This window comes from Microbacterium sp. GW821-FHT01D02 (assembly GCF_059422585.1).
Genome location: NZ_JBWKXB010000002.1, coordinates 566,785 through 622,049, shown reverse-complemented (window position 1 = coordinate 622,049; position 55,265 = coordinate 566,785). Strand labels below are relative to the sequence as shown.

Sequence of the window (55,265 nt, the reverse complement as noted above, 5' to 3'; positions counted from 1 at the left end):
GCGTGCTCCGCCTCCTCACCGTCCTCTCGCGTCAGACGGGCCCAGCCGATGTCGATCGGATGGCGGAAGTCGCCGAGGGCCGCCCGGATCATCTCGGCCGGGTCGCCGAGCGGCAGTCCGAGGTTCCGCGCGAGCAGGTTGCCCGTGCCGCTGGGCAGGATCGCGAGCGGGACTCCGGTGTTCGCGATCGCCTCCGACACGGCGCGGACCGTGCCGTCGCCACCCGCGACCAGCACGACGTCGACGCCGCGGGCGAGCGCCTGCGCGGTCGCACCCTGCCCCGCATCCTCGACGGTCGTCGGGTAAAATGCGGGGTGTTCCCATCCGGCTTCACGCGAGAGATCGCGGACCCGGGAGCGCAGATGCTTGCCGTCGACCTTGATCGGGTTGTAGATGAGTGCCGCCTGTCGCTGAACGGGGGCGGGGGTGGTCATGGCGCTACTCTAAACCGGGATTCGCTCGGGTCGCCTCATCCGGATCGGACGCTTCATCATGCGGGGATGAGGAGAACAGCACGATGAACGACGTCCCCGACAGCACCGCACGCGCGGTGCTCTCCGAAATGATCGGTTCGGAGCCCGACCGGCTCCGCCGCCGCAGCATCTCGCTGGGCGTGCCGTTCCGCGATGCGGAGGATGCGGCGCAGACGTCTCTGTTGCGCGCCTGGCGGTCCATCGCCCACCTGGAGACGCCGGAACCCGGGCGCATGTGCTCGTGGCTGGACGCCATCGCCCGGAACGTCGCGATCGACCTCGCCCGCCAGCGGGCCCGCCGACCGGAGGCGGAGCTCGACGACGACACCGCCGGAGAGCAGCCGAGCGTGGAGTCCGCCGTGGAGATCCGCGTCTTCCTCGACAGCGCGCTCACCGCGGTGCACTCGCTGCCGGAGACGCTCCGGGAGGCGTTGCTGCTGAGCGTCGTCGAAGGACTCTCCGCGGAGGAGGTGGCGACGCGCCTCGGGATCGAGCCCGCGGCCGCCCGCCAGCGCATCTCCCGCGCGCGCAAGGCGTTGAAGGAATGTCGCCGCACGGACATGGGGGAAGGCTGAGGGAGGTCGGACAGCTGCCCGACCTCCCCGGAGGCGTCGCTCAGACGGTGCCGAACGGGTTGTCGACGACGTAGCGCCAGCCGTGCTCGTCGTCGTACACCGCGACATCGGCCGTGGTGCCGGCGAGGGCGATCTCGGACCCGTCGGGACCGGTGCCGGTGATCGTCCAGTCCGCGATCGCGAGGCCGGTGCCCGCGCTCTCGAAGACGTGGCGGACCGTCATCGAGATCGGCAGGTTCAGCCCGAGGAACTGCTCGAGCGCACCCCGCACCGCCTCGACGCCCGTGACGGGGGTGCCCGGCGCGGGGACGAAGACCACGTCCGGGGTGTTCAGGGCCATCAGGCCGTCGAGGTCGCGGGCGTTGAACCGCTCCGCGAAGGCCAGGTTCAGCTGGTCGAGGGAGGTCACACTGGTGCTCATGGGTTTCCTTTTCTGAAGGTCGACGGAGTGCCGGCCGTTGCAGAGGAAGACGATGCAGCCGCGGAAGTGTGACATCCCTTCTTCGCCTTCTCGTCGATCGGCGTCCCGGGGCGTTCACCGTAGACTTGGTGGATGATCGACCTCGCACTCCTCCGCGACAATCCGGAGATCGTCCGCCGCTCGCAGGCTGCTCGTGGAAACGACCAGAGCACCGTCGACGTCGCACTCGAGGCCGATCGATCGCGCCGCGCGGCTCTCTCCGCGTTCGAGGAGCTGCGCGCCGAGCAGAACGCCTTCGGCAAGCAGGTCGCGAAGGCGCCCAAGGACGAGAAGGCCGCGCTCGTGGCGCAGGCGAAGGACCTCGCCGAGCGCGTGAAGCAGGCGCAGCACGCGGCGAACGAGGCTGCGGAAGCGGCATCCGCCGCGCTCGCCCGCATCGAGAACGTCGTGATCGACGGCGTTCCGGCCGGTGGGGAAGCCGACTTCGTCGAACTGCGCCGCGTCGGAGACGTGCCCGCCTTCGACTTCGAGCCGAAGGATCACCTCGAGCTCGGGGAGCTCCTCGGAGCCATCGACATGGAGCGCGGGGCCAAGGTGTCCGGCGCCCGCTTCTACTTCCTGCGCGGCATCGGGGCGCGTCTCGAGATCGCCCTCATGAACCTCGCCCTCGACAAGGCCCTGCAGAACGGCTTCGTGCCGCTGATCACGCCGACGCTCGTGCGCCCCGAGATCATGCAGGGCACGGGCTTCCTCGGCGAGCACGCCGACGAGGTCTACCACCTCGACAAGGACGACGACCTCTACCTCGTCGGCACCAGCGAGGTCGCGCTCGCCGGGTACCACAAGGACGAGATCGTCGACCTCGCCGACGGCGCCCTCCGTTACGCCGGCTGGTCGACCTGCTACCGCCGTGAGGCCGGGTCGCACGGCAAGGACACCCGCGGCATCATCCGCGTGCACCAGTTCAACAAGCTCGAGATGTTCGTCTACACGACCGCGGAGGAAGCCGAAGCCGAGCACCTGCGCCTCGTCGCGCTGCAGGAGGAGATGCTCACCTCGCTCGGTCTCGCCTACCGCGTGATCGACGTCGCCGCCGGCGACCTGGGGTCGAGCGCCGCCCGCAAGTACGACATCGAGGCCTGGGTCCCCACCCAGGGCGCGTTCCGCGAGCTCACCTCGACCTCGAACTGCACGACCTACCAGGCGCGCCGCCTGGACGTGCGGCATCGCCCGGCCGTCGACCCGGCCGACACCGCCGCATCGGGGACGGCGAAGACGCAGCACGTCGCGACGCTGAACGGCACCCTGGCGACCACGCGCTGGATCGTCGCGCTGCTCGAGACGCACCAGCAGGCGGACGGCTCGGTGCGCGTGCCCGAGGTGCTGCGCCCGTACCTCGGCGGTCTCGAAGTGATCCAGCCCCTCGCCGACGGGCGGGCTGCACGGTGACGGCACCCTGGCTGGTCGGCCTCGACGTCGACGGCACGATCCTCCTGCAGGACGAGACCATGAGCCCCGGCGTGCCCGAGGCCATCGCGCGGGTGCGCGACGCCGGTCACATCGTCACGATCGCGACCGGACGCAGCTGGATGGCGACGCGGCGCTACGTCGAGGAGCTCGGGCTGACCGCGGACTACGTGGTGTGCTCCAACGGTGCGGTGACGATGCGACGCGTGGGTGACGAGTGGGAGCGCTGGAACGTCGAGACCTTCGACCCGACGCCCGTGCTCGGCCTGCTGCGCGACCGACTGCCCGAAGCCCGGTACATGGTCGAGCTCGCTTCGGGGCAGCGACTGTTCACCGAGCAGCTCGACGACTGGACCCTGGACGGCGGTCGACAGGTCGACTTCGACGAGCTCGGCGCCCTGCCCGTCTCGCGCATCGTGGTCGTCTCCCCGGGGCACGACGAAGACGACTTCCACCGTCTGGTGGCGGATGCGGGTCTCAACGAGGTGTCGTACGCGATCGGCTGGACGGCCTGGCTCGACATCGCGCCGCAGGGCGTCGACAAGGGCACCGCCCTGGAGCAGGTGCGCGTCGAGCTCGGTCTCGATGAGGAGCGCATCCTCGTCGCCGGGGACGGCCGGAACGACATCGGGATGTTCGGCTGGGCGCGCTCGCTCGGCGGACGGGCCGTGGCGATGGGCCAGGCTCCCGACGAGGTGAAGGATGCCGCCGGCGAGGTCACCGCCGACGTCGAGGATGGCGGTCTGGCACAGGCGCTGGACACGCTTCCAGCACCTGCCCAGGTCAGCGCAGGAGAATAGAACTCGGCTAGACTCACGCCTTGTCGACAGATGCGTCTGTCGAGGAGGGTTGTCCGAGCGGCCGATGGAGCTGGTCTTGAAAACCAGTGGGCAGAGATGTCTCGTGGGTTCGAATCCCACACCCTCCGCATGCTGAGCACGGTGACCCCGCACCGGCGCTGAATCCGAAAGGGCCCGAGTGAGCGACAACACCCGACGCCGCCGCACCATCGCCCGACACGGTCAGCTGGGCACCCCGAACACGGTCAGCCAGCTGCTGAAGTTCATCGCGATCGGTCTGGCCGTCGTCCTCGTGAGCGGGTTCGGCGTCGGGCTGTACATCTACTACGACCTCACCAGCACCGTGTCCGCGAACGCCGTCGAGCTCGAGGGCCAGCAGGCGGTGCCCCCGGACATCGGGGAGTACAAGGGCGGGTTCAATCTCGTCCTCACCGGTGTGGACACGTGCGAGGAGAAGTACAAGGATCTCTTCGGGGATCGCTGCACCGGGAGCGATTCCGAGGGCACGCTCAACGACGTGAACCTGCTCGTGCACGTGTCCCAGGAGCCGCGTCGGATCACCGTCGTCAGCTTCCCGCGCGACCTGATGATCCCGATCCCGGAGTGCACCGACGACGAGGGCAACAACCACTCGGCGATGAACAAGCAGCCGCTCAACGTGGCGTACACGGACGGCGGTCTGAACTGCGTCGTCAAGACGATCTCGGAGCTCACCGACCAGGAGGTCCAGTTCGCGGCCTCCGTCACGTTCGGCGGCGTGATCGAGATCACCAACGCCATCGGCGGCGTCGACGTGTGTCTCGCCTCCCCCATCAAGGACCGCTACACCGGCCTCGACATGAGCGCGGGCACGCACACGATCCGCGGCCTGGAGGCGCTGCAGTTCCTCCGCACCCGTCACGGCGTCGGAGACGGCAGCGACCTCGGCCGCATCGGCAACCAGCAGCAGTACATGTCCAGCCTCGCCCGCAAGATGATCAGCGGAGAGGTGCTCGGCAACGTGCCGGTCATGCTCAAGCTCGCGAACACGGCGCTCAACAACCTCGAGGCGAGCACCTCGCTGGCGAACAACCCGATGACGCTCGTGCAGATCGCCCTCGCGGTGAAGTCGGTGCCGTTCGAGGACATCGTCTTCGTGCAGTACCCGACCGGAACCGACCCCGACGACCGCAACAAGGTGGTCCCGAACTACGACGCCGCCACGGCGCTGTGGGACGCGATCGAGGCCAACGCCCAACTGCAGATCACGCACCAGAACAACGGCAACGACGGTGTGGTCGTCAAGGAGCCGACGACGCCGACGACGGAGGCGACACCGGATCCCACGGCGACGCCGGACAACGTGGTCGCTCTCCCGGACTCGATCAAGGGAAACTCCGCGGCTCAGGAGACCTGCTCCAACGGCAACGGCTGAGCCCTCGCCCCTCGGTGCGCAATCCGTTTGCGCGTTCTTGCAAGAACTTGCGCGTAAGCTGACCCCATGTCGAAGCGACTCGCCGAGGTGGCGCGCAAGGTCGGTGTGAGTGAAGCCACGGTCAGCCGTGTGCTCAACGACAAGCCGGGAGTCTCCGATGCCACGCGGCAGGCGGTGCTGACGGCCCTCGACGTGCTCGGCTACGAGCGGCCGACGAAGCTGCGCGGCGAGCGGGCCCGTCTGGTGGGGCTGGTGCTCCCCGAGCTGCAGAACCCGATCTTCCCCGCCCTCGCCGAGATCGTCGGCGGCGCGCTCACCCAGAACGGCTACACGCCGCTGCTCTGCACGCAGAACGCGGGCGGCGTGACGGAGTCGGACTACGTCGACCTCCTCCTCGCGCAGCAGGTCTCCGGAGTGATCTTCCTCGGTGGGAACTACACGCAGGCGGATGCCGCGCACGAGCACTACGAGCGGCTGCGCCAGGTGAACCTGCCGACCGTGCTCGTGAACGCCCGCGTGCCCGAGCTGCAGTTCGCGACGGTCTCGACCGACGACGCGGCCGCGGCCGAGCAGGCGGTGCTGCACGTGCATCAGCTCGGACATCGGCGCATCGGGCTGCTGCTGGGGCCGGACGATCACGTCCCGTCGCAGCGCAAGCTCGAGTCCGCGCGTCGTCTGCTCGAGCAGCTCGGCGAGCCGCTCCCGGACGAGATCGTGGTACGCGGCATGTACTCGCTCGAATCGGGGCAGGCGGGCGCAGCACGCCTCTTCGCCGCCGGAGCCACGGCGATCGTGTGCGCGAGCGACCCGATGGCACTCGGCGCCGTGCGCGCCGCGCGCCGAGCGGGGCTGTCCGTGCCGGGCGACGTGAGCATCGTCGGGTTCGACGACTCGGCGCTGATGAGCTGCACCGAGCCGCCGCTGACCACGGTGCGGCAGCCGATCGAGTCGATGGGTCGTGCCGTGATCGCGCTGCTGCTCGCGCAGATCGCCGGCACCTCCCGGCCGAGCGATGAGCTGCTCTTCGAGCCCGAGTTGGTGCTCCGGGCTTCGACGGGTCCACTGGCCTGACCGGAGGCGCTCCGGCGCCACCACGGGCTCTTTTGCGCGCCCGCAAGTCATCGCAAATTTCCAACAATCTGTTTAGTTCTTGCGTGAAGCACGCGGAAAAGCTACATTCGACTCATCGCCACCGACGACGAGGAGTTCCGTGGACACTGAAGTTCTGCGCAGCGCGGCACCTGCCCGCACCCTGACCATGCCCGTGGGCGAGGGGTGGTGGCGCACGGCCGTCATCTACCAGGTGTACGTGCGCAGCTTCGCGGACGGCAACGGCGACGGCATCGGCGATCTCGCGGGTGTGCGCTCGCGCCTCGGCTACCTCAAGAGCCTCGGGGTCGATGCGCTCTGGTTCACGCCGTGGTACCAGAGCCCGCTCGCCGACGGCGGCTACGACGTGCAGGACTACCGGCGGATCGACCCGCGCTTCGGCACGCTCGAAGAGGCCGAGCAGCTGATCGCGGAGGCGCTCGAGCTCGGCATCCGCACGATCGTCGACATCGTGCCGAACCACATCTCCGACCAGCACGAATGGTTCCAGCAGGCGCTGGCCGCGGGCCCGGGCAGCGCCGAACGCGAGCGCTTCTGGTTCCACCCCGGTCGTGGCGCCGACGGATCCGGGATCCCCACCAACTGGGTCTCCAGCTTCCAGGGCGAGACGTGGACGCGCACGCAGAACCCCGACGGGACACCCGGTGAGTGGTACCTGCACCTGTTCACCCCCGAGCAGCCCGACCTCAACTGGAACCACGCCGACGTGCGCCGCGAGCACGAAGACGTCCTGCGGTTCTGGTTCGACCGCGGCGTCGCGGGCGTCCGCATCGACTCCGCCGCGCTCCCGGTCAAGGACCCGGCTCTGCCCGACCTCCCCGCCGGCAGCGCTCCGACGGTCGGGCACCCGCACATCGACCGCGACGAGCTGCACGACATCTACCGGGACTGGCGCGCGGTCGCCGACGAGTACGACGGCGAGCGGGTGCTCGTCGGCGAGGTCTGGCTCGACGACGCCGAGCGCTTCGCCCGCTACCTGCGGCCGGGGGAGATGCACACCGCCTTCAACTTCGGGTTCATGACGCAGCCGTGGAGCGCGCAGGCGATGCGCGACTCCATCACCCGCACGCTCGCCGAGCACGAGCCCGTCGGAGCCCCGGCCACGTGGGTGCTCTCCAACCACGACGTGACCCGTCCGGCGACACGCTACGGGCAGGCGGACTCCTCGTTCGCCTTCGAGCGCAAGCGCTTCGGCACCGCGACCGACGTCGAACGGGGATCCCGCCGCGCACGGGCCGCGGCCCTGCTCGTGGCCGCCCTCCCCGGAAGCCTCTACATCTACCAGGGCGACGAGCTCGGACTCCCCGAGGTCGAGCTTCCGCTCGACGTGATCGAGGATCCGATGCACTTCCGCTCCGGCGGCGTCGACCCCGGACGGGACGGATGCCGGGTGCCGCTGCCATGGGCGGGGGAGGCGAGCCCCTACGGCTTCGGCGGGACACCCTGGCTCCCGCAGCCCGCCGACTGGGCGGCGCTCGCGGTCGAGGCGCAGGACGCCCACCCCGGCTCGACACTGAACCTCTATCGTGCGGCGATCGCCCTGCGCCGACGCATCGACGACCTCGCCGGAAGCGACCTCGAGTGGCTCGAGCTGGGAGCCGACGTCCTCGCGTTCCGGCGCGGCGACGGCACCGTCAGCATCACCAACCTCGGCGCGGTGCCGGTCCCGCTGCCCGCGCACCATGAGGTCCTGCTCGCCAGCACGCTCCTCGACGGCGGCGCACTGCCCCCCGACTCCACAGCCTGGCTCGCCCTCCGAGCCGTTTCCGGGCGCTCCCCGCGAGCGCAGAAGTAGCCCTGCACCACCCGATCAGCACCACATGGAAGGACAGACAATGAAGTCACCAACGAAAGCCCTGGTCGCCGGGGTCGCCGTGCTCGCCACGGTCGGCGCCCTCGCCGGCTGCACGTCGAGCGGCGATGACAGCGCCGACGGCAAGACCGAGCTGCGCGTCGCCACGTTCCCGCCGGGAGCCGACGCGGCGGCCTACGAGGCGTTCGCCGCCCAGGAGAAGCAGTTCGAGAAGGAGAACCCCGACATCGACATCATCGGTGTCGAGTACGAGTGGGAGGGCCCGACCTTCGCGGTGCAGCTCGCCGGCGGCAGCCTGCCCGACGTGTTCACCGTGCCGTTCACCGACTCCAAGACGCTGCTCGAGAACGGGCAGCTGATGGACGTGACCGACGCCATCGAGAAGCTCGGGTACACCGACAAGTTCAACCCGATCATCCTCGACGGGGTCACCGGCTCCGACGGGAAGATCTACGGGTTCCCGCGCCAGGCCTACGCGGCAGCGCTGCACTACAACCGCGACCTGTTCGAGGCGGCGGGGCTCGACCCCGACAACCCGCCGCAGACGTGGGACGAGATCCGCACGGCCGCGAAGGCGATCACGGACGCGACGGGCAAGGCCGGCTACGCGCAGATGGCGATCAACAACACGGGCGGGTGGCAGCTCACCTCGCAGACCGTGGCGCGCGGCGGTCGCACGCAGACCGACAACGGCGACGGCACGGCCGAGTCGACGATCGACAACGACGCCACCAAGGCCGCGCTGCAGTTCCTGCACGACGTGAAGTGGGAGGACAAGTCCTTCGGCTCCAAGGTCGACCTCGACTGGGGCACGATCAACCAGGAGTTCGCGGCCGGCAACATCGGCATGTACACGTCGGGTTCCGACATCTACACCGCACTGGTGCGCGACTTCGGCATGGACTCGTCGATCTACGGCATGACCGTCGTGCCGATGGACGGCGACGACCCCGGCACGCTCGGCGGCGGTGACATCGCGGTGATCAGCCCGACCGTCGACGAGGCCACCAAGGCGGCGGCCGTCACCTGGATCGACTGGTACTACATGCAGAAGCTGATGGACAAGGACGCCGCCGTCCTCGACGCCAAGACCCTGAACGAGTCGGGTCAGGCCGTCGGCACGCCGCTGCTCCCGGTGCTCAGCCGCGAGCTGTACGACGAGTCGCAGGAGTGGATCGCCGACTACATCAACGTCCCGGTCGAGCAGATGGCGCCGTTCAGCGACCGCATCTGGGACCAGACGCCGGTGGGCGAGCCGAAGGTGAAGACCCAGGAGGTCTACGCGCTCCTCGACACCGTGGTGCAGAAGGTGCTCACCGATCAGAACGCCGACATCGACGCTCTGCTCGCCCAGGCGCAGACCGATGCGCAGGCGAAGCTCGACGAGTAAACACTTCATGACGATGACGCTCTCCGAGCAGCGGGCGGCGGTGGAGGACTCTCCGCCGCCCGCTGTGCGCCGTTCCCGCCGCCGCTCACCGCTCACGTGGTTCCGCGGCGGCGGGCTCGCGAACCTCCTGTTCGTGCTCCCCATGCTGTTCGTGTTCGTGTTCTTCTCCTGGTCGCCGATCGTGCAGTCGGTGATCATGAGCCTGCAGAAGACGAACCTGATCGTCTCCGAGTGGGTCGGATTCGACAACTACCTCGCCGTGATCGGCGACCCCGAGCTCGGCCGCGCCGTGATCAACACGCTGTGGTTCGCCGTGCTCGCCCTCCTCTTCGGGTTCCCGCTGCCGCTGCTGATGGCCGTGCTGATGAGCGAGGTGCGTCGCGGCAAGGGCATCTACTCCGCGCTCGCGTACCTCCCGGTCGTGATCCCGCCCGTGGTCGCGGTGCTGCTGTGGAAGTTCTTCTACAGCGCCGACCCGTCCGGTGTGTTCAACACGGTGCTCGGATTCGTCGGCATCCCCCCGCAGCCGTGGATCCAGGACGCCGTGCAGGCCATGCCCTCGCTCGTGCTCGAGGCCACCTGGGCGGGTGCAGGAGGATCGATCATCATCTACCTCGCGGCCCTCCTCGGCGTCCCGCCCGAGCTGTACGACGCGGCGGAGGTCGACGGCGCCGGCATCTGGAAGAAGGTCTGGCACGTCACGCTGCCGCAGCTGCGCGGCATCCTCTTCATCATGCTGATCCTGCAGGTCATCGCGACCGCGCAGGTCTTCCTCGAACCGTTCCTGTTCACCGGCGGCGGCCCTGCCGGCGCGACCAAGACCGTGCTGCTATACATCTACGACAAGGCCTTCCGCAACAGTCTGGGCGGCGACTACGGCGAGGCGACGGCCGTCTCGGTGCTGCTCGCGATCGTCCTCGCCCTGCTCTCCTGGCTGTACTTCAAGCTGACCGACCGTTGGAGCACGACGTGAGCCTCACCACCCGCCTCTCGACCCGTGCCGCGGAGAAGGCGGCAGAGAAGGCCGCCGACAGCGTCGGGGACCGCACGGTCATCTCGGATTCGGAGCGTCGGCGCCCCGGCATCCGCGTCGGGATGTCGGTCACGCACGTCTTCCTCACGGTCGGCCTGGTGGTCGCCGGACTCGGACCGATCCTGTGGCTGGCGAAGTCGGCCGTGACGCCGACGCAGGACACCCTGCAGCAGCCGTTCGCGCTGTGGCCGAACGGGATCGACTGGGAGAACCTGTCGACCGCGTGGAACGACATCCACATCGACCAGTACTTCTTCAACACGGTGATCATCGCGCTCGGCGCCTGGTTCGTCCAGCTGCTCATCGCGACGACCGGGGGCTATGCGCTCTCGGTGCTGAAGCCGCGGTACGCGCCGATCCTGAACGCCCTGGTGCTGGCGACGCTGTTCATCCCCGGCATCGTGCTGCTCGTGCCGCTGTATCTGACGATCGTTCACCCGCCGCTGCTGGGGAACGTGAGCCTGCTCAACAACTACCTCGCGGTCTGGCTGCCGATGGGTGCGAACGCGTTCAACATCCTGCTGGTCAAGCGGTTCTTCGACAGTCTGCCGCGTGAGGTGTTCGAGGCGGCACGGACGGACGGCGCCGGTCCGTTCCGGCTGTTCTGGTCGATCGTGCTCCCGATGTCGAAGCCGATCCTCGGTGTGGTGTCGGTGTTCGCGATCATCGCGGCGTGGAAGGACTACCTCTGGCCGATGCTGGTGCTGCCGGATCCGTCCGTGCAGCCGCTGTCGGTGCGCCTCCCCGCCGTGCAGTCGCAGACCGAGCTCGACGTGTTCCTGGCGGCGCTGGCGATCGCGACGCTCATCCCGATCGCGATGTTCCTGATCTTCCAGTCGGTGTTCCTGCGCTCGGCCGGGCTCGGGGGCGCGGTCAAGGGCTAGGGCGCGACGACGCTCGCGCTCCTCGACGGGACCCATCGCCGCGACGCCCGCGGCGGTGGGTCTCGCCGCGACTCAGACCTGCGGGGTGGGTGGCGCTGCGGGGTGCAGGGCGTCGATGAGAGCCGCCATGATGCCGGCCATGTCGACGGTCGGGTCGATCATCCACTGCAGCTGGAGTCCGTCGGATGCGGCCTGGATCACTCGGGCGAGGGTGTCGGGGTCGAGGGCGGAACGTCGATCCTCGGTGCCGAAGTTCTCGACGATGGATCCGCGGAGGCGTTCGCTGCGGTCCAGGAAGTAGCTGTGGGCTGGATGCTCGGGGTCGGCCGCGTCCACCGAGAGGCGGGAGAAGAGGGCGACGAGTCCCGGGACCTCGGTGTTGTGGCGGATCACGTCGATGAACGCGGTTCTGGCCTCGGTGTCGGTGAGGCCGGCGGGGTCGAGGCCGTCGTGCTCGTCGCGCTTGCGGAGGACCTCGGTGAAGAGTTCCTCCTTCGAGCCGAAGTAGTGCAGCAGTGCGGCCGGGGTCACGCCGACCACCTCGGCGATCTCCTTGAGGGAGGCGTTCTGGTAACCCTTGCGCCCGATCACGTCGAGCGCGCTCTCCAGGATCTCCTCGCGTCGCGCGACACCCTTCGCGTATGAACCTCGTCGAGCCATGCTTCGAGACTAATCCTGAATGACGTTTGAAATCTAATACTGAAGGGCATAAGGTTTTCGCAAGGACATCGGCGTCGCCCGCGAAAGGATCACAATGACCGAGAACTCGGCTTCCGACCTCACCCTCGAGGAGAAGGCGTCGCTCACCAGCGGTGCGGACTTCTGGACCACGAAGGCCATCGACCGTGTGGGCATCCCCTCGGTGATGATGACCGATGGACCGCACGGTCTGCGCAAGCAGTCCGGCAGCTCCGACCACCTCGGCCTCGCCGACAGCGTCCCCGCGACGTGCTTCCCACCCGCCGTCGGCATCGGCTCCTCCTTCGACCCGGAGATCATCGAGCGCGTGGGTGCCGCGATCGGGGTGGAGGCTGCGATCGAGAACGTCGCCGTCGTCCTCGGCCCCGGCATCAACATCAAGCGCTCGCCGCTGTGCGGACGCAACTTCGAGTACTTCTCGGAGGACCCGATCGTCTCTGGCATCCTCGGTGCCGCCTCGGTGCGCGGCATCCAGTCGAAGGGTGTCGGCACCTCGCTCAAGCACTTCGCCGCGAACAACCAGGAGTTCGACCGCATGCGCGCGAGCTCCGACGTCGACCCCCGCCCGCTGCGCGAGATCTACCTGCGCGGATTCGAGCGCGTCGTGAAGGACGCATCGCCGTGGACGGTCATGTGCTCGTACAACAAGCTCAACGGGGTGTGGACCTCGGAGGACCCGTGGCTGCTCACCAGCGTGCTGCGCGACGACTGGGGCTTCGAGGGCCTCGTCGTCTCCGACTGGGGCGCCGTGAACGACCGCGTCGCCGGCGTCGCCGCAGGACTCGACCTCGAGATGCCCGCATCGGGTGGGCGCACGGATGCCCAGCTCGTCGCGGCCGTGCGCGCCGGGACGCTCGAGGAGAGCGTGCTCGACACGGCGGCTTCCCGGGCCATCGAGCTCGTGCGCAAGGCCGGCGAGCGTCCGGCCGTCGACGGACCGCTCGACATCGATGCGCACCATGCGCTCGCTCGTGAGGCGGCCGGCCGGTCGATCGTGCTGCTGAAGAACGAGGGAGCGCTGCTGCCGCTCGCCGCCGACCAGAAGATCGCCGTGATCGGCGCGTTCGCGACCGAGCCGCGCTTCCAGGGGGCGGGCTCCTCGCTGATCAACCCCACCCGGGTCGACAAGGCTCTCGACGAGCTGCGCGCCGTCGGCGGCGAGAACGTCACCTACGCGGCGGGCTTCGCGGTCGACGGTGGAACCATCGCGACCTCCGGTCGCACCGCGAACGACCTGCGGACGGAGGCCGTCGGCGTCGCCGGCGCGGCGGACGTGGCTGTGCTGTTCCTCGGTCTGCCGGCCGCGGAGGAGTCGGAGGGCTTCGACCGCGTTCACATCGACCTCCCCGCCGATCAGCTCGCCGTGCTCGACGCGGTGCTCGAGGTGAACCCGCGGGTCGTCGTCGTGCTGTCGAACGGCGGCGTCGTGGCTCTGCCCTTCGCCGACCGCGTGCCCGCGATCATCGAGAGCTGGCTGCTCGGTCAGGCCGGCGGCGGCGCCGTGGCCGACGTTCTCTACGGTGCGGTGAACCCCTCGGGCAAGCTCACGGAGACCGTGCCCGTGCGACTTTCGGACAACCCCTCCTTCGGCAACTTCCCCGGTGAGTTCGGGCACGTCCGCTACGGCGAGGGGCTGCTGGTCGGCTACCGCTGGTACGACGCGAAGGGCCTCGACGTGACGTTCCCGTTCGGGCACGGCCTCTCCTACACGACGTTCGCGTACGGCCCCGCGACGGCCGAGGTCGGGGCGGACGGCGACATCGTTGTGCGCGTCGACATCACCAACACCGGCGACCGCGACGGCCGCGAGGTCGTGCAGGTCTACACCGCCCTCGAGTCGTCGATCGTGCAGCGGGCTCCGCGCGAGCTCAAGGCGTTCGCGTCCGTCGCGCTCGCCGCGGGGGAGACTCGCACGGTCGAGCTCGTCGTGCGCCGGGAGGACCTCGCGTACTGGGACATCCGTGTCGACCGCTGGGTCGTCGAGGGTGGCGCCTACACGGTCGACGTGGCGGCCTCCAGCCGTGACATCCGCGCGACGGTCTCGGTCGAGCTCAGCGGTGACGAGGTGCACCAGGAGCTGACCATGAACTCCTCGATCGGCGACCTGATCTCGCACCCGATCGCCGGTCCCGTCGTGCAGCAGGCGCTCGGCGGGCTGATGGCCGGGCTCGGCGGCGACGCCGCCGGGGCCTCGATGATGGCGAACGACGAGGCGATGCAGAAGATGATGGCGTCGTTCCCGATCGGACGTCTCGCCGGATTCCCCGGGCTCCCGGTGGACTTCGAGCAGATCGAGCAGCTGGTGGCCGCGGCGAACGCGGGCGGTCCCGCCGCCGGCTGACCGCGTACGGCACCTCGAAGTCGGACCCACGCCCATCGCCGGGCCCACCGTGATGCACGTCCGTCACGGCGGGCACCGGCGATGGCCGTGGGCCTCGATGAGCGTCAGGCGCGGGGGTCGAAGCGCGTGGGGGTGTGCGTCGCGGCGACGAGGGCGCGCAGCTCCTCCAGCGTCGCCGGCGCCGCGCCGAGAGCGCGCGCCTGGATGAGCACGTTGCCCAGGGCCGTCGCCTCGACGGGACCGGCCAGCACGGGGAGTCCGGTCCGATCGGCGGTGGCCTGGCAGAGCAGTCGGTTGAGAGACCCTCCGCCGACGAGGTGGATGCTGTCGAGTCCACGCCCGGACAGCTCGGCCGCGGAGCGGACGGCACGCGCGAAGGCGTCCGCGATCGACTCGATGATGCTCCGCGCGAATGCGGGCCTCTCGGACGGTGCCGCCTCGCCGAGCAGCGCCGCGATCCGCGCCGGCATGTCGCCGGGGGCGCTGAGCGTCGGGTCGTCGGCGTCGAACACCGGCACCTCGTCCGAGACCGCGGATGCCGCGGCCAGCAGCTCCGGCAGGTCGATGTCCGCGCCGTCCTCGGCCTCCCAGGCCCGCACGGTCTCGCTGAGCAGCCAGAGGCCCGTGACGTTGTGCAGGAACCGGAACCGGCCGTCGACGCCGAGCTCGTGGGTGAAGTCCGCCTCGCGGGCGGCATCCGTCAGCACCGGCTCGGCCAGCTCCACGCCGACCAGGCCCCAGGTGCCGCAGGAGATGTACGCCGAGTGCGGGCTCGAGAGCGGAGCGGCCACGACGGCGGATGCGGTGTCGTGCGAGCCGACCGCGATCACCGGCAGCTCCTTGCCGATGCGTGCGACGAGGTCGGGGCGAAGCGTGCCGATGGTCGTGCCTGGGTCGACGAGTGGCGGCAGGATGCTCGTCGGGGTGCCGAGACGATCGGCCAGGGCCGTGTCCCACTCGCCGTCCGCGACACCGAGCAGGCCGGTGGTCGAGGCGTTCGTGCGCTCGGCCACGGCGGACCCGGTGAGCAGGAACGCGATGAGGTCGGGGATCAGGAGAGCGGTGTCGGCCTCGGCGAGCCGTGCATCGACCCGGTACTGGTACAGGGTGTTGAACGGCAGGAACTGCAGGCCGTTTCGCTGATACAGCTCCGCGAACGGGGCGAGCGCATGCACCTCGGCGACGCCGCGCGTCGTGCGGTCGTCGCGGTAGTGGAACGGCTCCGCGAGGAGCTCGCCGTCCCGCAGCAGACCGTAGTCGACAGCCCAGGAATCGATCCCGATGCTCTCGATGCCCGGCTCGCGCCGCACCGCCTCGGCGAGGCCCTCGACGACGTGCGCGTACAGGGCCTCGAAGTCCCAGTGCAGTCCGTCCTCGCGTTCGACGGGTCCATTGGGGAACCGTGACACCAGCTCGAGGTCGAGCCGGTCGTCGCCGATCCGCCCGATCATGACGCGGCCGCTGGTCGCCCCGAGGTCGACGGCCGCGACCGCGCGGAGGGTCATCGCAGGAAGGCCGCGGCGACGCCCGAGTCCACCGGGATGTGCAGGCCGGTGGTGCGGCTGAGCTCGGGACCGGTCAGCACGTACACGGCGTCGGCGACGTTCTCGGGGACGACCTCGCGCTTCAGGATCGTGCGGTTCGCGTAGAACTGCCCGAGGTCCTCTTCTGCGACGCCGTAGGTCGCGGCGCGATTCGCGCCCCACCCGGAGGCGAAGATGCCGGAGCCGCGCACGACACCGTCGGGGTTGATGCCGTTGACCCGGATGCCGAACTCGCCGAGCTCGACCGCCAGCAGCCGCACCTGGTGGGCCTGGTCGGCCTTGGTCGCGGAGTAGGCGATGTTGTTCGGGCCGGCGAAGACGGAGTTCTTCGACGAGATGTAGATGATGTCGCCGCCGAGCTTCTGGTCGATGAGCACGCGGGCGGCGGCCTTCGACACGAGGAACGAGCCCTTGGCCATGACGTCGTGCTGCAGATCCCAGTCCTTCTCCGTGGTCTCCAGCAGGGGCTTCGACAGGGAGAGCCCGGCGTTGTTGACAACGAGGTCGACACCGCCGAACGCGAGCACCGCCTCATTCAGGGCGGCCTGGACGGCATCGGCATCCGCGACGTTCGCGGCGACGCCGATCGCGACGTCCGTGTTCCCGAGCTCGGCGGCCGCGGCCTGCGCCTTCTCGAGATCGAGGTCGGCGATCACGACGCAGGCCCCCTCCGCGGCGAGACGCGTGGCGATGGCCTTGCCGATGCCCGAAGCGGCGCCGGTGACGAAGGCGATGCGGCCCTGGTGCGACTTCGGCTTCGGCATCCGCTGCAGCTTCGCCTCCTCCAGCGCCCAGTACTCGATGCGGAACTTCTCGGCATCCGAGATCGGCGCGTAGGTCGACAGGGACTCGGCGCCGCGCATCACGTTGATCGCGTTGACGTAGAACTCGCCGGCGACGCGAGCGGTCTGCTTGTTGGCGCCGTAGGAGAACATGCCCACGCCGGGGACCAGCACGATGAGCGGATCGGCGCCGCGGATCGCGGGGGAGTCGGCCGTCGCGTGGGCGTCGTAGTAGGCCTGGTAGTCGGCGCGGTACTGCTCGTGCAGCTCGTGCAGGCGCGCGGTCTGCTCCTCGACGGAGGCGGTGGCCGGCAGGTCGAGGAGGAGCGGCTTGACCTTGGTGCGCAGGAAGTGGTCGGGGCAGCTGGTGCCGAGGGCGGCGAGGGCCGGAGCCTTCTCCGACGCGAGGAAGTCGAGCACGACGTCGGCGTCGGTGAAGTGACCGACCATCGGCTTGTCCGTGGAGGCGATGCCGCGGACGGTGCCGGCGAGGGCCGCCGCACGCTCCCGACGCTCGGAGGCGGGCAGCGCCTGGAATCCGGAACGGACGCCGCCGAACGGCTCGGTAGTGCCGTGCTCGGCGATGTACGCGGCCGCGGTGTCGATGATCCAGAGGGAGTGCGCCTCGGCGTCCTCGGAGGTGTCGCCCCACGCGGTGATGCCGTGCCCGCCCAGGATGCAGCCGATCGCCTGCGGGTTCTTCCGCTTGATCTCGGCGATGTCGAGTCCGAGCTGGAAGCCGGGACGACGCCAGGGCACCCAGACCACCTTCTCGCCGAAGATCGTCGCCGTGAGCGCTTCGCCATCGGCCGCGGTCGCGATCGCGATGCCGGAGTCGGGGTGCAGGTGATCGACGTGCGCCGCATCGACCAGGCCGTGCATGGCGGTGTCGATCGACGGGGCGGCTCCCCCCTTGCCGTGCAGGCAGTAGTCGAACGCGGCGACCATCTCGTCTTCCCGGTCGAGCCCGGGGTAGACGTCGACGAGCGCGCGCATGCGGTCGAGGCGGAGCACGGCCAGGCCGCTCTCGGTCAGGGTCCCGAGGTCGCCGCCCGAGCCCTTGACCCACATCAGCTCGACGGGCTGACCGGTCACCGGGTCGGTCGCGGTGCCCTTGGCGGAGGTGTTCCCGCCGGCGTAGTTGGTGTTCTTCGGATCGGCGCCCAGGCGGTTGCTCCGCGCGATCAGAGCGGCAGCGGTGGGGTTCGTCATGATTCCTCGGTTCGTTTCAGCGGGGGCGGGAGAGCGTGCGGGGCGGGGGCGCTCAGGCGCCCCAGCCGGCCTGCACGCCGCCCACGCGGTCGGCGGCGATCTGCTGCTGGTATCCGGATGCGGCGTAGGCGGCCATCGGGTCGGCGGCGAGCCCGCGCGACTCGCGCCATTCGGCGAGGGCCGGGCGCACGTCGGTGTAGAAGGCGTCCATGAAGACGGCGTTGGCGGCGAGCACGTCGCCCGACTTCTGCGCCGCGGTGAGGGCGTCGTGATCGACGAGCAGTGCGCGGGCGGTCATCTCCTGCACGTTCAGCACCGAGCGGATCTGACCGGGGATCTTGTCCTCGACGTTGTGGCACTGGTCGAGCATGAACGCCACGTCGGGGTTGTTCAGGCCGCCGCCGCGGATGACCTCGAAGAGGATGCGGAACAGCTGGAACGGGTCGGCGGCGCCCACGATCAGGTCGTCGTCGGCGTAGAAGCGCGAGTTGAAGTCGAACGACCCGAGCTTGCCGAGACGCAGCAGCTGCATCACGATGAACTCGATGTTGGTGCCGGGCGCGTGGTGGCCCGTGTCGAGGCACACCATCGCCTTGTCGCCCAGGGCACTCACCTGGGCGTAGGAGGTGCCCCAGTCCGGAACGTCGGTGTGGTAGAAAGCGGGCTCGAAGAACTTGTACTCGAGCACGAGGCGCTGGTCGTCGCCGAGGCGCGCGTAGATCTTCTGCAGCGACTCCTGCAGGCGGTCCTGCCGGCCGCGCAGATCCGCCTGGCCGGGGTAGTTGGAGCCCTCGGCCAGCCAGATCTTCAGGTCGCGGCTGCCGGTCGCGTCCATGACGTCGATGCAGGCGAGGTGGTGGTCGATGGCCTTCTGCCGGATGGCGGCATCCTCGTGCGTGAGGGCGCCGAACTTGTAGTCGTCGTCCTGGAAGGTGTTGGAGTTCACCGTGCCGAGCTCGACTCCGAGGTCTTCGGCGTGCGCGCGCAGGTCGTCGTACGAGTCGACCAGGTCCCACGGGATGTGCAGCGCCACCTTGGGTGCGAGCGCCGTGTACTTGTGGACCTGTGCCGCGTCGGCGATCTTCTCCCACGGGTCGCGCGGGGTGCCGGGGGTGCCGAACACCTTGAACCGGGTGCCGGAGTTGCCGAAGGCCCAGCTGGGCAGCTCGATGCCCTGCTGCTCGAGGATGGCGAGGTTCTCGGAGGAGAGGATGCTCACGATGCACTGCTTTCGTTGTCGATGACGGGAGTGGTGCGCTCGCCGACGGCGGCGAGCTGGTCTTCGAGGTGGAACACCTCGGTGAGAGGTGCGGCCGCCTGGTCGGGGCGCCCGTCGAGGCCGAGGAAGAACCGGCTCATCTCCGCCTCCCAGCGCGCGGCGACGGGGGAGGCGGCGAGGTAGGCCTGGGCGGCGGTGTCGTCATCGGTCTCGTAGTAGCCGAAGAGGGTTCCGCCCGCGCCGAGGAAGAGCGAGTAGTTGCGTCGCCCGGAGGCGGCGATCTCCGCGAGCATCTCGGGACGAACCGGGGAGTGCCGCGCGAGGTACTCGTCGAGCAGCTCGGGACGGACCTGCAGCTGAAAGCCGACGCGCGTCATACGTGGGTCCTTTCGATGTCCGGTCGGCGCTCGAGAGCGCCGACCGGACGGGGCGACTCAGAAGTCGAAGTCGCCGATGTTGTCGGCGTTGAACTCGAACGGGTCGCCGAGCAGGACGACGCCGTCGGCGCCGACCGTGTACGTGCCGAGGTCGCCCGCCTCGAAGGTGTCGCCCTCTTCGCCGGTGATGTCACCCGCGATGAGAGCCTGGGCGGCGAACGCCGCGAGGTAGCCGAGATCAGCCGGGTTCCAGAGAGCGAAAGCCGTGACGGTGCCGTCCTCGACGTACTCGCGCATCTGGTTCGGGGTGCCGAGTCCGGTGAGCGCGACCTTGCCCTTGAAGTCCGACGTCGAGAGGTAGCGCGCGGCCGCAGCGATGCCGACCGTGGTGGGCGAGATGATGCCCTTCAGATCGGGGTGCGTCTGCAGCAGTGCTGCCGTCTTGTCGAAGGACGTCTGGTCGTCGTCGTCGCCGTAGACCGTCTCGACGATCGTGATGTCCGGGTACTCGCTCGCGACGTACTCCTTCATCAGGTCGATCCAGGCGTTCTGGTTGGTGGCGTTCGCGGAAGCCGACAGTACCGCGATCTCGCCGGCACCGCCGATCTGCTTGGCGATCAGGTCGACCTGCACCTTCGCGATGCCCTCGGAGTCGGCCTGGTTGATGAACAGGTCGCGGCATTCGGGATTCGTGTCGGAGTCGAAGGTGACGACCTTGACGCCGGCGTCGCGGGCCTCGTTGAGGGCGTCGCAGATGGCCTTCGGGTCGTTCGCCGAGACGACGAGCGCACCGACGCCCTGCTGCGTGGCCGTGTTGATGTAGCTGACCTGGGCATCCGGGGTGGCCTCCGCCGGACCGACCTCGGAGAACGTTCCTCCGAACTCCTCGACGGCCTTCTTGCCGCCTTCGCTCGAGGTGTCGAAGTACGGGTTGCCGAGGTTCTTCGGCAGGAAGGTGATCGCGAGGTTGGAGCCGTCGCCACCCGAGTCGCCGCTTCCGCTGTCGCTCGAGGCGGTGCATCCGGTGAGGGCGACCGCCGCCGCCACCGCGAGGGCGGCGAAGGCGGTCACACGCTTGCGTGCAAACGTCATTGTTCGTTCCTTTCGTCGGAGAGTGCCGCGGGTGCGGCGTCCATCGGTGTCATGGAGCTGTGGTTGCGACACCGGAGGGGGTTCTGCCCGGTCGGCGGCGCGTCTTCTGCAGCCAGGCCAGGAAGCTTGCGGCCACCACCGAGATCACGAGGAGCGTCCCGGTGATGATGTTGATGACGTCGGAGGTGACGTTCACGAGGCGCAGCGCGCTGGCGAGCGACCCGATGAGGAGCGCGGCGGCGATGACGCCGTAGATCTTGCCCCGTCCGCCGAAGACCGAGACTCCGCCGAGCACCACGGCTGCGATCACCTGGAGCTCGAGGCCGGTCGCGTTGTCGCCACGGGCACTGCCGTATCGGAGGGTGTAGAAGATGCCGGCGAAGGCGGCGACCACTCCGGAGAGGACGAAGAGAGTGAACTTCGTGCGCTCGACGTTCACGCCCGAGAAGTGCGCCGCATCCTTCGACAGGCCCACCGCGTACACGCCGCGGCCGAAGGGTGTGAAGTGCAGCAGCACGACGAACACCACCACGAGGAGCAGGAAGGGGAGAGTGATGACCGGGATCGGCGTTCCCGTGAACTTCGCCTTGGCGAGATCGGTCCAGAACTCGGGGAAGTCGGTGACGGCCGTGGTGCCGAGCAACCCGACCGCGAGCCCGCGGAAGAGGGCCAGGGTGCCGATCGTCACCGCGAGCGAGGGAAGACCGACGACGGTGACCAGGAACCCGTTGAACGCGCCGCCGACGATGCCGACGGCGAGCGCGGCGAGCGCGGCGATCTCGAACGGCATCCCACCCTGCACGAGCGCGCCCGTCACGACGCTCGAGAGCCCGACCATGCTGCCGACGGAGAGATCGATCTCGCCCGTGATCATGATGAGCGTCATCGGGAGCGCGATGAGGAGGATGGGGGCGATGTCGAGCACCAGGTAGGTGAAGGTGATCGGCTGGCCGAAGCCGCGGATGCTGCTCGCCGCGACAGCGGCGACGACGAGGAGGAGCCCGACGATCGCGGCTTCGCGCGTGAGGAGCACGCGCCGCCAGAGCGGCTTCTCGAAGTCGCGGATCACGCGGGTGCTCGCGGTGGTGGTCGCGGTGGTCATGATTCGTCCCTCGCCTCGATGAGCCGCCGTTTCTGCCGCACCGCGAGCACGCGGTCGAGCACGATGGCGCCGATGATGAGCAGGCCGACCACGGCACGTTGCCAGAAGTCGGGGATGCCGAGGATCGGCAGTGCGCGGTTGATGGTCAGCAGGAGCACGGCGCCGATCGCCGCTCCCCAGACCGATCCGATTCCGCCGGTGATCGCGACGCCCCCGATGACCGCGGCCCCGACGGCGTCGAGCTCCCAGCCGGCTCCGGCCTGCGAGTTGATGGTGCCGTAGCGGGCGGCGTAGAACACACCGGCGAGCCCGGCCAGTGCACCCGACAGGATGAAGGCGGTGAGGACGCGCCGGGTGACGCGCAGGCCGTAGAGCTCGGCAGCGGCGGGATCGGAGCCGATCGCGTAGTACTCGCGACCACCTCGCGTGTTCTTCATGTACCAGGCCGCCGCCGCGAGCACGACGAGCGCGACGATCGCGAGGATCGGGATGCCCACGATTTGTCCGGTGCCGAGAGCGAGGAAGTCCTTCGGCATGTCGGAGGCGTTCACGCGATCGCTGCCGGTCCACAGCACGTTGATCCCGCGATACGCGTACAGCGTGCCGAGGGTGATCACCATCGCCGGGACTTTCGCGAACGCCACGAGGGCGCCGTTCACGAGTCCGAGCAGGGCGCCGAAGACGACCGCGGCGATCACGACGAGGACGATCGGGATGCCGGGGATGTCGATGAACAGTCGACCGGTCAGGTAGGCGGTGAGCCCCATCACGGAGCCGACCGAGAGATCGACGTTCCGGGTGATGAGGACGATCGCCTGCCCGACGGCGACGAGGACCAGGATCGACGGCGTCAGCAGCAGGTCGCGCCAGCCATCCGGGCTGAACAGGAATTTCGGGTTGTTCAATGTCGCGGCGGTGATCACCAGGACGAGCGCGAGCAGGATCCCGAACTCACGGGCTCTGCCCAGGCCGGAGACCCGCTTCGTGAGTGCGGAGACGGGGATGGCGGTGGTCACGAGGAGAGCTCCGATGCGTGCGTCGCGGCGAACATGACGTTCTCGGAGGTGGCCTCCGAGCGAGTGATCTCGGCGGTGATGCGGCCCTCCCGCATCACGAGCACACGGTCGGCCATGCCGAGGACCTCCGGGAGCTCCGACGAGATCATGAGGATTCCCATGCCCTGACCGGCGAGTTCCGAGAGCAGGCGATGCACCTCCGACTTGGTGCCGACGTCGATTCCCCGCGTCGGCTCATCGATGAGGAGCACCTGCGGCTGCGTGGCGAGCCATTTCGCGAGGACCACCTTCTGCTGGTTCCCGCCCGAGAGCGTGGCTGCGACGGTGTCGAGGGCGTGTGTCTTCACCTCGAGTCGACTCGCCCATTCCCGGGCGGAGCGGTTCTCGACCGCGGTGGTGATCAGTCCGAGCTTCGCGAGGCACCGGCGGATGGCGAGAGTGATGTTGCCGCCGACTCCCGCCTCGATCACGAGGCCCTGTCTGCGGCGGTCCTCGGGCACGAGCGCGAGTCCCGCGCGCATCGCCTCGACAGGTCGCCGACCGGGGATGCGGCGGCCCTTCATGCGCACGACGCCCTGCCGGTACCCGTCGACACCGAACACGGCGCGGGCGACCTCGCTGCGTCCGGCGCCGACGAGGCCGGCCAGCCCGACGATCTCGCCGGAGCGGACGGTGAAGGAGATGTCATGGAAGATGCCGGGGCTCGTGAGTCCCTCGACCTCGAGCAGCGGCTCGCCGATCGTCGTCTCCTGCTTCGGGAAGAGCTCGGTCACCTCGCGGCCGACCATCTGATGGACGATCTCGTCGACGGTCGTCGTGGCGATCGAACTCGTCGAGATGTAGGCGCCGTCCCGCATCACCGTGACCACGTCGCACAGGTCGAAGACCTCGTCGAAGCGGTGGGAGATGAAGATGAGTCCGCGGCCCTCATCGCGCAGGCTCCGAGCGATCGCGAAGAGACGTTCGACCTCGACACCGGAGAGGGCGGCGGTCGGCTCGTCCATGATCAGCAGGCTCGCGTCCAAGGAGACCGCCTTGGCGATCTCGATCACCTGCTGGTCGGCGATCGACAACCCCTCGGCGGGGCGATCGGGGTCGATTCCGACACCCAGCCGCGTGAACAGGCGCTCGACCTCGTGCCGCATGGCCTTGCGGTCGATCCGTCCGAAACGGTTGGTGGGCTGACGGCCCATGAAGATGTTCTCGGTGACGGAGAGGTCGGGGAACAGCGTGGGCTCCTGGTAGATGACGGCGACGCCGGCGGCCTTGGACTGCGCCGTGGAGGTGAAATCCACCTCTTCGCCCCGCAGGCGGAAGTCTCCGGCGTCCCGTTGGTAGAGGCCGGCCACGATCTTGACGAGCGTCGACTTCCCGGCGCCGTTCTCTCCGACGAGGGCGTGGATCGAACCGGCGTCCACGGAGATGGTGGCGGAGCGGAGGGCGACCACTGCACCGAAGGCCTTCGTGACGGCGGAGAGTTCCAGCACCGGGGTCGATGAAGGTGAGGTCATCATTTCTCTCTTCGTTGAGGGACTGAATCGTTTCAAACCCTTTCGGCATCGACAGTATGGCATGTGTTGACGGCTGTCAAGGCGGCATGAGAGTCTGAGGAAACGCGCCTCGCATGATTCGTTTCAGGGGCGGACGGCGACGGACGGGGGACGCAGTGGCTGCCAGTGTGAAGGAAGTCGCCGAAGACGCCGGAGTCTCCGTCGGCACGGTGTCGAACGTGCTCAACCGCCCGGAGAAGGTCGCCCCGCGGACGGTGGCCAGGGTGCAGGCGTCGATCGCCCGTCTGGGCTTCGTGCGCAACGATGCGGCGCGTCAGCTCCGCGCCGGTCGGAGTCGGACGATCGGGCTCGTCGTGCTCGACATCCGCAACCCGTTCTTCGCCGAGATCATCCGCGGCGCCGAGGAGCGCGCCGACGAGTACGGACTCGCCGTGCTGGTGGCCAACAGCGATGAGAAGCAGCAACGGGAGGCGATGCACCTGGACCTGTTCGAGGAGCAGCGCGTGACCGGGGTGCTGGTCACGCCCGTCACCGAGTCGCTGCCCCGCCTCGCACAGATGCAGGAGCGCGGGACGCCGGCCGTACTGGTCGACCGGGAGTCGCAGGACGGCCGGTTCGGCTCCGTCGCCGTCGACGACGTCGAGGGCGGTCGCATCGCGGTCGAGCACCTGCTCGCGATCGGTCGTCGTCGCATCACGTTCGTCGGTGGACCGGTCGCCCTGCGGCAGGTGTCGGATCGCCTCGGGGGTGCGCAGGCGGCCGCCGGCGCAGCGGGCATCGGCGTGGAGTTCCTGTCGACGGGAGCGCTCACCGTGGAGGAGGGGCGGCGCGCGGGTGTGCAGATCCTCGCTCGCGAACGGGGCGATCGTCCGGACGCGATCTTCGCGGCGAACGACCTGCTGGCTCTCGGACTGCTGCAGAGTCTCGTGATGACCGGGGATGCGCGCGTGCCGGAGGACATCGCTCTGATCGGATACGACGACATCGACTTCGCCGCAGCGGCCGTCATCCCGCTGAGTTCCGTGCGTCAACCGGCAGCCCTCATCGGGTCGACAGCCGTCGATCTGCTGCTCCGTCGACAGGGACAGGATCCGCAGCCGCGCGAGCACGTCCTGTTCCGTCCGGAGCTCGTCACGAGGGCGTCGACGATCGGCAGCTGAGGCGGCTCCTCCGCGGCCGTGGTTCTCAGCGCGGCAGCGGAACGGTCCTCGAGTGCGTACCGTGGCCGAGCTCCTCCGGCGGGGCGCCGGGCAGATCGAGCTCGGCGGTCGCGCCGACGGGGACGACGAGGTCGACGCGCAGGTCGTTCCCCTCGATGCGCCACGCGATCGAGGCCTCCCCGTAGGGAGTGCGCTGCGTCGCCGAGGCGTGCGTGAGCCCGCCACCCGGCCGTGGCGCGAACCGGATACGGCGGTAGCCCGGTTCGGCGGGGGCGAGTCCGGCCACCGTCCGGTGCAGCCAGTCGGCCACCGCCCCCAGTGCGTAGTGGTTGAACGACGTCATGGTCCCCGGGTTGACGGTGCCGTCCGGGAGCATCGCGTCCCACCGCTCCCAGATCGTGGTCGCGCCCTGCACCACCTGGTACAGCCACGACGGACAGTCCTGCTCCAGCAACAGGTCGTAGGCGGTGTCGGTGTGGCCGGTCACGGAGAGCGCGTCGCTGACGAGCGGCGTGCCGACGAAGCCGGTCGCGATGCGGTTGCCGGCGGCGCGCACGAGCTCGGCGAGGCGTGCGCCGGCCTGTGCGCGCTGTGTCTCATCCGCGAGCAGGTCGAACGTGATGGCCAGGGCGTACGCGGTCTGCGCATCCGATGTCATCGTGCCGTCGGCCCGCACGTACGCGCCGCGGAACGCGGCGGCCACCTCGTCGGCGAGGGTGCCGTAGTGCGCGGCTTCGGCGGCGCGGCCGAGCACCTTCGCCATGTCGGCGACCGCGCGGGCCGATCGTGCGAAGTAGGCCGTGGCGACGAGGTAGCGATCGGTGCGCGCGTCGGCGGGGTCCTGAGGCGGAGCGGCGGGATCGAGCCAGTCGCCCAGCTGGAAACCCTCGTTCCACAGGCGATCGGGGCCGGCGAGGGCGTCGATCCGGTCGACCCAGCGCCGTGCGCTCTCGAACTGCGCGGCCAGGACGCCCTCGTCGCCGAAGCGCTGGTACAGGGTCCACGGCAGCAGGGTCGCGACGTCGCCCCACGCGGCGCCGGGGCGGGCCGGGGACCATGTCTTGTGCGACGGGATCACCGGTACGAACCACGGCACCGTGCCGTCGGGCAGCTGGTCCGCCTCGAGGTCGCGGAGCCAACCGGACAGCATCCCCGAGACGTCGAACAGCGTCGAGGCCGTCGGTCCGAACACCTGGATGTCGCCCGTCCAGCCCACGCGCTCATCACGCTGCGGGCAGTCGGTGGGGATGTCGACGAAGTTGCCCCGCATGCCCCACACGACGTTGCGGTGCAGCTGCTCGACCAGCGGGTCGGAACACGTGAACCAGCCGGTGCGCTCGAGGTCGGTGTGCAGCACGCGGGCTGTGAGCGCGCCGGCGGCCGCATCCGCATCGAGGTCGCCCGGCCAGCCGGAGACCTCGGCGTATCGGAAGCCGTGGAACGTGAACCGCGGCTCCCACTCCTCGCCGTCGGGGCGGCCGGCGAGCGTGTAGTTGTCCGTCGAGCGGGCGCTGCGCAGCGGGCGGGTGTAGATCTCGCCCTCCTGCAGCACCTCCGCGGTGCGCAGTGTGACCGTCGATCCGCTCGGTCCGGTGACCCGGATGCGGATGCGTCCGACGAGGTTCTGCCCGAAGTCGAGGATGCGGGCGCCGCTCGGCGAGGTCAGCACCGCGACGGGCGCGACCTCCTCGGTCACCCGCACCGGCGGGGCGGTGGGGGCGACCAGGGTGCGCGGGTCCCGCTCGCGCACGGCGACCGGCAGCCACCCGGTGTCGTCGAACGAGCCGGTCGACCAGTCGGGCACCTCCCGCCGCGCGTCGTGGTCCTCGCCGTCGTAGATCCCGGATCGGAGGATCGGGGAGAGCGACGCTTTCCAGGTGCCGTCGGTCGCGACCGTGTCGCGGCGTCCGTCGGCGTAGGTGATCTCCAGCTGCCCGAGGAACGACAGGTCGCTGCCGAAGACGTTGCGGAATCCGCCGCGCCAGCCGAGCCGGCCGCGGTACCAGCCGTCGCCGAGCCAGGCGCCGAGAGCGTTCTGGCCCGGGAGGAGCAGGTCGGTCACGTCGTAGGTGTAGAAGCGCAGGCGCTCGCGATAGACCGTCCAGCCGGGGGAGAGCGTGTCGGATCCGACGCGGACGCCGTTGATCTCCGCCTCGTACAGGCCGTGCGCGGTGGCGTAGAGCCGGGCTCGGACGATCTCGCCGTCGACGCGGAACCCCCTGCGCACCAGGGTGGGGCGGCGATCGTCGCTCTCCGGGTCCTCGTCGAGATCGGCGCCGACGGGGCGCGCCGACCAGTCGTCCGCGCGCAGGAGGCCGGCTTCGAGCGTCGTGGCGGGGCTCGGAGCCGACCACGCCCCGTCGTCGCCCTGCACCGCGATGCGCACGGTGACGCGTTCGCGCGAGTCGAGGGCGCGGCCCGGCCAGGGCACCAGCACCTGCGAGGGAGAGGTGACCTCGACGGTCTCCTCTCCCTCGGCGCGGGTGAGCGTGACGGCGTAGCGCTGCTGGCGCCAGTCGGCGGGAGCGTCGGACAGGGTCCAGCTCAGGCGCGGGCGGGATTCGCCGATGCCGAGCGGTTCGCGGTGGTGCTCGATGCGGGGCGCGGAGACGGTCGTCATGCTCCTCATCCTCGCTGATGGAGATGTCCGGGATCCGTCCGTAGTCGGACTGCCCGGCGATCAGGTCGTGGCAGCCTCGCTGTGCCGTCGGCGCAGGTCGGTGGCGCTCGGTATCCCTCGCGAGAAGAGGAGGGACAGGAGGCTGATGAGGATCAGCCCGAAGAAGGCGATGCGCAGCGACGACAGCTGGGAATCGCGGTAGACCGTCGCGAGGGTGTCGGCATCCGCGTCGCTCAGCCCGGCCTTCTCCGCGATCGCGGCCACGTCGGCGGCGGGGACGATCGTGACGCCGTGCTCGGTGGCCGCGGCCACGGTCGTCTTCGTGCCGTCCGGCAGGTCGCTCGCCGCGACGCCCGATGCGAAGGAGGTCGACAGCGCGCCGATGAGGATCGAGCCGATCAGCGCGGTGCCCAGCGACGAGCCGAGGTTCTGGAACACGCCCTGCAGGCCGCCCACCTCGCTCGTCTCCTTCTCCGTCACGCTCGACATGTTCACGTTCCCGAGCTGCGAGGCGAGCAGACCGAGCGCGGCGCCGGACAGGAACATCCCGGTGGCGAAGAGTCCGCTGCGCAGGTCGCTCGTGGCCGAGCCGAGCAGGATCAGAGCGCTCACGACGAGGATCAGCTGTCCGATGCGCACGATCGTCCGCGGCGAGGCGCGGCGCGAGAGCCGGGTGCCCACGATCGAGAACAGCACCAGCGCGATCGACAGCGGGAAGATCCGGATGCCGGTCTCCAGCGCGTCGAGGCCGAGCGTCATCTGCAGGTAGACCGGCACCATGAAGAACAGCCCGGCGGTCACCGTGTACTGGGCGCCCAGCACCGACAGTCCGCTGCGCAGCGCCGTGATCGAGAACATCCCGACGTGCACGAGCGGCGGGCGACCGGCGCGTTCCAGATGGCGCTGTCGGGAGAGGAACAGGGCGAGCAGGGCGACACCGACCACGATGAACCAGGCGGCGGGGGAGATGCCGAGCGGGGTGATCGTGACGCCGCCGATGACGGGCGGATTCAGCGGCAGGACCCATCCCCAGATCTTGCTCTGCAGCATCCCGAACACCACGGCCACGAGTCCGACGGAGGAGAGGGCGACGCTGAGGACGTCGATGCGGATGGGCTGTCGCGGCGTGGGGTCGGTGATGATCCGGGCGCACAGCACCACGCCGATCATGATGGCCACCTCGGCGACGAACACGTAGCGCCAGTCGAAGTACGTCGTCACGTACCCGCCGATCAGCGGCCCCGCGGCGACGGCGGCGCCGGAGACCGCCCCGATGATCGCGAAGGCCGTGATGCGCTCGCGCCCGCGGTAGTTGTCGGCGACGAGGGCCGCGATCGCGGGGATGACGAGCACCGCCCCGAGGCCCTCGATGACCGACCAGCCGAGGAAGAGGAACTGCACGTTCGGGCTCAGCGCCGTGATCAGCGACCCCGCGGCGTAGATGCAGGAGCCGATCACGAACGCTCGGCGACGACCCCATACGTCGCCCAGCTTCGCGCCCAGGAGCATGAACGCGGCCATCGTGAGGGTGTAGAACGTGATCGCGCCCTGCATGGCGGCCATCGTGGTGTCGAGGTCGGTCACCACGGTCGAGATCGACACGTTCATCACGGTGCCGTCCAGGACCATCACGAACTGGGCGGATCCGAGCACGGCGATGACGCTCCATCTCTTCATGACGGCTCCTTCAAGGCTGCGGATGATGCGGGTCCGGATGATGCGGGTGCGGTGCGTGCGCTCGTGCCGCGCATGATGCGGGCGACGGCGGTGATGAGGAAGAGCTGGCCGGTGATGGCCTCGGCGACCGCGACCGCCTGCGGACCCGCGCCGGTCGGGACGAGATTGCCGTAGCCGGTGGTGGTGAGCGTCGTGAACGAGAAGAAGAGCTGGTTGGCGAGCGAGTCGTCGTCCGCCCCGTCGAACATCGGCACCGACGACACGAGGGAGAACAGGTTGAAGACGAAGGTGAAGAAGAGGCCGACCAGCACATAGGCGGTGATGGCGGCCAGCAGGGCCTCGAGGTTGAGTCCGCGGCGCGTGACCTGGTGCGTGATGATCGTGGCCGGGGCGACCAGCAGCGCGATCATCGACGCCGTCGAGAAGACGATGTCGAGCGCGTGGCCGCTCGCCCCCACGAGCGCCGCCACGATGGTGGCGAGTCCGGCCGCCGACAGGATCACCCACGCGATGCGCTGCACCAGCGGTCGCGTCCCGGTGACGTGGAACACCACGGCGACCGTCACCAGGATCACGAGGAACGCCCACGGGCTCGGGTTCGTGCCGCGTTGCGCGGCGCACAGCGCATACGACACGACGAGGAGCACGAGGACGATCGCATACCCGGATGCCCCGCCGAGGATGCCGTCGGGGCGTCTGCTGCGCACGCGGGAAGACCTGTCTCGGCGGGGAGCGCTCACCGTCCCGGCTCCTCGGGGACCATCGATGGCAGACGTCCGGATGCGAGCGCCTCGCGGAGTGCCGCGTGGTCGCGGTCGTTCTGTTCGGCGTAGGTGTCGGCGAAGGCGCAGACCGCCTCGTCGAAGGCGCGACCGCGGCCGAGGTAGCCGGCGACCTCCAGGCGATCCCCGCTCCTGGCGTGCGCACGGGCGAGAGTCTCGCCGCAGATGCGCGCGTAGAGTGCGGCGCCGCGCGGAGTCATCGCATCCGGGTCGATCCCGCCCTTCCAGTCGTGGAGCTGGCGGACGTAGAAGTCGCGCGTGATGCCGTCGGCGCCGGTCACCCGCTGCCATCCCAGGAAGATGTCGCTGGCCGCCTGCATGAGCCGCTGCCCGCGCACGACGCGTTCCCCCTCTCCCGCGTGCTCTCCGGCGCCGAGGAACCGTTCGAGCACCGACGGCTGGGCCGTCTTGGCCTGCAGCAGCAGCGGGTCGTCGTCGTTGCGTCCGCTGAGGAGGATGACCCAGGCGCGGGTGCCCACGCTGCCGATCCCGCCGACCGTCCTCGCCATGTGCCGGTAGCGGTACTCGGAGATCGGATGCCGGTCGCCGGGCAGGGTCACCCGGTACGCGGCGAGGAGCTCGCGCATGGTGCCCACCTCGTCCGGCACACCGTCGCCGTCGGGAAGCAGGTCTTCGACCGGGGTCACCAGCGGCGGGTTCGGGATGATGCGCAGCTGGCCGTCGACGACGCGGACGAGTCGCGCGAACGACCGCATCCGATCGCGCTTGCGGGCCTTCTTCAGCGCGGCGTCGAGCCGTAGGACGGTCTCGTCGTCGGCCTGCCGTCGATCCCGCTCCGCCCGGACCCGTCGCCGCGCGCTCTCGGCGTCGAACCGGTCGTACCAGGCGTCGAGGACGGGGGAGTCGGCGGCGCGGCGCATCGCTCTCCGGTACCCGCGGACCGAGGCGCGGACGCAGGCGCGGATCTCCTCGGCCGAGAAGCCGCGATGGCGTCCGGCCACGGCGAAGCTCGTCGCGAGCCGCTTCAGATCCCACTCGAACGGCCCGGGAAAGGTCTCGTCGAAGTCGTTCATGTCGAAGATCATCCGGCGCTCCGGGGTGCCGAACAGCCCGAAGTTCGACAGGTGCGCATCCCCGCACAGCTGCACGGTGATCCCGGTGTGCGGCATCGTGGCGAGGTCGGATGCCATCAGCAGGGCGGCTCCGCGGTAGAAGGCGAAGGGGGATGCCGCCATCCGCTCGTACCGCAGCGGGACGATGTCGAGGTCCCGCGTGGTGGCCTGCCCCTCCAGGAGGGCGATCGGGTCCGGACGGCCCGGGCCGGGATCCCACGGTCCCTGCTGCGAGCGGGGTGCACGAGCACGGGCGTCGCGGCCGTGGCTCCGTCTCGTGACGAATTCGGGCGCCACGGCGTCCGGAGCCCGGAAGTCGTCGCTCGCGTCGGCGTTCTCGCGTCTCACCATGTCGCACCTCGCACCCGTGTGTCGACGGCGCGGGAGCCGGAGGGCCGGAGGAGGTTCCCCGGGCCGGGTGCGGGCGGCGTCGCACCGTCATCGTCGCACTGCCCGACGGCGACGGGGCGACCGTGTCACCCTTTCGGGGCGATGCACCCGCGTGGCGGTGGGTGCGCTCAGGCGGGGGAGGGCGTGCCGCGTTTCGCGCTCGCGCCGCGCATGATCCGTGCGACGGCCGTGATCAGGAACAACTGGCCGGTGATGCCCTCCGCGATGGCGATCGCCTGCCCGCCCGTTCCGACCGGGACCAGGTTGCCGTACCCCGTCGTGGTGAGGGCCGTGAAGGAGAAGAAGAGCTGGTTGCCGAGGGAGTCGAGGCTCTTCTCGCCGAACATCGGGGTCGGCGAGATCTGCGACATCAGGTTGTAGACGAACGCGAAGAACATCCCGACGAGGATGTACGCCGTGATGGCCGCCAGCAGTGCCTCCAGGTCGAGCCCGCGGCGGGTGACCTGATGGATGATGATCGCACCGGGCGCGACCAGCAACGCGATCATCGATGCGGCGGACAGCGGGATCGCCAGCACCGGGCCGTCGATGCCGAACGCGGTGGCGATGATCGCGGCGGCACCCGCGACGGACAGCACCACCCACGACACGCGCTGCACCAGGCGCCGTGCCCTGGTCACGTGGAACACGATCGCGACCGTCGCCAGCATCGCGAGGAACGCCCACGGGCTCGGGTCGGTGCTGGGCTGCGTGGCGCACAGCCCGTAGGAGACGATGAGCAGGGCGAGGACGATCGCGTAGCCGACGCCGCGGTCATCCCAGGAGCGGCGGATCCGGGCGGTGTCGTGATCCGCATTCCTCGTGTCTGGGCGGGGCATGGCTGGTCCTCTTCCGCGCGGTGGACGGCGACGTCCACGATGTGCGGCCAGTATCCCAGCGCCGGTGCGCATCCCCGGTCAGTGCGGGTGCGCGTCGGTCAGAAGGGGGTCGTCCCTCTCGGTTCGTCTCTGCTCTCCCGACCCGTTATGATGGCTAGGTGCATCCGTGCTTTCGGGTCGGATGCCTGGAGACGTCGCATAGTCCGGCCGAGTGCACCACCCTGCTAAGGTGGAGTCCCCTCACGGGGACCAGGGGTTCAAATCCCCTCGTCTCCGCACTTGTTTCAGCTGGTCATAGCTGATTTCCGCGTGGCCCCGAGAGGGCTTTCCCACGCCCCGACCGCTGCGGTGTCGACACACACGAGAAACCTCCGGTCGATGCCGCTGGGGACGGTCGTCGATCCGGAGGTTCTCGCTGCTCGGGCCGGTCATCGAGCTCCGGCGAGCAGCAGCGCGTGCAGGTCATGGCCTCCGCGTGTGGGGATGCGTGGCTCGCTGGACGCGCTGGTCGGTCACAGCTTCTCGGGCCGGGGAGCGGTCCACGTGCCGTCGAGGACCGACGGCCGCGGACGGTAGAGCCGCAGCACGTAGTTCCAGCCCGGCATGATCGGAAGGGCGTTCGCGATGCCGTCGAGCTGCACGCCGAAGCGGATCGTCACTCCGCCGTCCTCGTCCCTGACCGCGGTGAGGCTGTTGATGCTGTTCACGCCGACGCTGTTCTCCTCGAAGAAGCCGGCGGCGTTGTACAGCGACACCGACCAGAAGGCGTCGACCGGCACGTCGACGAGCCGGAGCCGGTACTCGTCGACGGGGAGGTCCTCGTCCACGCTGATGTACGTCGCCTCGTACTCGGGGAGGCCGCCCCAGCCGGATGCCGTGCCGAGGAGGTGCCGGATCGGGTCGACCTCCTCCACCGTGCCGAACGCGTGGTCGTACTTGCTGACCCCGCGGGCCAGCGCGAGGAGCGCGTCGCGGGTCTCCGTCTGGGACTGCTCGTCGTACTCGGGAAGCGGATACGGCCCCGAGCCGCCGCCCGTGATGGCCAGGGCGTTCTGCAGCCGGTTCACCTCCGCGACGTCGTCGGGGTTCTGCGGGTCGACGAGGATGCGCACGATGAGCGCCGCGTGATCGGTGCCGACGAAGTCGCGCGTGAGGCGGTGCTCACCCGGTTCGCGCAGGATGATCGGACCGTAGTGGTCCTGGTTGATGACCCACACCGAGATGTAGCGCTCACCGGTGTCCGGCAGCGTGACGGTCACGCCGTCGCGCACATCGATGATCGCGCTGCTGTAGAGCGTGTCGCGGTTCTGCCGGATGATGGGCTGATCGTCGAGCGGCTTCAGCTCGTAGGTGTGGTTCCACGCACCCACCCCGGTGCCGGCGGAGAGTCGGGAGAACATCAGGTCTGTCTCCGCCCTGTTGAAGTTCAGGACGTTGACCGGGATCGCGGACATGGGGGTTCCTTTCGAGGGGTGGGGACGAGGCGACGGCGCGGGTGCGTTCAGAGGGAGCCGATGCCCTTGCCGAGCATGAGGACGCCGATGACGGCGAGCAGCACAGTCGTGATCACGGCGTTCTCCCTCGCGAGCCACCGGTGGAAGGCTTCCATCGGCGCGCGCAGCCGATCGGCGGAGAGCGTGAACGCGACGACGGGGATCACGACGGTGGAGACGGCGCAGGCGATGAAGACGGCCGCGGCGACCGCGGTGGACGCGGTGGAGAGGCCCGCGCTGCCGACGATGAAGCCCGCACTGGCGGCGATCAGCAGGTTCTTGGGGCGGGGGAGCGAGAGCAGCAGCCCCAGCCCGAGCGCGCGCCCGAACGTGAACGAGTCGACCGCCGACATCCACTTCGGCAGCGTCGGATCCTCGCCGGGAGCGGGTCGTCCGCGCCACTGCTTCACCGCGAGCAGGAGCAGGAGCGCCGCCAGGACGAACTGCACGACCGCTCGCACCGCGTTCGGGCCGCTGCTGTCGGCGGGAACCGGGAGGACGCCCGCGAGGATCACGAACACGGCGACGGGTACGGCGACCCCGACGCACCAGCCGATGAGGAACCCGGGACCGGTGCGTCCGGCATTCGGGGAGAGCAGCATCAGGATGATCGCGACGATCGTCAACGGACTGATGGCGATCGCGAGCGTCAGGGGAAGCGTCTCCCCGATCACCGAACCCAGCATGCTCTCGTCCCTCTCGACCGACGGCACCCCGGTGACGGCTCCCGTGTCGTCGGGAAGCGCCGGCCCCATCCCCGCCATGCTTGCGGATGCAAGACGTCGGGAACGGGCGTCTCATCCTCCAGGGATGAGTTCTCGTCCGTCGGGTCAGGCGGTGTCGTGTCAGGCGGGGGCGTCGACCGAGCGCGCGGTGCCGATCGGCTCGACGTCCGTGCTCTCGTCGGCGATGCCGAAGCGGATCAGGGCGCGCGGGTCGGCGCGGTAGTCGGGCGGAGCGGTGTCCAGCGCGCTCGCCTCGAGCAGGGTGAAGTCGGCCGACGTCCCGATCAGGCGCAGCGTTCCCACCGGGAGGCAGTCGGCGATCAGCTGGAATTCCGAGTCCAGCTGGCGCAGCGTCGCACCGGTGATCGACCAGGCCGTGAACTCGTTGGCGGTCCGCGTGCTGATCCAGTTCTGCTGGGCGATCCCCGTCACGCGCAGCAGGGCGGTGTTCCCCCGCAGGCGTGGCGATTGCCGCAGCTCCAGGAGCACGCCCGCCGTCCCGCCCAGGACGTCGACGACGATCCGGGTGATCTGGGCGCCGATCAGCGCATCCGCATGGAGGAAGGGATTCTCCGCTTCCGGCAGCTCCGGGAGCGCGCGGGGGATACCGATGAGCAGGTCATGCACCTTCACGTCGATCTTTCTCCCCAGCTATCCCCACACAAAACGATATGTGATCCCCGTTCACAAACTCTGAATGCCGAGTGTGAACAGGGAGATCTCGGAACGGATGACCCCTCCGGCCGACCGCATCGGACCAGAATGATCGGGTGTGCTCCGCTGCGGTCCGGACACGATGGCAGGGAAAGGAGGACCCCATGATCGGCACGCTCAACGCCGTGGTGGATCTGGTCGCGGCCACGCCACCGGATGAGGAGATCGACGTCGCCGCGTTCGCTCGCGCGCACGGGACGACGGAGTATCACCTGCGCCGGATGTTCTCGGCCCTCGCGGGGATGCCGCTCTCGGAGTACGTGCGCCGTCGCCGGATGACGCACGCCGGGGCCGAGCTCGCCGCGGGCGCGACCAGTCTGCTCGACGTCGCCGTCCGTCACGGCTACGGCTCGGTCGAGGCGTTCGGTCGCGCGTTCCGTGCGGTGCACGGGATCAGTCCGGCCGACGCGCGCCGAGAAGGGGGTCCTCTCCGCACACAACCCACGCTCCGGTTCCGCCTGAGCGTCGAAGGGAGCACTCCGATGGACGTCACCATCACCCACCTGCCCGCAACGGTCCTCGCCGGTCACGCCGTCGAGGTCCCGCTCCTCCATGAGGGCGTCAACCCGCACATCCAGGCGCACATCGCCGCGATCCCGCCGGAGGGGCATGCGCGCCTCAAGGCTCTCGGGAACGCCGAGCCCTCCGGAATCCTCGCCGTCACGGCGGACATCGAGCCCGATGCGCCGGAGGGGACGCTGCTGACATATCTGCACGGCGTCGCGCTGCAGGTCGCCACCCCGGTTCCGGACGACCTCGACGTCATCCGGCTCGACGACGGCACCTGGGCGGTCTTCGCCGCCCGCGGCCCGTTCCCCCAGACGCTGCAGGACCTGTGGGCGGCGACCGCGACCGAGTGGTTCCCGTCCAATCCCTGGCGGCTCCGCCCGGGTCCTTCGATCGTCCGCTACCTCGAGTTCACGGGCGACTTCGCCTCGTGCGAGCTGTGGCTGCCGATCGAGCAGAGCTGACGGCGGACACGGCACGGGACGGGCACGCCGCCCGTTCCGTGTCCGACCCCCGTGCCACACTGGCCGCACGACCGAGGGAGGCACGTATGGCGGCGATCGACCCGAAGAAGACGCTCGACGCGTACCGGGCGAAGCGGGGCGAGTTCCGCATCGTCGAGGTGCCGCCGATGACCTACCTGATGGTCGACGGGGCGGGGGATCCGAACACCTCGACGCTCTTCTCGGAAGCCGTGTCGGCCCTGTTCCCCCTCGCGTACACGCTGAAGTTCGCGAGTCGACGTGAGCTCGGGATCGACACCGTGGTGATGCCCCTCGAAGGGCTCTGGCACGCGCCGGACATGGATGCGTTCACCTCCCGTCGCGACAAGCAGGCCTGGTTGTGGACCCTCATGATCATGGTCGGCGACCACATCACCGCGCCGATGTTGGCCGACGCCGTGGAGGTGGTCGCGCACAAGGCCACCTCGAAGAAGGAGCCGGTGCCGGCGCTGGAAGCCGTGCGTCTGGAGACGCTCGACGAGGGCACCAGCGTGCAGACCCTCCACGTCGGTCCGTTCGACGACGAGGGCCCCGTGCTCGACGATCTCCATCACCGCTTCATCCCCGACCGCGGGTTGCGCATGCGGGGGACCCATCACGAGATCTACCTGAGCGACCTGCGTCGTACCGACCCGGCGAAGCTGCGCACCATCCTCCGGCAGCCGGTGGTGCCGGCCGTCTGACCGGTGGGTGCCGGGAAATCAAGCCCCTCGGCGCAGCCCGGCCTCGACGGATACGCTTCATCGATGAGCACGGTCAAGCACGCCGCCCGGGTCGCCAAGGGGTCCTCCGCCTTCCGACGGATCGCCCGCGCCGGGTTCGTCGTCCTCGGACTGATCCACGTGATCATCGGCTCGATCGCCATCTCGATCGCCGCGGGCGCGTCCGGAGACGCCGACCAGGACGGCGCGATGGAGCAGATCCGACAGAACCCCGTCGGCGGTCTGCTCCTCCTGCTCGTCGCCGTCGGTCTCCTCGCGCTGGCCGTCTGGCAGATCGCGAGCGCCTTCCTCGCCACCGACCCCGCCGAGACCAAGAAGTGGGGACAGCGCATCAAGCTCTTCGGCATCGCCCTCGCCTACCTCGTGGTCGCGGGCATGGCGTTCATCTACGCGCTGGGCGGCAACGCCGACTCCGAGACAGCGTCGAAGACACTGAGCGCCGTGGTCCTGGCCGCTCCCGGGGGCGTGGTGCTGCTCGTCATCATCGGCCTCTCCGTGGTCGGCGTCGGCGTGGGCTTCGTGGTCGGCGGGTTCACACGCGGGTTCGAGAAGCTGCTCGATCTGCCCTCGGGCGTCGCCCGCCGGGGCATCGTCACGCTCGGCATCGTCGGCTACTTCGGCAAGGGCATCGCCGTGGCCGTGACCGGGGTGCTGTTCGTCGTGGCCGCGGTGACACAGGACCCCGAGAAGGGCGCGGGGCTCGACGCCGCTCTGCACAGCCTGCTCGAGCTGCCCCTCGGCGGTCTCGTCCTGGGAGCGGTCGGCGCAGGCTTCGCGGTCTACGGCGTCTTCTGCATCGCGCGAGCCCGGTTCGCCCGCATGTGATCACGGAGCTCGGCGCCGCTCACGCGCTCGCCGGCTTCTCGCTCCACACCAGCAGGAACGCGCCGAGGGCGATCATGAGGCCGCCGCCGGTCGCGCCCACCGCCTCGATCCGTCGCGGCGAACGCCCGAACCAATCGCGGGCGGCACTCGCGAGGAACACCCACACCGCATCGCAGGCCACACCGATCGTGACGACGATGGCCCCGAGCACGAAGAGCTGCACGGGGACCGACCCCGAATGCAGATCGACGAACTGCGGCAGGATCGCCAGGAAGAACGCGATCGACTTCGGGTTCGTCACGCCGACGACGAACCCCTCGACGAGCAGTCGGACCCCGGAGCGCTTCGTCGGTGCGGAGACGATCGCGCGGGCGGCATCCTTCCGATGACGGATCGCCTGGATGCCGAGGAAGATCAGGTAGCCGGCGCCGAGAACCTTGACGATCGTGAACAGCACGATCGACTGCGCGATCACCGTGCCCACGCCGAGCGCGACCGCGACGACGAGCACGATCGAGCCGACGGCGGTGCCGAGGATGCTGAGGAAGCCACCCAGGCGGCCGAGGGCCATCGCCCGGCCGATCGTGAACAGCACGGTCGGCCCCGGGATCACCACCATGATGAAGGCCGCGATCACGAAGGTCGTGAGGGTCTCAGCGCTGAACATGGTGCGAGCCTAGGGGTGCGCGGGCGGGCGGCGCGAGCACCCCTCGACCCGATGTCAGCCCTGGCCCCAGAAGCGGTCCTCCGCCTCCTGGTCCTCGCTCATCAGCCAGACCTCGACGATGCGGCCCTCGGCCACGCGGAAGACGTCGACGCCGTGCTGGTCGAGGTCGTCGTGCCCGGGGCGCTGTGCACGGAAGCGGACGGTCGCCGAGACCAGGTCGCCGCTCTCGGTCGCCGACTCGGTCTCGAGCGCGAACGTGCCACCGCTCAGCTCCATGAAGCGGCCGAGGTGCGCGAGGATCGCGTCCGGTCCGACGTGGTCGCCCGACACCTGGTTCTCGCCCGGCTGGTGCCAGACGGCAGCCGGATGGAAGGTCGCCGCCAGCGCCTCCATGTCTCCTGCGGCCATGGCCGCACCGTACTGTCCTACGACGTCGATCGCCGACATGATGCTCCTCCTGAAGGGTCGGTACTGTGGGCATCCAGCGTCTCGACCGGGACGCGGTTACTTCAACGTCACCGGACGGAGCGGCGCATGTCGAGCGAGTGGACGGTCTTCTCTGCGAAATGCCCCTCCCGTGCATCGCTGGCCCGGATCGCCAACAAGTGGACGGCCATGATCGTCGTGCTCCTGCACGAGCAGCCGCTGCGTTTCGGGGAGCTGCACCAGCGGGTGGACGGGATCACGAAGAAGGTGCTCGTCGACACCCTCCGTGCTCTGGAACGCGACGGCATGCTGGAGCGCGCCGTCGGCACGGACGGTCACTCCCGCTATGTGCTCACTCCGCTCGGGCGCACGCTGCACGAACCGCTCCAGGCGCTGCAGATCTGGGCCGAGTCGCATGTCGACGACGTCCGCGACGCGCAGGACCGCTACGACGAGGTCGCCGACGAGAAGATGCTCGACGGTCGCTGAGCGGTCGGGCCCACCCGTGCTCCACAGGTGGGAAACTGGAACGATGAGCGTTTCTTCCGGTGTCGACGTGATCGCCCCTCTCAGCGAGACCGAGGTGCGGCGGATCCGCGAGGACTTCCCGATCCTGCACACGCAGGTGCAGGGGCATCCGCTCACCTATCTCGACTCCGGCGCGACGTCGCAGCGGCCGACCGCCGTGCTCGACGCCGAACGCGCGTTCGCGACCACCCTGAACGCCGCGGTGCACCGCGGGGCGCACACCCTGGCGGCGGAGGCGACCGAGCTGTTCGAGGATGCTCGTAGCACCCTGGCCCGCTTCGTGGGGGCGCACGACGACGAGATCGTCTGGACGTCGAACGCGACCGAGGCGATCAACCTCGTCGCGTACTCGCTGTCGAACGCCTCGCTCGGACGCGGGGGAGCGGTGGCCGATCGGCTGCGACTCCGGGAGGGCGACGAGATCGTCACGACCGAGATGGAGCACCACGCGAACCTCATCCCGTGGCAGGAGCTCGCCGCCCGCACGGGCGCGACCCTGAAGGTCATCCCCCTCGACGACGACGGCGCGCTGCGGCTCGACATCGCCGCCGAGATGATCGGCGAGCGGACGAGGCTCGTGGCGTTCACGCACGTCTCCAACGTGCTCGGTGTGATCAATCCCGTCGAGCAGCTGGTCGCGCTCGCCCGCCAGGTCGGCGCACTCACCCTTCTCGACGCGTGCCAGTCGGCCCCGCACCTGCCGCTCGACGTGCGTGCACTGGGTGTCGACTTCGCCGTGCTCTCCGGCCACAAGATGCTCGGACCCACGGGCATCGGCGCGCTCTACGGTCGCCGCGAGATCCTGGCGGCCATGCCGCCGTTCCTCACCGGCGGCTCGATGATCACCACGGTCACCACCACCGAGGCCGAGTACCTCCCGCCGCCGCAGCGGTTCGAGGCGGGCACGCAGCGTGTGTCGCAGGCGATCGCGCTCGCCGCGGCCGTGGACTACCTGAGCGAGGTCGGCATGTCCCGCATCGCCGCGCATGAGGCCGCCTTCGGTCGTCGCCTCGTCGAGGGCCTGAGTGCGATCGACGGGGTGCGGGTGCTCGGCGCCGGCATCGACCTGCCGCGCGTCGGGCTCGCGAGCTTCGACGTGGCCGGCATCCACTCCCACGACGTGGGGCAGTTCCTCGACGACCTCGGCATCGCCGTGCGGGTCGGTCACCACTGCGCGCAGCCGCTGCACCGGCGCCTGGGCGTGACCTCGTCGACCAGGGCGAGCACATACCTGTACACGACGGACGCCGAGGTGGAGGCCGTGATCGACGGCGTCGCCGGGGCGATCGACTTCTTCCGGAGGGGCGCATGAGCGACCTGCAGAACCTGTACCAGGAGCTGATCCTCGACCACTCGCGCACCCCGCACGGATACGGGCTGCGCGAGGAGATCCCCGCGCAGTCGCATCAGCTCAACCCCACCTGCGGAGACGAGATCACCCTGCAGGTGCACCGCGGCGCCGACGGCAGCGTCGAGGCGATCGCGTGGGAGGGGCATGGGTGCGCGATCTCCCAGGCCTCGGCCTCGCTGCTCGCCGAGCTCGCCGAGGGGCTGAGCGTCGACGACCTCGAGGTCCGCATCGCGGCGTTCCGCGAGGCGATGCGCTCGCGCGGGAAGATCGAGCCCGATGAGGAGCTTCTCGGCGATGCGGCGGCCCTCGGCGGGGTCTCGAAGTATGTCGCGCGGGTCAAGTGCGCCATGCTCGCCTGGGTCGCCGCGGAAGACGCCCTCACCCGCAGCTGAGTCGTCGACGGCCGCTCGACGCGCGGCGTCTTCACGGGAATAGTCGCGTCCGGCGGACGTTGGGCCGTACATGACAACTCTCGGAATCATCGGTGCAGGACACATCGGCAGCCAGATCGCACGCGTGGCGCTGGCCAACGGGTACGACGTGGTGATCGCCAACTCACGCGGGCCGGAGACCCTGGCAGGCCTGGTCGCCGACCTCGGACCGCGCGCGAAGGCCGCGACGGCGGAGGATGCGGCCGCCGCTGCCGACATCGCCGTCGTCACCGTTCCCCTGCGCGCGATCGGCGAACTGCCCGCCGCGCAGCTCGCCGGCAAGATCGTCCTCGACACGAACAACTACTACTTCGAGCGCGACGGGCGCATCGAGGCGCTCGACAAGGGCGAGACCACCACGTCGGAGCTGGTGCAGCGTGCGCTCCCCGGCGCGAAGATCGCGAAGGCGTTCAACCACATCTACGCCTCCGAGATCACGAGCGACGGCACGCCGGCAGGAACCGCGGATCGTCGGGCCCTGGCCACGGCCGGAGACGACGCCGAGGCCGTCGCGTTCGCCACGCGGTTCTATGACGAGGCCGGCTTCGACACCGTCAACGTCGGGCCGCTCAGCGAGTCGTGGCGGGTGGAGCGGGACCGTCCGGCCTACGTGGTGCGGCAGAACGCGGAGGAGCTCACGGCGAACCTCGCGATCGCGAACCGCCTGCCCTGAGAGGTCGTCCGGGACAGGGCGACGGGCGTCCGCGCCTCGTCGCCCTGCTCCGGATCTCCCGAGTGCCTGGGCGTCTTGGGATACCAAAAGTTGAGGAACCACCGTCGGAGTGCGAGAATGCCCAGATGGCGGGGGCTATGGGGAGAAGCGGCGAACTCGAGTCGGTGCGGGTCACGCGCATCCTGCGTGACGACATCGTCCTCGGACGTCGTGTGCCGGGGTCGCGTCTCGTCGAGCGCGACATCGCCGCGGAGCTGAACGTGTCGCGGCTCCCCGTTCGCGAAGCCATCCGCACACTCGTCGCGGAGGGCGTCGTCGTCGCCCGCCCTCGCACCTGGGCCGTCGTCCGAGAGTTCACCGATCGCGACATCCAGGATTTCGCCGAAGTGCGGGAGGCCATCGAGACGCTGATCTTCGTCTTCGCGGCCGAGCGGCACGACGAGGACGGCATCGCCCGCATCCGTGCGGCCTACGAGCGCGAGCTCGCCGCAGCGGATGCCGACGACTCGGAGGCCGCCCGGATCGCGGCCGCGGAGTTCCACGAGATCGCCGTCGAGCTCGCTGCGAACGAGATGCTCGGCGAGCTCATCGCGGTGTTCCTCACCCGACTGCGCTGGCTGTTCGGCCAGCATGACGATCTGCTCGCGATGGCGGACGAGCACCGCATCATCCTCGAGGCGATGACCGCGCGGGACACGGTCGCGCTGCGCCGGATCGTCCCCGCGCACCTGGCGAGTGGGCAGGCCGCGGCCCAGCGGCGCCTCGCGAAGGCCACCGACCTGGTCGTCTGAACCGCGCCGCCGCCGTCCGCACGTATTCGGGGACGACAGCGACGTCTCCGGTTGTATATTGGTGCGATCGGAGTCGGTCCGGAAACGTTGCGCTGTCCTGGGGAGCGAGATGCGGAATCTTGCTGTCGCGGTCGGATGCCTGCTGGTTCTCGGCGGAGTCGCGCTCGTCGTGATCGCCGATCAGGAACGTCAGGCGGCCGTCACCGCCGTCAAAGCGGAGATCGTGCGCGTCGAGCATGCGCTGGCGGAGTCGCGCGGCGACAACCGCGAGCTCGCGGAGAAGCTCACCGCACTGCGCTCGGAGATCGCCGAGCAGGATGCCGAGATCGCGGACACGACGGGGTTCCTGAAGTGATGCGCCGGGTCATGGCCGTCACCGTCGCCGCGATGATGGTGCTCTCCGCCGGGGTGTACGCGCGCACGGCTGCGCTCGATCAGGAGCGGACGGCGGCCGTGGCGGAACTCGGTGCGCTGCGGCAGCAGTCGCACCAGACGGCCCAGCGCACCGACTACCTCGCGGGGGCCGTCGAACGCGCCGAGCAGGACTCCGAGGATCGGGCGTCGGTGCTCGCGGTCCGCCCGGCGTTCGTGACCGAGGTCGCCGCACTGGCCAAGGCGCTCGAGGGCGCCCAGGGCATGGTCGACACGTCCGCGCACCGCGCGGCGGCGCTGTCCGCCCAGCAGACCGTCCTCGCCGAGAAGTCGGACCCCGACACGGTGACGGCCGCGACCGCCACCGTCCACGCGCTCACGGAGAAGGTCGGCACCGAGGTCGCCACGTGGCAGGCGGCGCAGAGCTCCGGCCCCGCGGGCCCGGCCTGGACGACGAGCGGACCGGGCGGGTACGCGCGGGTGCGTGCCGCGCTCGACCGGGTCGGCGGCGGGGGAGTCGGACTGTACGAGTCCTCGTCGTGCGCGGGCGGGAACGCTCCGGCGTGCGCCAACAGCAACGGCTACATCAAGTACCGCGCCGACATCGTGAACTGGAGCTCGGGGCGGTTGAACTGGGCGATGGCGCACGAGCTCGCGCACATCTATCAGTTCCGCGTGTGGGGCGCCCTCACGTCGTCCGGGGCATACGGTTTGCTGTTCGGCAACGACCCCGAGTTCCTCGCCAACTGCATGGCCGTGGTCCGCGGCTATCCGGGCTCGGTCGGCTGCAACGGCGAGCAGCAGGCCTGGGCATCCGGCATCTGGGTCGGCGCGGTCCGCTGATCCCCTCCGCCCGGTCCGTCCCTCAGGTGGCCGGTGTGGTGGTGTCGATGGCCTCGCGCAGCGGGCGTCGCATCACGCGCCAGTACGACGACGGGGCGATGCGGGTGAGGACGTCTATGAGCCGGGCCTCCCGTCCGACCATGGTGCGCGCGGCCCGTCGCTCGGTCGCCCGCACGATGCGCGCCGCGGCGTCCGCCGGCTCCGTGTGGTACATCGCGGCCTGCGCGGAGGCTGCCCGCGCGGCGACCGCGGGATCGATCGCGGCCGCGTACCGACCGTGCAGGATGATCCCGGTGCGCACGCCCGCGGGGTAGACGGCGCCCACGCTGACCGAGGTGCCCTCCAGCTCGTGCCGCAGCGCCTCGGAGAACGCCCGCACCGCGTACTTGCTCATCGCGTAGGGGATCCGCCCGGCCGGCGCCGCGAGGGCGTAGACGCTGGCCAGGTGTGTGATGTGCGCGGCCGGTGCGGCGCGGAGGGCGGGCAGCAGCGCCTTGGTGATCGAGACGGTGCCCCAGAGGTTCACGTCGGTCAGCCAGCGCATCTCCTCCATCGTGAGCTGATCGAGGTCGCCCAGCATCGAGGATCCGGCGCACGTGATCAGGGCGCTGATCCGCGGGTGCGCCGCCGTGATCTCGTCCGCCGCAGCGAACACCGCCTCGTCGTCGCGGAGGTCGACGACGTGCGTGGTCACGCGGGTGTCGCGGAGTTCCGCGGCCACGGTCGCGAGCGCCTCGCCGTCGTGATCGAGCAGGGCGAGGTGCGCGCCGCGTGCCGCCAGGAGTCGCGCGATGTCGGCGCCCATGCCGTTCGCGGCGCCGGTGATCACGGTGGTGCTGCCGGCGAGGTCGAGGTGTTTCATGCGTCTCCTGCGGGGCGTGATCCGGGTGCGAACCCGCGGATGTCGGAGGGGTGGGGCAAGCTGATTCCGAACCATTCTGGCCGACACCGGGCCGCAGTGATACCGGTACGCTCAAGGAGAGGAGGTACCGGTGGGACGGACAGCGGATGCCATCGCCGAAGGCGTCGCGATCGCGACCGCTGCCGCGCGCCTCGCCGTGAAGAATCACATCCTCATCGGCACCATCGCCGAAGACGGGGTCTTCGACATGGATCGGTACATCGACGACGCGCGTGAGGCGCTGCGTGCGATGGCCGAGGAGTCGGAAGAGGCCGCCGCCACCGTGACCGCCCTGCGCAAGCGCGCCCGGGGCCGGCATTCCGATCCGGTGGGCACGCACGACTACCGCGACCGTGATGTTCGCAACCTCCGTCGCCGGGCCAAGCAGTCCACCGGTGTGGCCGTGCGCCTGCGCGAGATCATGCAGGACCGGCAGCGTCTGGCCGAGATCGTCGAGGAGGCGAGGGACGCGGCCTGGGCCGACGTGCGCCACAACCTCGATCGCCGACTGCGGGTGGAGGGCATGCGCCCCGATCAGGACCCCGACTACGGACGCATGCGCGAAGCCCGCATGCAGGCGCTGCGACTCGTCGATCTGCAGGCTCTCTCCTCGGAGCAGAGAGCGAAGGCGAAGCGCCGGAAGAAGCAGCAGAAAGCCGAGACGGCGAGCGACTGAGGCCTCGTTTCGCTTTCGCGTCGGGACTGTTGTAGGCTGTTCCACGGCCCGCTGAGCGGGCTGGGCGCCCGTAGCTCAATGGATAGAGCATCTGACTACGGATCAGAAGGTTAGGGGTTCGAGTCCCTTCGGGCGCACACTGTGTTGAGACAGTGAAAGGCCTGGTCAGGAAGAAATTCCGACCAGGCCCTTTTCTTGCCTCGCGGACTTTCCGCTGATGCTGGGCATTCCAGGGGCATTCCGTGGCCCAGAAGCGGCCCTCTCGGCACGTCCTACGTGCCGGTCCGGATCGAGGTGCGCTCACCGCTGGAATGCCCTGGTGGGTCGGTGGGCATTCCGGATGCTCGGGGCCGTAGCCTGAGGTCATGCCGATGGATCTTGACGGACTGCTCGCCCAGGAGAACGCAGAGCGTGGCGCTGATGCCCGACTGGCCGCGCGGTTCGCCCCGCTGTGGGCGGCAGGTGATGCTGCGATCCGGGCTGACGTCGGCCTCGTGATCGAGCTGGCCCAGGCGGCGAGCGCCGCCGCCCGTGGAGAGAGGCTGCCACCTCTGCCGCGTTCGCCGCATACAACCTAATTCATGGGTTGGGTCGCCTCGCTGGCAAATCGGTTTCGTGGACCGCGTGCGTATCCCGCCCAGTACCCCACGATGCCCGCTCGGGGTGCCGCGCGAGCGTAATCCCCGCACGCGGCTTGTACCGGGCACTCTTGGCAGATCGCCCACAGAGTGCGCGTGTCGGGGTCGTCGGAAATGAATCGGTCGTCGCCTTCGCACCGCGGCGTTTGGGTTGCCAGAGCGTCCTGGAGCGCGGCCCATGCGGTGGCTGCTTTGCTCATCGACCGAAGAACTCCATCCGGAGTTCCTGAAGATGCTCTGGTGCGAGTCCGACGAGTTCGCGCACTCCCTGGACGGTGCCCACCAGCACCTGCACCTTGCCGGGGTGGTCGGACTCATCGAGATGAGCGATGACGGCAATGTGCCGCCCGTCCCGCGCCTTTGTGGTTGCGATCGCGACATCCGGTGGCACGCGCGTCTGGTGCTCGCCCAGCCGAACCCACGGCCCGGCGGTGCTGATGAATCGGGGCGTCACGAGCTTGGGTGACATGGCCCGCACGAAGCCCTCCACGCCCTCTTCCACGGTCTTGGCGTCCTGCGGGTGCAGCGGGACAGCGCGAGGCACTGGAAGAGGCGTAGGACGCGGTGGAGCCCCTGCCGCTGATGTGGGCTGCTGAGGCGACTGTGGGGTCGGCTGGACCGGTCGCGAATATCCGGGCTTGTTCACGCCCGATGTGCGAAACGGGTGGATCTTTCGTCCGTGTCGTGACGTCATTGGTGTTCTCCAGTCGGGATGGGTCCGGCCCCCGCGGGTGACCTTCAGTCGTCTGCCGCCACCGTGTTTCTGGTGGTGGATGTGATGCGGGGGCCGGGGATCGAGGGGTGCCGCCCGTCCTGACCTTGGGCGGCACCCGGTGCGGGGCCGTCGAGTCACCACGAAGCGAACGACCCAGCGGGTCCCGTGTGCACTCACCACAGCCACACGGGGGCATGTGAAGTTGTGGGCCGTGGGCTGGGGCTCGAATGGGACAGGCGCTATCCCCCTCCAGCCCACGGGGCTAGGGGACGGGTATCGCCGTGCGGGCGAGTTTCGCGAAGTCGCCCAGGGTCAGGATCACGAACGCCTCCGCGACGCTGCGCTCGCGCGTCTGCACAAGCGCCGCGACCGGATACCCCGCGGCGTCTGCCTCGCGCCGCGCGGCGTCGAGGTCCACGCTCAGGCGATGGGTTCGGCGTGCCGACACCGCCATGTAGACGCCCGCGATTCCCGCGACGTCTGGCCGGTCCGCGAGGTCCAGCCCCTCCGAGATCCGGGTGAAGGTCGGTTTCGCCTTGGCATTAGTGAATCCCTGCTCCGTGAGGAACACGGCCACGATCTCGCGCATGGCGGCATTCAGGCGGCTCTGCGCACTCAACGTCGTTCCCCCGTGACTCCAGCCTCCCGCGCTTCGACGTGCTGGGAGAACCTGATCCCGCCCTCATCCAGTGCCTTCTGCTGCGCTGCTGCTGCCTTGATCGAGGGGTCCTCGCTCACCCAGTACTGGGCTGTGGACTGGATGGGGCCGAACCGTTCATTCACGGCTGCGAGCGCCTCGGCTCGCGCCTCCGCGGTCGGCATGGCCCACGCCTCGGCCTTCGCGGCGTCCCGTGCGCGGGTCCACTCGACGTCGCCCACGGCGTTCCAGGTCGGGAGATCTTTGGGCGCGGGTCCCAGGCCGAAGCGGACTTCCCCCCACGCTGCGAGCTGAGCGTCGTCACTCGCCAGGTGTGCCAGCCAGGAGCGGCCCGAAGCCGAATAGCTGGCTTCGATCAGGGCCGCTGTGACCGTGTATGTCTCTCCCGCTCGGGAGACGTGAGAGGCGCTCATGAACCCCCGACCGGTCGCGAAAGTGATCCCGTTGAGTCGAGCGTGGATCTGATCGCCGGGTACCACGGGAAGTGGTGCCACCTCGGTCTGCTCGCGGGCTGCGGCCAGTCGTTCACGTGCCTCGCGGAGCCGTGCAACGCCCATGGGCTCGGTCTCATTCGTGCGCGTCATGCGCTTACCTCGATTTCAGAATTGGGGAACTGGTCGCGGATGTCGTCGGCGAGGAGCGGTCGATACATCGACTCCAGCTCGGCGGCGATCTGCTCGGCTGCGACCGGGTCTCGACGCGCCACTCGGAAGACCGCGGCGGAGATGTCGCGGAAGGCGAGGCGCATCTCGACCTCGGTCTCGCTGGTCTCACCCATGGCGGAGAGCATGCCCAGCGCCCGCACCTCGGCGTCACCAGCTCGCAGGACCACAGTGGGGTTACCGGCGTCGAGAGCATCGAGAGCGGTCTCCCGCGCACGCTGAGCCGCATCCACGATCCGTCCGGCGATGGTGGCACTGTCGAGCCCCTGCATCCGCTCGATGGTGGCCTGGAGCTGTGGGGCAAGGTGACCGGCCTGGATGTGCGCCCTGATGCTGTCACGACCGGGTGAGAACGGCTGACGGGAAATGCGGCTAATTGGGGTGCCCGCCGCGAGCGCGCTTTCCAGGGCGGTTCTCTGGTCGGAGGCCAAGCTGCACACGGCGCACCGACGCCCACGGCGGGCGGGGAGTGTGGCGGTGATCTCTGACATGGCGAAAATCCCTTCTCATTGAGTATCGACCGCTGCGGGTTCAACGAATCATTGCGTCCCCTGTCACGGATCTACCCCAGCGCGCTGGAGGCTCGTCGGCGTAGTGCGCCTCCGGTTCCCTGGAAGCGTCGATGATGCGCGGCTTGGTCCAGCTCGATCCATTCGGCTGCTGCTGAGGCGTCACCGGCTGCTGCACGGTCCAGGAGTACCCCGGGAGTGATTGAGCCCGCTGGAGCCGCTGTCATGCCCTTCTGGGCGTATCTCAGCGCCTTGCCGCGGGTGCGGGTGATCCTCTCCACATACTGCGCCGCGGGGTCCGCTGAGTAGCCCACGGTGTCGATGATGCGCGCCCATCTCGTGCGGATCTCTGCTTCGAGCTGCGGTACGTCGATCTCATTTCCAAAAACGAGAAAGGCCGCGTGCGGGTGCCATCCTGCGCTGCTGGTCGTGATCTCTGTTGACCAACGCCAGGCGGTGACACGAGTCTTCAGCCAGTCTCCGACGAATCGACCGCGAGCCGTGTCGAGGGCGTCCCAGAGGTCCGCAAGCGGACTGCCGGGGGTGCTCTGAAGGCTGAGGGTCACCGCGATGACGTGGTTGTACTGCTCGGTGTTGGCTGCGAGATCCGCGGCCCGACTGGAAGCGCGCTTGCGCGCACATACGTCGCACAGCGGGTGTTCGCATCGGTTCCACTTTCGATGGGCTCTGAGATAAACGGAGGCGCACCCACGCAGACGCTCGATGCTGCTGTACTCACGGGTGAACTCACGCCGCTGGAGCGGAGTCGAGAGGGGATTATGTGTCTCTTCTGAATAATCAAGAGAGGGATGCGCGTTCGCTCTAACTGCGCGATACGCGCTAACCGATGCGAGCGGCGCTCGCCGCATGAGCTGAGCGCACCGTGCATCGGCGCGTTCGAACCGGGCTCGTGATTCGGAACTGATCGGCACGCGCCGTCCATACGGGCTAACTGCGCGTGACGCTCTAACCTCGTCGTCCGGGGTCGGTAGACTCGACATGATCGCATCGCGACTTGACGGCCCCCGCCTGGCAGTAGGGGCCGTTCGTCGTTTTCAGGCCTGCGCGACCGTCAGGTTGCGACCGACTGCATCGAGATCCGCTGCGTCGATCCGGATCATCCTGGAGCCGATCCGGCGTGCAGGGAGCGCACCCCGGGCGATGAGTCGGCGGACCGTCTTGGTCGAGCAGGACATGAGGTTCGCGGCCTGCTGAATCGTGATCCAATGGGCGGCGATAGGTGCAGCGTTGGTAGCCATGGTGGGATTCCCTCGTACGAGATTCGTACGGCTCAGATCACGAATCGTGATCCGGCGCGGGGATTCTCCGGCCTCTCCGGTCGCCCGGACTGCCTTGCCCCCGACTTCCCAGGGTCGAGCGGCTCAAGTCCACTCTAGGCCACCTCCGGCATGTGCGGAGCTTCCGATCTCAGCCGGTGGCACACTCGATGCATGATCGGTGATTCAGGGCCATGGCGTGAAGAGCTTCAGAAGTCGTCAGCGCGTTTGCGTCGCTGGGACACCCGACGACGTTGGACGCATCGGACATATTTCCTCGCGGAGAGGGACATCATGATGGGCGCGTACGCAATCCGTCGTCTGATGGACTCGGGTAAGACTTCATCACTGCTCGGCGCTCGGCGCTACCCGGTGGTCCAGTATCCGTTGACGGGTCGGGTGCCCATGACACTCGACCGCTTCACCCCTGAAGACTTCTATGCCCTGGAGAAGCCCACAAAGGGTGAGATCAACGTGGCACGCCTGTGCAACCAGATCATCCATAGCTTCGTGTTCCAGATCTTCTTGACGGACGACGAGACGACCTCGGTGATGTTCGTGTCGGATCGAGACCGCGCGCGACGTCTCCACAGCATCAGTTTCGAGGTAATCGCGGATCTCCTCAGCTACGTCGCGCATGAGGACCTGCTGTATCGGGAAGGCACCATGCGCGACGGCGACGAGAAGATCACCAACATCTCGAATCATGACCTCGTGGAAGCCGGACATGCCGTCTACGAAGACGATGAGCATGTACAGATCGTCAGAACTGTGCCCTGGCCGGGAGACGTCAGCGGCTAGCGCGCTCCGTTGACCACGCTGATAACCGCCACTCCCATGTGATTCTCAACGATCTTGAATGCGGCTGTCTCGGTCAGAGTCTGAGTGCATGCGTGATGGATGGCGAGCACGAGATCTTGGAGTTCCTGGTGGTCCTCCAAAACAGTCACCTCGATGCCCAACTCTTTCGCCTTCTTCAGCGAGATGTGTCGGCTATGCGAGAGCGTGAGTGCGTGGCTCCCAAGTTCATCGAGGATCTTCTTGGACCGGTCAGCGGCGTCGGACTGGCCGACGAACATTCCTGTCTGGAGCCACTGATCGACCATGTCGATGGACCACTTGATGGCCTTCGCAGCCTCGCCCACCAGGGTGGGGTTGTACTTCGCGATGATGGGCTGCCAAACCGCGATGCTGGTCGGGTCGGCCAGAATCTCCCGCTTGGCCTGGTCGAACTCTTCGATGACCCCGTGGGCAGGGATGCCACCGATCTGAGGATCGATCGGGCCGAGACTCGAATGCTTGCCCATCACGACCTCCTTGGCCGCGAGAGCGATCATGGTTCCGCACGACATAGCAAGCTGCGGGACGATGACGCGGATGTCGTTGTTGAACATCGTCCGGAGGTAGTCCACGAGCGACTCGCACGCAGCGATATCTCCACCCGGAGTGTGGAGGATCAGGTCCAGACCTTTTGAACGGTCGAGCTGGTGAACCGTGCTCATGAAGCCGGTCTTGTCGCCATCATTGATCTCGAAGCCCTGCATCCCCGCAGCGATGAGATTCTGCTTCTCCAGCCAGCCGGAGTAGTAAATGATGACGTTGCGACCGGTCAACTCATGGAGTTGGGCTAGGAACCCTCGACGGATCGCGTCGTGGGGTCCTCCGTGTTGCTGAACGGCGGTCTGGACGTCGGGCCAGCTAGGCATTAACGCGGCGCGGACGTGCTAGTTCGCACCACGTCGAAAACATGGGTCGGCTGTACCGAGTTCCACGCGGAGATGTAGTTGTACCCAGTCGGCCCTGAGCCCGCGAGACCTAGTCTGTCGAAGGTCTCGGTGATCTCCTCGGCGGTGGGGAGATCCTGCACAAGATCGCTAACGGATGTTTCGGTCACGGAAGACATGGCCGGTCCCTTTCCTTGGTCTCGACAGTATGACAGATGGATGGCTTCCCTTTGATCAACGTTTCCGACGAGTCTGTTATGCCAACTTCGACTCGCTACGAGCGCCGTCTCCGACGTTGACCTGCAGCGTGGTGACGTTGGACGCCTGCACCTTCGGCAGGATCGGCATGAGGTCGGCCAGCTCGGCGGAGCGGTCGCTCACGACGTGCAGGTAGTGGTCTACGGTCGTGCGCACGTTGGCGTGCCCCAGGTGGTCACGGACCTCCAGGGGGTTCGCTCCAGCCCCCAGGAGGTGCGACGCGTTGAAGTCTCGGAGATCGTGTTCGCGCACCTGGCCACGGACTCCAGCGGCGTCCTGAGCGGGCACCCAGGATTCGTTGAACGCGGAATCGTGGATGAATTCGCTCGTGCCTTTCGGGGCGAAGATAAGGGACTCCGCGAACTCTCCGACGTGCGCGGAGATGTGGCGGTCGATCACGTCGGTCATGCTGCTCGGGAGTGTCACGGGACGTACGCCCTTCGCGCTTTTCGGAGGGCCGACGATCCAGCCCTGACCGGTCACGTACTGCGCCTGTCGGGTCACGAGGATTCGATACCGGCCATCGATCAGGGTGAGGTCGCTGCGGCGCAGGGAGCGCCATTCCGAGAGTCGGAGGCCGCCATACGCGGCGATAAGCACGCCCAGCTTGAAACGGTTGTCCACATGGTGATGCAGGATCGCCAGCTCATCGAGTGTCGGCGGTCGGTACGTCTTTCCCGCGCTGGTCTTGGTGAGCTTGGCCGGGACAGGGTTGGTGCTGACGATGCCGTCCTCTTCTGCGGTCGTGAAGATCGCGCGGAGGAGTCGCGCCTCTGCTGCTGCCGCCGTCTTGCCCTGACGCATCCGGGCGGCGTGCCACGTGCGTACCCGTGCCGTCGTGATGGCTGTGAGCCGGTCGTCTGCGAAGTCTGCCAGGCCCTTCTGGAGCTGCCGCTCGTACTCGGTGCGGGTCTTGGGCCGGAGCGGTTCGCCCTTCGAGGTGACGCGCTGCTCCACCCACGTAGCGGCGTACGGCCCGAACGTCTCGGCGGTGACGGCCTTCGGGTTCTTCCAGCGTCCTCGCTCGATGTCTGACCGCTGAGACGACAGCCAACCTCGGGCGTCGGTACGCGTCGAGAACGTCATCGGTGCGTAGAAGCGCGTCCCCTCGTGCACATAGCTCGCTTGGAACTTGCCGTTCGCCCGCTCACGGATCGTTCCCCAGTCCTCGCGGTTCGCCTTGTACTTGCGCGTCTCGGCCATGATCTTCCCTCTCGCTGGGCATTCCGTGGGCATTCTGGAATGTCAAGATGAGTCTACACTTGTCCACTCAATCAGAAGGTTTTGTTCTCTGACTCCAGAATTAGAGCGGTTGCCAAGGGGATAACCGGCAATCTCGGAACGTCCAAACTAGGGGGGCATCTGACTACGGATCAGAAGGTTAGGGGTTCGAGTCCCTTCGGGCGCACACTGTGTTGAGACAGTACAGAGATCCCCGTCGCGAAAGCGGCGGGGATCTCTGCTTTCTCCCGTGTCCCTCTCGTCGTCGTTCCGCGCGGTCTGCAGCCGTGGATCACCCAGGTCCGTCACCCGGCCCCCGTCCGACGCGTGCCGCCCGCGACATACAATCACGGTGAGACGAAGCGCCGGGCCGAGATCCCGGCGTCGGAGTGAGGGAGGGGCTCGGATGTTCGGTTCGAAGAAGAAGAAGGTCGGCTTCGACGATCTGATGGCGCAGCTCCGGCCCGATCTGACCCGGGAAGCGCTCGGCGTCGGTCCCGACTTCCCCGGCGTCGCCCCCAACCCGCTCCTGAGCAGGGAGGCGCGCCGGCGCAATGCGGAGCTGCGCACCGGAGTGCTCGCGCTCGGCGTGCTCGTCGACTGGCGGGAGGTCAGCAGTGACGGCAGCCCGCGCGTGGTCCTGATGCTCGACGTGGAGACCGCCGACGGCATCTCGTTCCGCGGCATCGCCGACGAAGACCTCACGATCACCGAGCTCACACGGCTCGCGCCGGGGCAGACGATGCCCGTGCGCTTCCGACCGGCCGTCATGGACCACTACGTCGCCCTCGCCCGGGACGCGGATCCCGCGGATGTGCAACGACTGTCCGATGCGATCGCGGACCGCAAGCGGGCCTGACCCGGGGCGCTCCGGCCGGGACCGGCCTAGATCAGGCTCGTGATCGCGGCATCGCGTCGCGCCACCGCGGCGGCGGTCGACAGGATCGCCTTCCGCATGGCCGACACGGCGACGGCGGGCGTGACATCGGAGCGATGGGCCAGACTCACGGTGCGGGTCATCAGCGGGTGGGAGAGGCGCACCGAACGCAGGGCGGGGCGGTCGAGCAGCACCATCGCCGGGACGATCGCGACGCCGAGCCCGCGCTCGACGAAGCGGAGCACGCTGTCCATCTCGGCTCCCTCCAGGACCCGGTTCGGAGTGAGGCCGGCGGCGCGGAACACCGTGTCCGTGGTCGCCCGCAGCTCGTAGCTCTCGTCGAACACGATGAGCGGCAGCGCGGCGAGCTGCTCCAGGTCGATGTGCGGGCGGGTGGAGAGCGCAGGCTCGGAGGCGGCGGAGACGACGACCAGCTCCTCCGTGAGCAGCGGAGTGCGGGTCAGGCTGACGCCGGCCGGCGGCAGTCCCTCGGAGGCCGTGATGAGGGCGATGTCGACCGCGCCGACGGCCAGCTGCTCGACCAGGAGGCGGGAGCCTCCCTCGGTCAGGTGCAGGTCGACGTCGGGGTGCGCGGCGTGGAACGAGCTGATCGCCTCGGCGACGAGGCTGATGCACAGGGTGGGCGGAGCGCCGAGTCGCACCCGGCCGCGGCGGAGGCCGGCCAGCTCGCCCATCTCGTCGCGGATGGCATCGGCCTCGGCGAGCATGCGCTGGGCGCGGGGGAGGAGCGTCTCGCCGGCG

55 protein-coding genes and 4 tRNA genes (2 of these 59 only partly in view) are annotated in these 55,265 nt (G+C 69.0%); 29 read left to right on the top strand and 30 right to left on the bottom strand.

The annotated features are described in order from the left end of the window. A protein-coding gene (locus tag AC07VM_RS11815; protein WP_494911347.1) for a diacylglycerol/lipid kinase family protein crosses the window boundary here: on the bottom strand, positions 1–434 show its beginning. It extends 565 nt beyond the left edge of the window; only the first 434 of its 999 coding nucleotides appear in the window; the start codon lies at positions 432–434; the stop codon falls past the left edge of the window. Between the two features lie 83 nt (positions 435–517). Between AC07VM_RS11815 and AC07VM_RS11810 the strand changes: the two genes are divergently transcribed. Further along, positions 518–1,048, top strand: a complete 531-nt coding sequence (locus tag AC07VM_RS11810) for an RNA polymerase sigma factor (protein WP_494911346.1) — start codon at positions 518–520, stop codon at positions 1,046–1,048. Positions 1,049–1,088: 40 nt separating this feature from the next. Here the strand turns inward: AC07VM_RS11810 and AC07VM_RS11805 are convergent, their stop codons facing one another. Then, positions 1,089–1,469: a YybH family protein gene (locus AC07VM_RS11805; protein WP_494911345.1), complete on the bottom strand. Its 381-nt coding sequence runs from the start codon at positions 1,467–1,469 to the stop codon at positions 1,089–1,091. Between the two features lie 132 nt (positions 1,470–1,601). Between AC07VM_RS11805 and serS the strand changes: the two genes are divergently transcribed. The 9 genes from serS (at position 1,602) to AC07VM_RS11760 (ending at position 11,380) form a co-directional block, all read left to right on the top strand. Beyond that, on the top strand, positions 1,602–2,918 hold the full coding sequence (gene serS / locus AC07VM_RS11800; protein WP_494911343.1) for a serine--tRNA ligase: 1,317 nt from the start codon (positions 1,602–1,604) through the stop codon (positions 2,916–2,918). Continuing rightward, positions 2,915–3,736, top strand: a complete 822-nt coding sequence (locus AC07VM_RS11795) for an HAD family hydrolase (protein ID WP_494911342.1) — start codon at positions 2,915–2,917, stop codon at positions 3,734–3,736. The genes serS and AC07VM_RS11795 overlap by 4 nt, the downstream gene beginning before the upstream one ends. Positions 3,737–3,779: 43 nt before the next feature. Then, positions 3,780–3,864 (top strand) — tRNA-Ser (locus AC07VM_RS11790). Positions 3,865–3,914: 50 nt separating this feature from the next. Continuing rightward, complete coding sequence (locus AC07VM_RS11785; RefSeq protein ID WP_267417250.1) at positions 3,915–5,150, top strand: LCP family protein; 1,236 nt, start codon at positions 3,915–3,917, stop codon at positions 5,148–5,150. A gap of 66 nt (positions 5,151–5,216) precedes the next feature. Continuing rightward, entirely contained in the window at positions 5,217–6,221 is a 1,005-nt protein-coding gene (locus AC07VM_RS11780; protein WP_494911341.1) for a LacI family DNA-binding transcriptional regulator, read from the top strand. 187 nt (positions 6,222–6,408) lie between these two features. Continuing rightward, positions 6,409–8,055, top strand: a complete 1,647-nt coding sequence (locus tag AC07VM_RS11775) for a glycoside hydrolase family 13 protein (RefSeq protein WP_494911709.1) — start codon at positions 6,409–6,411, stop codon at positions 8,053–8,055. Positions 8,056–8,095: 40 nt separating this feature from the next. After that, a complete protein-coding gene (locus AC07VM_RS11770; protein ID WP_267417252.1) occupies positions 8,096–9,463 on the top strand; it encodes an ABC transporter substrate-binding protein in 1,368 nt (455 codons plus the stop codon). A gap of 7 nt (positions 9,464–9,470) precedes the next feature. Then, the gene (locus AC07VM_RS11765) at positions 9,471–10,436 is read left to right on the top strand and encodes a carbohydrate ABC transporter permease (protein WP_267417253.1); all 966 of its coding nucleotides are present in this window, start codon (positions 9,471–9,473) and stop codon (positions 10,434–10,436) included. Next, positions 10,433–11,380: a carbohydrate ABC transporter permease gene (locus AC07VM_RS11760; protein WP_267417254.1), complete on the top strand. Its 948-nt coding sequence runs from the start codon at positions 10,433–10,435 to the stop codon at positions 11,378–11,380. Before AC07VM_RS11765 ends, AC07VM_RS11760 begins: the two co-directional genes overlap by 4 nt. Before the next feature lie 72 nt (positions 11,381–11,452). On the opposite strand, the gene AC07VM_RS11755 is transcribed toward AC07VM_RS11760, so the two are convergent. Beyond that, entirely contained in the window at positions 11,453–12,040 is a 588-nt protein-coding gene (locus AC07VM_RS11755) for a TetR/AcrR family transcriptional regulator (protein ID WP_494911338.1), read from the bottom strand. Positions 12,041–12,134: 94 nt separating this feature from the next. On the opposite strand from AC07VM_RS11755, the gene AC07VM_RS11750 reads away from it, so the two are divergent. Then, positions 12,135–14,420 (top strand): glycoside hydrolase family 3 C-terminal domain-containing protein, encoded by a 2,286-nt coding sequence (locus AC07VM_RS11750; RefSeq protein WP_494911337.1) that lies wholly within the window; start codon positions 12,135–12,137, stop codon positions 14,418–14,420. Positions 14,421–14,524: 104 nt separating this feature from the next. Here the strand turns inward: AC07VM_RS11750 and AC07VM_RS11745 are convergent, their stop codons facing one another. Genes AC07VM_RS11745 through AC07VM_RS11710 form a run of 8 tightly spaced genes read right to left on the bottom strand, consistent with a single transcriptional unit; the run spans position 14,525 to position 24,275 of the window. Further along, the gene (locus tag AC07VM_RS11745; protein ID WP_494911335.1) at positions 14,525–15,925 is read right to left on the bottom strand and encodes a rhamnulokinase; all 1,401 of its coding nucleotides are present in this window, start codon (positions 15,923–15,925) and stop codon (positions 14,525–14,527) included. Next, positions 15,922–17,958 (bottom strand): bifunctional aldolase/short-chain dehydrogenase, encoded by a 2,037-nt coding sequence (locus tag AC07VM_RS11740; RefSeq protein ID WP_494911334.1) that lies wholly within the window; start codon positions 17,956–17,958, stop codon positions 15,922–15,924. Before AC07VM_RS11740 ends, AC07VM_RS11745 begins: the two co-directional genes overlap by 4 nt. A gap of 52 nt (positions 17,959–18,010) precedes the next feature. Continuing rightward, entirely contained in the window at positions 18,011–19,177 is a 1,167-nt protein-coding gene (gene rhaI, locus AC07VM_RS11735; RefSeq protein WP_494911333.1) for an L-rhamnose isomerase, read from the bottom strand. After that, positions 19,174–19,554: an L-rhamnose mutarotase gene (locus AC07VM_RS11730; protein ID WP_267417262.1), complete on the bottom strand. Its 381-nt coding sequence runs from the start codon at positions 19,552–19,554 to the stop codon at positions 19,174–19,176. The genes rhaI and AC07VM_RS11730 overlap by 4 nt, the downstream gene beginning before the upstream one ends. 57 nt (positions 19,555–19,611) lie before the next feature. Beyond that, positions 19,612–20,646: a rhamnose ABC transporter substrate-binding protein gene (gene rhaS / locus AC07VM_RS11725; RefSeq protein ID WP_267417263.1), complete on the bottom strand. Its 1,035-nt coding sequence runs from the start codon at positions 20,644–20,646 to the stop codon at positions 19,612–19,614. A gap of 49 nt (positions 20,647–20,695) precedes the next feature. Beyond that, positions 20,696–21,748 (bottom strand): ABC transporter permease, encoded by a 1,053-nt coding sequence (locus AC07VM_RS11720; protein WP_267417264.1) that lies wholly within the window; start codon positions 21,746–21,748, stop codon positions 20,696–20,698. After that, positions 21,745–22,764 (bottom strand): ABC transporter permease, encoded by a 1,020-nt coding sequence (locus AC07VM_RS11715; RefSeq protein WP_267417265.1) that lies wholly within the window; start codon positions 22,762–22,764, stop codon positions 21,745–21,747. Before AC07VM_RS11715 ends, AC07VM_RS11720 begins: the two co-directional genes overlap by 4 nt. Then, a complete protein-coding gene (locus AC07VM_RS11710; RefSeq protein WP_494911330.1) occupies positions 22,761–24,275 on the bottom strand; it encodes a sugar ABC transporter ATP-binding protein in 1,515 nt (504 codons plus the stop codon). The genes AC07VM_RS11715 and AC07VM_RS11710 overlap by 4 nt, the downstream gene beginning before the upstream one ends. A 155-nt stretch (positions 24,276–24,430) precedes the next feature. On the opposite strand from AC07VM_RS11710, the gene AC07VM_RS11705 reads away from it, so the two are divergent. Continuing rightward, the gene (locus AC07VM_RS11705) at positions 24,431–25,435 is read left to right on the top strand and encodes a LacI family DNA-binding transcriptional regulator (protein ID WP_494911328.1); all 1,005 of its coding nucleotides are present in this window, start codon (positions 24,431–24,433) and stop codon (positions 25,433–25,435) included. Positions 25,436–25,460: 25 nt separating this feature from the next. Here AC07VM_RS11705 and AC07VM_RS11700 read toward each other — a convergent pair whose 3' ends face one another. The 5 genes from AC07VM_RS11700 to AC07VM_RS11680 all read right to left on the bottom strand — a co-directional run bounded on the left by AC07VM_RS11700 (position 25,461) and on the right by AC07VM_RS11680 (position 32,816). After that, the gene (locus tag AC07VM_RS11700; RefSeq protein ID WP_494911326.1) at positions 25,461–28,055 is read right to left on the bottom strand and encodes a family 78 glycoside hydrolase catalytic domain; all 2,595 of its coding nucleotides are present in this window, start codon (positions 28,053–28,055) and stop codon (positions 25,461–25,463) included. A gap of 60 nt (positions 28,056–28,115) precedes the next feature. Beyond that, on the bottom strand, positions 28,116–29,732 hold the full coding sequence (locus tag AC07VM_RS11695) for an MFS transporter (RefSeq protein ID WP_494911324.1): 1,617 nt from the start codon (positions 29,730–29,732) through the stop codon (positions 28,116–28,118). After that, positions 29,729–30,472: an ion channel gene (locus tag AC07VM_RS11690; protein WP_494911322.1), complete on the bottom strand. Its 744-nt coding sequence runs from the start codon at positions 30,470–30,472 to the stop codon at positions 29,729–29,731. Before AC07VM_RS11690 ends, AC07VM_RS11695 begins: the two co-directional genes overlap by 4 nt. Next, positions 30,469–31,938: a DUF2252 domain-containing protein gene (locus tag AC07VM_RS11685; RefSeq protein WP_494911320.1), complete on the bottom strand. Its 1,470-nt coding sequence runs from the start codon at positions 31,936–31,938 to the stop codon at positions 30,469–30,471. The genes AC07VM_RS11690 and AC07VM_RS11685 overlap by 4 nt, the downstream gene beginning before the upstream one ends. Positions 31,939–32,105: 167 nt before the next feature. Continuing rightward, positions 32,106–32,816, bottom strand: a complete 711-nt coding sequence (locus tag AC07VM_RS11680; protein ID WP_494911319.1) for a potassium channel family protein — start codon at positions 32,814–32,816, stop codon at positions 32,106–32,108. A gap of 187 nt (positions 32,817–33,003) precedes the next feature. On the opposite strand from AC07VM_RS11680, the gene AC07VM_RS11675 reads away from it, so the two are divergent. Next, positions 33,004–33,092: transfer RNA gene (locus tag AC07VM_RS11675), tRNA-Ser, on the top strand. 236 nt (positions 33,093–33,328) lie between these two features. Here the strand turns inward: AC07VM_RS11675 and AC07VM_RS11670 are convergent. The 3 genes from AC07VM_RS11670 to AC07VM_RS11660 form a co-directional block, all read right to left on the bottom strand. Further along, the gene (locus AC07VM_RS11670) at positions 33,329–34,270 is read right to left on the bottom strand and encodes a DUF1214 domain-containing protein (protein WP_494911317.1); all 942 of its coding nucleotides are present in this window, start codon (positions 34,268–34,270) and stop codon (positions 33,329–33,331) included. Positions 34,271–34,317: 47 nt separating this feature from the next. Then, positions 34,318–35,064, bottom strand: coding sequence for a GAP family protein (locus AC07VM_RS11665; RefSeq protein WP_494911315.1), 747 nt, complete (start codon positions 35,062–35,064; stop codon positions 34,318–34,320). Positions 35,065–35,154: 90 nt separating this feature from the next. Beyond that, positions 35,155–35,667, bottom strand: coding sequence for a hypothetical protein (locus AC07VM_RS11660; protein WP_494911314.1), 513 nt, complete (start codon positions 35,665–35,667; stop codon positions 35,155–35,157). 185 nt (positions 35,668–35,852) lie between these two features. Here AC07VM_RS11660 and AC07VM_RS11655 point away from each other — a divergent pair, with 185 nt between their 5' ends. The 3 genes from AC07VM_RS11655 to AC07VM_RS11645 all read left to right on the top strand — a co-directional run bounded on the left by AC07VM_RS11655 (position 35,853) and on the right by AC07VM_RS11645 (position 38,305). Then, positions 35,853–36,719, top strand: coding sequence for an AraC family transcriptional regulator (locus AC07VM_RS11655; RefSeq protein WP_494911312.1), 867 nt, complete (start codon positions 35,853–35,855; stop codon positions 36,717–36,719). An 86-nt stretch (positions 36,720–36,805) separates the two neighbouring features. Beyond that, positions 36,806–37,441 carry a GyrI-like domain-containing protein gene (locus tag AC07VM_RS11650; RefSeq protein ID WP_494911310.1) on the top strand — a complete coding sequence of 212 codons (636 nt, stop codon included), beginning with the start codon at positions 36,806–36,808 and terminating at the stop codon, positions 37,439–37,441. Between the two features lie 63 nt (positions 37,442–37,504). Beyond that, positions 37,505–38,305, top strand: coding sequence for a DUF1206 domain-containing protein (locus tag AC07VM_RS11645; RefSeq protein WP_267417280.1), 801 nt, complete (start codon positions 37,505–37,507; stop codon positions 38,303–38,305). A gap of 19 nt (positions 38,306–38,324) precedes the next feature. On the opposite strand, the gene AC07VM_RS11640 is transcribed toward AC07VM_RS11645, so the two are convergent. Further along, positions 38,325–38,972, bottom strand: coding sequence for a LysE family translocator (locus AC07VM_RS11640; RefSeq protein WP_494911309.1), 648 nt, complete (start codon positions 38,970–38,972; stop codon positions 38,325–38,327). 54 nt (positions 38,973–39,026) lie between these two features. Continuing rightward, positions 39,027–39,419, bottom strand: a complete 393-nt coding sequence (locus tag AC07VM_RS11635; protein WP_494911307.1) for a nuclear transport factor 2 family protein — start codon at positions 39,417–39,419, stop codon at positions 39,027–39,029. An 87-nt stretch (positions 39,420–39,506) separates the two neighbouring features. On the opposite strand from AC07VM_RS11635, the gene AC07VM_RS11630 reads away from it, so the two are divergent. The 7 genes from AC07VM_RS11630 (at position 39,507) to AC07VM_RS11600 (ending at position 44,387) form a co-directional block, all read left to right on the top strand. After that, positions 39,507–39,887: a winged helix-turn-helix transcriptional regulator gene (locus tag AC07VM_RS11630; RefSeq protein ID WP_494911306.1), complete on the top strand. Its 381-nt coding sequence runs from the start codon at positions 39,507–39,509 to the stop codon at positions 39,885–39,887. A 43-nt stretch (positions 39,888–39,930) separates the two neighbouring features. Then, on the top strand, positions 39,931–41,238 hold the full coding sequence (locus AC07VM_RS11625) for an aminotransferase class V-fold PLP-dependent enzyme (protein ID WP_494911305.1): 1,308 nt from the start codon (positions 39,931–39,933) through the stop codon (positions 41,236–41,238). Further along, positions 41,235–41,669 carry a Fe-S cluster assembly sulfur transfer protein SufU gene (gene sufU, locus AC07VM_RS11620; protein WP_267417286.1) on the top strand — a complete coding sequence of 145 codons (435 nt, stop codon included), beginning with the start codon at positions 41,235–41,237 and terminating at the stop codon, positions 41,667–41,669. Before AC07VM_RS11625 ends, sufU begins: the two co-directional genes overlap by 4 nt. 70 nt (positions 41,670–41,739) lie before the next feature. Further along, a complete protein-coding gene (locus tag AC07VM_RS11615) occupies positions 41,740–42,381 on the top strand; it encodes an NADPH-dependent F420 reductase (RefSeq protein WP_494911304.1) in 642 nt (213 codons plus the stop codon). Positions 42,382–42,506: 125 nt separating this feature from the next. Then, positions 42,507–43,172, top strand: coding sequence for a GntR family transcriptional regulator (locus tag AC07VM_RS11610; RefSeq protein WP_494911303.1), 666 nt, complete (start codon positions 42,507–42,509; stop codon positions 43,170–43,172). Positions 43,173–43,281: 109 nt separating this feature from the next. Next, the gene (locus AC07VM_RS11605; protein WP_267417289.1) at positions 43,282–43,527 is read left to right on the top strand and encodes a hypothetical protein; all 246 of its coding nucleotides are present in this window, start codon (positions 43,282–43,284) and stop codon (positions 43,525–43,527) included. An 11-nt stretch (positions 43,528–43,538) separates the two neighbouring features. After that, entirely contained in the window at positions 43,539–44,387 is an 849-nt protein-coding gene (locus tag AC07VM_RS11600) for a hypothetical protein (protein ID WP_494911301.1), read from the top strand. Between the two features lie 22 nt (positions 44,388–44,409). Here the strand turns inward: AC07VM_RS11600 and AC07VM_RS11595 are convergent, their stop codons facing one another. Next, positions 44,410–45,249 (bottom strand): SDR family NAD(P)-dependent oxidoreductase, encoded by an 840-nt coding sequence (locus tag AC07VM_RS11595; protein ID WP_494911299.1) that lies wholly within the window; start codon positions 45,247–45,249, stop codon positions 44,410–44,412. A gap of 130 nt (positions 45,250–45,379) precedes the next feature. Between AC07VM_RS11595 and AC07VM_RS11590 the strand changes: the two genes are divergently transcribed. The 3 genes from AC07VM_RS11590 (at position 45,380) to AC07VM_RS11580 (ending at position 46,542) form a co-directional block, all read left to right on the top strand. Continuing rightward, positions 45,380–45,964: an asparagine synthase gene (locus tag AC07VM_RS11590; protein ID WP_494911297.1), complete on the top strand. Its 585-nt coding sequence runs from the start codon at positions 45,380–45,382 to the stop codon at positions 45,962–45,964. Between the two features lie 64 nt (positions 45,965–46,028). Then, positions 46,029–46,101, top strand: a tRNA-Arg gene (locus AC07VM_RS11585). A 228-nt stretch (positions 46,102–46,329) separates the two neighbouring features. Then, complete coding sequence (locus tag AC07VM_RS11580; RefSeq protein ID WP_494911296.1) at positions 46,330–46,542, top strand: hypothetical protein; 213 nt, start codon at positions 46,330–46,332, stop codon at positions 46,540–46,542. Positions 46,543–46,798: 256 nt separating this feature from the next. Here AC07VM_RS11580 and AC07VM_RS11575 read toward each other — a convergent pair whose 3' ends face one another. The 5 genes from AC07VM_RS11575 to AC07VM_RS11555 form a co-directional block, all read right to left on the bottom strand. Continuing rightward, positions 46,799–47,092 (bottom strand): hypothetical protein, encoded by a 294-nt coding sequence (locus AC07VM_RS11575; RefSeq protein WP_494911294.1) that lies wholly within the window; start codon positions 47,090–47,092, stop codon positions 46,799–46,801. Between the two features lie 487 nt (positions 47,093–47,579). Next, complete coding sequence (locus AC07VM_RS11570) at positions 47,580–47,906, bottom strand: hypothetical protein (protein ID WP_494911292.1); 327 nt, start codon at positions 47,904–47,906, stop codon at positions 47,580–47,582. 26 nt (positions 47,907–47,932) lie between these two features. Continuing rightward, the gene (locus AC07VM_RS11565; protein ID WP_494911291.1) at positions 47,933–48,559 is read right to left on the bottom strand and encodes a hypothetical protein; all 627 of its coding nucleotides are present in this window, start codon (positions 48,557–48,559) and stop codon (positions 47,933–47,935) included. After that, positions 48,556–49,128: a hypothetical protein gene (locus AC07VM_RS11560; RefSeq protein WP_494911289.1), complete on the bottom strand. Its 573-nt coding sequence runs from the start codon at positions 49,126–49,128 to the stop codon at positions 48,556–48,558. The genes AC07VM_RS11565 and AC07VM_RS11560 overlap by 4 nt, the downstream gene beginning before the upstream one ends. A gap of 1,073 nt (positions 49,129–50,201) precedes the next feature. After that, positions 50,202–50,405 carry a helix-turn-helix domain-containing protein gene (locus AC07VM_RS11555; RefSeq protein WP_494911287.1) on the bottom strand — a complete coding sequence of 68 codons (204 nt, stop codon included), beginning with the start codon at positions 50,403–50,405 and terminating at the stop codon, positions 50,202–50,204. Between the two features lie 192 nt (positions 50,406–50,597). Here AC07VM_RS11555 and AC07VM_RS11550 point away from each other — a divergent pair, with 192 nt between their 5' ends. Further along, positions 50,598–51,224, top strand: a complete 627-nt coding sequence (locus AC07VM_RS11550) for a hypothetical protein (protein ID WP_494911285.1) — start codon at positions 50,598–50,600, stop codon at positions 51,222–51,224. On the opposite strand, the gene AC07VM_RS11545 is transcribed toward AC07VM_RS11550, so the two are convergent. Then, positions 51,221–52,036, bottom strand: coding sequence for an SDH family Clp fold serine proteinase (locus AC07VM_RS11545; protein ID WP_494911283.1), 816 nt, complete (start codon positions 52,034–52,036; stop codon positions 51,221–51,223). The two genes, AC07VM_RS11550 and AC07VM_RS11545, sit on opposite strands and share 4 nt — an antisense overlap. Positions 52,037–52,402: 366 nt before the next feature. Next, positions 52,403–53,608 (bottom strand): tyrosine-type recombinase/integrase, encoded by a 1,206-nt coding sequence (locus AC07VM_RS11540; protein ID WP_494911281.1) that lies wholly within the window; start codon positions 53,606–53,608, stop codon positions 52,403–52,405. Positions 53,609–53,713: 105 nt separating this feature from the next. On the opposite strand from AC07VM_RS11540, the gene AC07VM_RS11535 reads away from it, so the two are divergent. Together AC07VM_RS11535 and AC07VM_RS11530 are read left to right on the top strand one after the other, a co-directional pair. After that, positions 53,714–53,813, top strand: a tRNA-Arg gene (locus AC07VM_RS11535). Positions 53,814–54,032: 219 nt separating this feature from the next. Further along, entirely contained in the window at positions 54,033–54,485 is a 453-nt protein-coding gene (locus AC07VM_RS11530) for a hypothetical protein (protein WP_494911280.1), read from the top strand. A gap of 26 nt (positions 54,486–54,511) precedes the next feature. On the opposite strand, the gene AC07VM_RS11525 is transcribed toward AC07VM_RS11530, so the two are convergent. After that, positions 54,512–55,265 carry the 3' portion of a LysR family transcriptional regulator gene (locus AC07VM_RS11525; RefSeq protein WP_494911279.1) on the bottom strand. The gene runs 182 nt beyond the window's last position, so only the last 754 of its 936 coding nucleotides appear in the window; the start codon falls outside the window, past its right edge; its stop codon occupies positions 54,512–54,514.

What these genes read in the sequence shown, in the direction of transcription:
- AC07VM_RS11740 (WP_494911334.1), bottom strand. Translation starts at nt 17,958, where the DNA reads ATGACGAACCCCACCGCTGCCGCTCTGATCGCGCGGAGCAACCGCCTG.
- AC07VM_RS11630 (WP_494911306.1), top strand. Translation starts at nt 39,507, where the DNA reads ATGTCGAGCGAGTGGACGGTCTTCTCTGCGAAATGCCCCTCCCGTGCA.
- sufU (WP_267417286.1), top strand. Translation starts at nt 41,235, where the DNA reads ATGAGCGACCTGCAGAACCTGTACCAGGAGCTGATCCTCGACCACTCG.
- AC07VM_RS11645 (WP_267417280.1), top strand. Translation starts at nt 37,505, where the DNA reads ATGAGCACGGTCAAGCACGCCGCCCGGGTCGCCAAGGGGTCCTCCGCC.
- AC07VM_RS11540 (WP_494911281.1), bottom strand. Translation starts at nt 53,608, where the DNA reads ATGGCCGAGACGCGCAAGTACAAGGCGAACCGCGAGGACTGGGGAACG.
- AC07VM_RS11610 (WP_494911303.1), top strand. Translation starts at nt 42,507, where the DNA reads ATGGCGGGGGCTATGGGGAGAAGCGGCGAACTCGAGTCGGTGCGGGTC.
- AC07VM_RS11665 (WP_494911315.1), bottom strand. Translation starts at nt 35,064, where the DNA reads ATGGGGCCGGCGCTTCCCGACGACACGGGAGCCGTCACCGGGGTGCCG.
- AC07VM_RS11605 (WP_267417289.1), top strand. Translation starts at nt 43,282, where the DNA reads ATGCGGAATCTTGCTGTCGCGGTCGGATGCCTGCTGGTTCTCGGCGGA.
- AC07VM_RS11615 (WP_494911304.1), top strand. Translation starts at nt 41,740, where the DNA reads ATGACAACTCTCGGAATCATCGGTGCAGGACACATCGGCAGCCAGATC.
- AC07VM_RS11560 (WP_494911289.1), bottom strand. Translation starts at nt 49,128, where the DNA reads ATGTCAGAGATCACCGCCACACTCCCCGCCCGCCGTGGGCGTCGGTGC.
- AC07VM_RS11670 (WP_494911317.1), bottom strand. Translation starts at nt 34,270, where the DNA reads ATGTCCGCGATCCCGGTCAACGTCCTGAACTTCAACAGGGCGGAGACA.
- AC07VM_RS11555 (WP_494911287.1), bottom strand. Translation starts at nt 50,405, where the DNA reads ATGGCTACCAACGCTGCACCTATCGCCGCCCATTGGATCACGATTCAG.
- rhaS (WP_267417263.1), bottom strand. Translation starts at nt 20,646, where the DNA reads ATGACGTTTGCACGCAAGCGTGTGACCGCCTTCGCCGCCCTCGCGGTG.
- AC07VM_RS11595 (WP_494911299.1), bottom strand. Translation starts at nt 45,249, where the DNA reads ATGAAACACCTCGACCTCGCCGGCAGCACCACCGTGATCACCGGCGCC.
- AC07VM_RS11685 (WP_494911320.1), bottom strand. Translation starts at nt 31,938, where the DNA reads ATGGTGAGACGCGAGAACGCCGACGCGAGCGACGACTTCCGGGCTCCG.
- AC07VM_RS11550 (WP_494911285.1), top strand. Translation starts at nt 50,598, where the DNA reads ATGATCGGTGATTCAGGGCCATGGCGTGAAGAGCTTCAGAAGTCGTCA.
- AC07VM_RS11530 (WP_494911280.1), top strand. Translation starts at nt 54,033, where the DNA reads ATGTTCGGTTCGAAGAAGAAGAAGGTCGGCTTCGACGATCTGATGGCG.
- AC07VM_RS11570 (WP_494911292.1), bottom strand. Translation starts at nt 47,906, where the DNA reads ATGCGCGAGATCGTGGCCGTGTTCCTCACGGAGCAGGGATTCACTAAT.
- serS (WP_494911343.1), top strand. Translation starts at nt 1,602, where the DNA reads ATGATCGACCTCGCACTCCTCCGCGACAATCCGGAGATCGTCCGCCGC.
- AC07VM_RS11720 (WP_267417264.1), bottom strand. Translation starts at nt 21,748, where the DNA reads ATGACCACCGCGACCACCACCGCGAGCACCCGCGTGATCCGCGACTTC.
- AC07VM_RS11655 (WP_494911312.1), top strand. Translation starts at nt 35,853, where the DNA reads ATGATCGGCACGCTCAACGCCGTGGTGGATCTGGTCGCGGCCACGCCA.
- AC07VM_RS11755 (WP_494911338.1), bottom strand. Translation starts at nt 12,040, where the DNA reads ATGGCTCGACGAGGTTCATACGCGAAGGGTGTCGCGCGACGCGAGGAG.
- AC07VM_RS11695 (WP_494911324.1), bottom strand. Translation starts at nt 29,732, where the DNA reads ATGAAGAGATGGAGCGTCATCGCCGTGCTCGGATCCGCCCAGTTCGTG.
- AC07VM_RS11805 (WP_494911345.1), bottom strand. Translation starts at nt 1,469, where the DNA reads ATGAGCACCAGTGTGACCTCCCTCGACCAGCTGAACCTGGCCTTCGCG.
- AC07VM_RS11765 (WP_267417253.1), top strand. Translation starts at nt 9,471, where the DNA reads ATGACGATGACGCTCTCCGAGCAGCGGGCGGCGGTGGAGGACTCTCCG.
- AC07VM_RS11730 (WP_267417262.1), bottom strand. Translation starts at nt 19,554, where the DNA reads ATGACGCGCGTCGGCTTTCAGCTGCAGGTCCGTCCCGAGCTGCTCGAC.
- AC07VM_RS11700 (WP_494911326.1), bottom strand. Translation starts at nt 28,055, where the DNA reads ATGACGACCGTCTCCGCGCCCCGCATCGAGCACCACCGCGAACCGCTC.
- AC07VM_RS11745 (WP_494911335.1), bottom strand. Translation starts at nt 15,925, where the DNA reads ATGACCCTCCGCGCGGTCGCGGCCGTCGACCTCGGGGCGACCAGCGGC.
- AC07VM_RS11680 (WP_494911319.1), bottom strand. Translation starts at nt 32,816, where the DNA reads ATGCCCCGCCCAGACACGAGGAATGCGGATCACGACACCGCCCGGATC.
- AC07VM_RS11565 (WP_494911291.1), bottom strand. Translation starts at nt 48,559, where the DNA reads ATGACGCGCACGAATGAGACCGAGCCCATGGGCGTTGCACGGCTCCGC.
- AC07VM_RS11635 (WP_494911307.1), bottom strand. Translation starts at nt 39,419, where the DNA reads ATGTCGGCGATCGACGTCGTAGGACAGTACGGTGCGGCCATGGCCGCA.
- AC07VM_RS11640 (WP_494911309.1), bottom strand. Translation starts at nt 38,972, where the DNA reads ATGTTCAGCGCTGAGACCCTCACGACCTTCGTGATCGCGGCCTTCATC.
- AC07VM_RS11710 (WP_494911330.1), bottom strand. Translation starts at nt 24,275, where the DNA reads ATGACCTCACCTTCATCGACCCCGGTGCTGGAACTCTCCGCCGTCACG.
- AC07VM_RS11775 (WP_494911709.1), top strand. Translation starts at nt 6,409, where the DNA reads ATGCCCGTGGGCGAGGGGTGGTGGCGCACGGCCGTCATCTACCAGGTG.
- AC07VM_RS11770 (WP_267417252.1), top strand. Translation starts at nt 8,096, where the DNA reads ATGAAGTCACCAACGAAAGCCCTGGTCGCCGGGGTCGCCGTGCTCGCC.
- AC07VM_RS11580 (WP_494911296.1), top strand. Translation starts at nt 46,330, where the DNA reads ATGCCGATGGATCTTGACGGACTGCTCGCCCAGGAGAACGCAGAGCGT.
- AC07VM_RS11600 (WP_494911301.1), top strand. Translation starts at nt 43,539, where the DNA reads ATGGCCGTCACCGTCGCCGCGATGATGGTGCTCTCCGCCGGGGTGTAC.
- AC07VM_RS11780 (WP_494911341.1), top strand. Translation starts at nt 5,217, where the DNA reads ATGTCGAAGCGACTCGCCGAGGTGGCGCGCAAGGTCGGTGTGAGTGAA.
- AC07VM_RS11750 (WP_494911337.1), top strand. Translation starts at nt 12,135, where the DNA reads ATGACCGAGAACTCGGCTTCCGACCTCACCCTCGAGGAGAAGGCGTCG.
- AC07VM_RS11625 (WP_494911305.1), top strand. Translation starts at nt 39,931, where the DNA reads ATGAGCGTTTCTTCCGGTGTCGACGTGATCGCCCCTCTCAGCGAGACC.
- AC07VM_RS11650 (WP_494911310.1), top strand. Translation starts at nt 36,806, where the DNA reads ATGGCGGCGATCGACCCGAAGAAGACGCTCGACGCGTACCGGGCGAAG.
- AC07VM_RS11810 (WP_494911346.1), top strand. Translation starts at nt 518, where the DNA reads ATGAACGACGTCCCCGACAGCACCGCACGCGCGGTGCTCTCCGAAATG.